This window comes from Erythrobacter sp. 3-20A1M (assembly GCF_018636735.1).
GTDB lineage: Bacteria > Pseudomonadota > Alphaproteobacteria > Sphingomonadales > Sphingomonadaceae > Alteriqipengyuania.
In genome coordinates this window covers 2,200,001-2,257,671 of the sequence record NZ_CP045200.1, presented here as the reverse complement: position 1 = coordinate 2,257,671, position 57,671 = coordinate 2,200,001, and the positions used below count along the sequence as shown (strand labels likewise).

At 64.3% G+C, this 57,671-nt stretch carries 41 protein-coding genes, 3 tRNA genes, 2 rRNA genes and 1 pseudogene (2 of these 47 running past the window's edge); 24 read left to right on the top strand and 23 right to left on the bottom strand.

Annotated elements, in window-relative coordinates:
• Positions 1-1,153 carry the 5' portion of an excinuclease ABC subunit UvrC gene (gene uvrC / locus F7D01_RS11040; RefSeq protein WP_215227604.1) on the bottom strand. 884 nt of this gene lie to the left of the window's left edge, so only the first 1,153 of its 2,037 coding nucleotides appear in the window; it begins with the start codon at positions 1,151-1,153; its stop codon lies off the left edge, out of view.
• A 63-nt stretch (positions 1,154-1,216) separates the two neighbouring features.
• Complete coding sequence (locus F7D01_RS11035) at positions 1,217-3,532, bottom strand: TonB-dependent siderophore receptor (protein ID WP_251567287.1); 2,316 nt, start codon at positions 3,530-3,532, stop codon at positions 1,217-1,219.
• Positions 3,533-3,738: 206 nt separating this feature from the next.
• On the opposite strand from F7D01_RS11035, the gene infA reads away from it, so the two are divergent.
• From infA to F7D01_RS11010, 5 genes are read left to right on the top strand one after another with little or no spacing between them, the layout of a single operon-like run.
• A complete protein-coding gene (gene infA, locus F7D01_RS11030) occupies positions 3,739-3,984 on the top strand; it encodes a translation initiation factor IF-1 (protein WP_057883479.1) in 246 nt (81 codons plus the stop codon).
• A 3-nt stretch (positions 3,985-3,987) separates the two neighbouring features.
• The gene (locus tag F7D01_RS11025; protein WP_215227602.1) at positions 3,988-4,566 is read left to right on the top strand and encodes a nucleoside triphosphate pyrophosphatase; all 579 of its coding nucleotides are present in this window, start codon (positions 3,988-3,990) and stop codon (positions 4,564-4,566) included.
• Entirely contained in the window at positions 4,559-5,527 is a 969-nt protein-coding gene (locus F7D01_RS11020; protein WP_215227601.1) for a ribonuclease, read from the top strand. Before F7D01_RS11025 ends, F7D01_RS11020 begins: the two co-directional genes overlap by 8 nt.
• A complete protein-coding gene (locus tag F7D01_RS11015; RefSeq protein WP_215227600.1) occupies positions 5,524-5,712 on the top strand; it encodes a DNA gyrase inhibitor YacG in 189 nt (62 codons plus the stop codon). The genes F7D01_RS11020 and F7D01_RS11015 overlap by 4 nt, the downstream gene beginning before the upstream one ends.
• A gap of 42 nt (positions 5,713-5,754) precedes the next feature.
• Positions 5,755-7,140 (top strand): MATE family efflux transporter, encoded by a 1,386-nt coding sequence (locus tag F7D01_RS11010; protein ID WP_215227599.1) that lies wholly within the window; start codon positions 5,755-5,757, stop codon positions 7,138-7,140.
• A gap of 3 nt (positions 7,141-7,143) precedes the next feature.
• Here the strand turns inward: F7D01_RS11010 and F7D01_RS11005 are convergent, their stop codons facing one another.
• The 4 genes from F7D01_RS11005 to bchI all read right to left on the bottom strand — a co-directional run bounded on the left by F7D01_RS11005 (position 7,144) and on the right by bchI (position 11,732).
• Positions 7,144-8,034: a CoA ester lyase gene (locus tag F7D01_RS11005; RefSeq protein ID WP_215227598.1), complete on the bottom strand. Its 891-nt coding sequence runs from the start codon at positions 8,032-8,034 to the stop codon at positions 7,144-7,146.
• A gap of 160 nt (positions 8,035-8,194) precedes the next feature.
• Positions 8,195-9,073 (bottom strand): alpha/beta fold hydrolase BchO, encoded by an 879-nt coding sequence (gene bchO, locus F7D01_RS11000; RefSeq protein WP_215227597.1) that lies wholly within the window; start codon positions 9,071-9,073, stop codon positions 8,195-8,197.
• Positions 9,070-10,728 (bottom strand): VWA domain-containing protein, encoded by a 1,659-nt coding sequence (locus tag F7D01_RS10995; RefSeq protein WP_215227596.1) that lies wholly within the window; start codon positions 10,726-10,728, stop codon positions 9,070-9,072. Before F7D01_RS10995 ends, bchO begins: the two co-directional genes overlap by 4 nt.
• Positions 10,725-11,732: a magnesium chelatase ATPase subunit I gene (bchI, locus tag F7D01_RS10990; protein ID WP_215227595.1), complete on the bottom strand. Its 1,008-nt coding sequence runs from the start codon at positions 11,730-11,732 to the stop codon at positions 10,725-10,727. Before bchI ends, F7D01_RS10995 begins: the two co-directional genes overlap by 4 nt.
• Before the next feature lie 212 nt (positions 11,733-11,944).
• Here bchI and F7D01_RS10985 point away from each other — a divergent pair, with 212 nt between their 5' ends.
• Positions 11,945-12,454, top strand: a complete 510-nt coding sequence (locus F7D01_RS10985; protein WP_251566764.1) for a flavin reductase family protein — start codon at positions 11,945-11,947, stop codon at positions 12,452-12,454.
• 279 nt (positions 12,455-12,733) lie between these two features.
• Here the strand turns inward: F7D01_RS10985 and F7D01_RS10980 are convergent, their stop codons facing one another.
• Positions 12,734-15,037, bottom strand: a complete 2,304-nt coding sequence (locus F7D01_RS10980) for an EAL domain-containing protein (protein ID WP_215227593.1) — start codon at positions 15,035-15,037, stop codon at positions 12,734-12,736.
• A 331-nt stretch (positions 15,038-15,368) separates the two neighbouring features.
• Between F7D01_RS10980 and F7D01_RS10975 the strand changes: the two genes are divergently transcribed.
• Positions 15,369-17,459: a glycoside hydrolase family 97 protein gene (locus F7D01_RS10975; protein ID WP_251566762.1), complete on the top strand. Its 2,091-nt coding sequence runs from the start codon at positions 15,369-15,371 to the stop codon at positions 17,457-17,459.
• 15 nt (positions 17,460-17,474) lie between these two features.
• On the opposite strand, the gene F7D01_RS10970 is transcribed toward F7D01_RS10975, so the two are convergent.
• Together F7D01_RS10970 and bglX are read right to left on the bottom strand one after the other, a co-directional pair.
• Positions 17,475-19,172, bottom strand: coding sequence for a sulfatase (locus tag F7D01_RS10970; RefSeq protein WP_215227592.1), 1,698 nt, complete (start codon positions 19,170-19,172; stop codon positions 17,475-17,477).
• Positions 19,173-19,179: 7 nt separating this feature from the next.
• Complete coding sequence (bglX, locus tag F7D01_RS10965) at positions 19,180-21,522, bottom strand: beta-glucosidase BglX (protein WP_215227591.1); 2,343 nt, start codon at positions 21,520-21,522, stop codon at positions 19,180-19,182.
• Positions 21,523-21,692: 170 nt separating this feature from the next.
• Here bglX and F7D01_RS10960 point away from each other — a divergent pair, with 170 nt between their 5' ends.
• The gene (locus F7D01_RS10960; protein WP_215227590.1) at positions 21,693-24,779 is read left to right on the top strand and encodes a TonB-dependent receptor; all 3,087 of its coding nucleotides are present in this window, start codon (positions 21,693-21,695) and stop codon (positions 24,777-24,779) included.
• 115 nt (positions 24,780-24,894) lie between these two features.
• Positions 24,895-26,319, top strand: a complete 1,425-nt coding sequence (locus tag F7D01_RS10955; protein ID WP_251566760.1) for a glucoamylase family protein — start codon at positions 24,895-24,897, stop codon at positions 26,317-26,319.
• 11 nt (positions 26,320-26,330) lie between these two features.
• On the opposite strand, the gene F7D01_RS10950 is transcribed toward F7D01_RS10955, so the two are convergent.
• Together F7D01_RS10950 and F7D01_RS10945 are read right to left on the bottom strand one after the other, a co-directional pair.
• Entirely contained in the window at positions 26,331-27,221 is an 891-nt protein-coding gene (locus F7D01_RS10950) for an endonuclease/exonuclease/phosphatase family protein (protein WP_215227588.1), read from the bottom strand.
• 185 nt (positions 27,222-27,406) lie between these two features.
• Complete coding sequence (locus F7D01_RS10945) at positions 27,407-28,450, bottom strand: LacI family DNA-binding transcriptional regulator (RefSeq protein WP_215227587.1); 1,044 nt, start codon at positions 28,448-28,450, stop codon at positions 27,407-27,409.
• Between the two features lie 245 nt (positions 28,451-28,695).
• Here F7D01_RS10945 and F7D01_RS10940 point away from each other — a divergent pair, with 245 nt between their 5' ends.
• Both F7D01_RS10940 and F7D01_RS10935 read left to right on the top strand, forming a co-directional pair.
• Positions 28,696-29,532: a TetR/AcrR family transcriptional regulator gene (locus tag F7D01_RS10940; protein WP_215227586.1), complete on the top strand. Its 837-nt coding sequence runs from the start codon at positions 28,696-28,698 to the stop codon at positions 29,530-29,532.
• Positions 29,533-29,538: 6 nt separating this feature from the next.
• Positions 29,539-29,994, top strand: a complete 456-nt coding sequence (locus F7D01_RS10935; RefSeq protein WP_215227585.1) for a hypothetical protein — start codon at positions 29,539-29,541, stop codon at positions 29,992-29,994.
• Positions 29,995-30,227: 233 nt separating this feature from the next.
• On the opposite strand, the gene F7D01_RS10930 is transcribed toward F7D01_RS10935, so the two are convergent.
• Positions 30,228-31,781 (bottom strand): MFS transporter, encoded by a 1,554-nt coding sequence (locus tag F7D01_RS10930; protein WP_215227584.1) that lies wholly within the window; start codon positions 31,779-31,781, stop codon positions 30,228-30,230.
• 423 nt (positions 31,782-32,204) lie between these two features.
• Between F7D01_RS10930 and F7D01_RS10925 the strand changes: the two genes are divergently transcribed.
• The 5 genes from F7D01_RS10925 (at position 32,205) to F7D01_RS10905 (ending at position 38,358) form a co-directional block, all read left to right on the top strand.
• Positions 32,205-34,529 (top strand): TonB-dependent receptor, encoded by a 2,325-nt coding sequence (locus F7D01_RS10925; RefSeq protein WP_215227583.1) that lies wholly within the window; start codon positions 32,205-32,207, stop codon positions 34,527-34,529.
• 117 nt (positions 34,530-34,646) lie between these two features.
• Positions 34,647-35,822 carry an amidohydrolase family protein gene (locus F7D01_RS10920; RefSeq protein ID WP_215227582.1) on the top strand — a complete coding sequence of 392 codons (1,176 nt, stop codon included), beginning with the start codon at positions 34,647-34,649 and terminating at the stop codon, positions 35,820-35,822.
• Between the two features lie 67 nt (positions 35,823-35,889).
• Positions 35,890-37,461, top strand: a complete 1,572-nt coding sequence (locus F7D01_RS10915; protein WP_215227581.1) for an AMP-binding protein — start codon at positions 35,890-35,892, stop codon at positions 37,459-37,461.
• The gene (locus F7D01_RS10910) at positions 37,458-37,976 is read left to right on the top strand and encodes a flavin reductase family protein (protein ID WP_215227580.1); all 519 of its coding nucleotides are present in this window, start codon (positions 37,458-37,460) and stop codon (positions 37,974-37,976) included. Before F7D01_RS10915 ends, F7D01_RS10910 begins: the two co-directional genes overlap by 4 nt.
• Positions 37,977-37,980: 4 nt before the next feature.
• Positions 37,981-38,358, top strand: coding sequence for a VOC family protein (locus F7D01_RS10905; RefSeq protein ID WP_215227579.1), 378 nt, complete (start codon positions 37,981-37,983; stop codon positions 38,356-38,358).
• A 42-nt stretch (positions 38,359-38,400) separates the two neighbouring features.
• Here F7D01_RS10905 and F7D01_RS10900 read toward each other — a convergent pair whose 3' ends face one another.
• Positions 38,401-39,192 (bottom strand): SGNH/GDSL hydrolase family protein, encoded by a 792-nt coding sequence (locus tag F7D01_RS10900; protein ID WP_251567283.1) that lies wholly within the window; start codon positions 39,190-39,192, stop codon positions 38,401-38,403.
• 269 nt (positions 39,193-39,461) lie between these two features.
• On the opposite strand from F7D01_RS10900, the gene F7D01_RS10895 reads away from it, so the two are divergent.
• The 7 genes from F7D01_RS10895 (at position 39,462) to F7D01_RS10865 (ending at position 50,728) form a co-directional block, all read left to right on the top strand.
• Entirely contained in the window at positions 39,462-40,061 is a 600-nt protein-coding gene (locus tag F7D01_RS10895; protein ID WP_215227577.1) for a TetR/AcrR family transcriptional regulator, read from the top strand.
• Between the two features lie 225 nt (positions 40,062-40,286).
• The gene (locus F7D01_RS10890; RefSeq protein WP_215227576.1) at positions 40,287-41,615 is read left to right on the top strand and encodes an efflux RND transporter periplasmic adaptor subunit; all 1,329 of its coding nucleotides are present in this window, start codon (positions 40,287-40,289) and stop codon (positions 41,613-41,615) included.
• Between the two features lie 51 nt (positions 41,616-41,666).
• Positions 41,667-44,855, top strand: coding sequence for an efflux RND transporter permease subunit (locus F7D01_RS10885; RefSeq protein ID WP_215227575.1), 3,189 nt, complete (start codon positions 41,667-41,669; stop codon positions 44,853-44,855).
• Positions 44,856-44,865: 10 nt separating this feature from the next.
• Positions 44,866-46,302, top strand: coding sequence for an efflux transporter outer membrane subunit (locus F7D01_RS10880; protein WP_215227574.1), 1,437 nt, complete (start codon positions 44,866-44,868; stop codon positions 46,300-46,302).
• 261 nt (positions 46,303-46,563) lie between these two features.
• On the top strand, positions 46,564-48,555 hold the full coding sequence (locus F7D01_RS10875) for an MDR family MFS transporter (protein ID WP_215227573.1): 1,992 nt from the start codon (positions 46,564-46,566) through the stop codon (positions 48,553-48,555).
• 66 nt (positions 48,556-48,621) lie between these two features.
• Positions 48,622-49,857 (top strand): GGDEF domain-containing protein, encoded by a 1,236-nt coding sequence (locus tag F7D01_RS10870; RefSeq protein ID WP_215227572.1) that lies wholly within the window; start codon positions 48,622-48,624, stop codon positions 49,855-49,857.
• Between the two features lie 256 nt (positions 49,858-50,113).
• Complete coding sequence (locus tag F7D01_RS10865; protein ID WP_215227571.1) at positions 50,114-50,728, top strand: hypothetical protein; 615 nt, start codon at positions 50,114-50,116, stop codon at positions 50,726-50,728.
• A 54-nt stretch (positions 50,729-50,782) separates the two neighbouring features.
• On the opposite strand, the gene F7D01_RS10860 is transcribed toward F7D01_RS10865, so the two are convergent.
• The 4 genes from F7D01_RS10860 to F7D01_RS10845 form a co-directional block, all read right to left on the bottom strand.
• On the bottom strand, positions 50,783-50,968 hold the full coding sequence (locus tag F7D01_RS10860) for a hypothetical protein (protein WP_215227570.1): 186 nt from the start codon (positions 50,966-50,968) through the stop codon (positions 50,783-50,785).
• A 10-nt stretch (positions 50,969-50,978) separates the two neighbouring features.
• A complete protein-coding gene (locus F7D01_RS10855) occupies positions 50,979-51,623 on the bottom strand; it encodes a GHKL domain-containing protein (RefSeq protein WP_215227569.1) in 645 nt (214 codons plus the stop codon).
• Between the two features lie 78 nt (positions 51,624-51,701).
• Positions 51,702-52,004, bottom strand: coding sequence for a helix-turn-helix domain-containing protein (locus tag F7D01_RS10850; RefSeq protein WP_215227568.1), 303 nt, complete (start codon positions 52,002-52,004; stop codon positions 51,702-51,704).
• A gap of 69 nt (positions 52,005-52,073) precedes the next feature.
• Complete coding sequence (locus F7D01_RS10845) at positions 52,074-52,226, bottom strand: hypothetical protein (RefSeq protein ID WP_215227567.1); 153 nt, start codon at positions 52,224-52,226, stop codon at positions 52,074-52,076.
• A 369-nt stretch (positions 52,227-52,595) separates the two neighbouring features.
• Here F7D01_RS10845 and F7D01_RS15575 point away from each other — a divergent pair.
• A pseudogene (locus F7D01_RS15575) lies at positions 52,596-53,408 on the top strand (recombinase family protein); the annotation flags it as partial.
• Positions 53,409-53,432: 24 nt separating this feature from the next.
• On the opposite strand, the gene F7D01_RS15285 reads toward F7D01_RS15575, so the two are convergent.
• The 6 genes from F7D01_RS15285 to F7D01_RS10810 form a co-directional block, all read right to left on the bottom strand.
• The gene (locus F7D01_RS15285) at positions 53,433-53,942 is read right to left on the bottom strand and encodes a hypothetical protein (protein WP_251566758.1); all 510 of its coding nucleotides are present in this window, start codon (positions 53,940-53,942) and stop codon (positions 53,433-53,435) included.
• A gap of 40 nt (positions 53,943-53,982) precedes the next feature.
• Positions 53,983-54,059: transfer RNA gene (locus F7D01_RS10830), tRNA-Met, on the bottom strand.
• Positions 54,060-54,275: 216 nt separating this feature from the next.
• Positions 54,276-54,390: ribosomal RNA gene (gene rrf, locus F7D01_RS10825) — 5S ribosomal RNA — on the bottom strand.
• Positions 54,391-54,515: 125 nt separating this feature from the next.
• Positions 54,516-57,305: ribosomal RNA gene (locus tag F7D01_RS10820) — 23S ribosomal RNA — on the bottom strand.
• A 260-nt stretch (positions 57,306-57,565) separates the two neighbouring features.
• Positions 57,566-57,641: transfer RNA gene (locus F7D01_RS10815), tRNA-Ala, on the bottom strand.
• Between the two features lie 21 nt (positions 57,642-57,662).
• A tRNA-Ile gene (locus tag F7D01_RS10810) sits at positions 57,663-57,671 on the bottom strand (it continues 68 nt past the right edge of the window).

Genomic DNA, 57,671 nt, shown 5'->3' with positions numbered 1-57,671 from the left:
GACGCCGCCGGTCGCCGCGCTGCGGGACGGAGATTTCCACCTTGTGCCCCGCCAGTTCGCAAAACGCCTGCGAGAGCAGCTCGAGTTCGGGCAGTTCGCGATCGACCAGCACGGTGCGCGGCGGCGGCACCTCTTCGTAGAATTGCGCCAGCACGCGGGCGAGCACCTCGTCCGCCTCGACATCCTGCGTGTGGGTGGGGAAGAAGGCGCGGTGGCCCCAATTCTGCCCGCCGCGCACGAAGAAGGCCTGGACCGCGATCTGCCCGCCCTTCTCCACCAGCGCGAACACATCGGCATCACCCACGCCGCTGGCGTTGATCGCCTGGCTGCCCTGGATGAAGGTCGCGGCGCGCAACCGGTCGCGCAGGATCGCCGCGGTCTCGAAATCGAGGTCCGCCGCCGCCTTCGCCATCTGCTTTTCCAGGTCCTGCTGCACCGCGCTGGACCGGCCGCCGAGGAAGTCCTTCGCCTGTTTCACCAGCGCGTCGTAGCCCGCCTCGTCGATGCGGCCCGTGCACGGGGCTGAGCAGCGCTTGATCTGGTAGAGCAGGCAGGGCCGGTCGCGATTGGCGAAGAAGCTGTCGGTGCAGCTCCTCAGCAGAAACAGCTTCTGCAGCGCGTTGATCGTGGTGTTGACCGACCCGGCGCTGGCGAAGGGGCCGTAATAATTGCCCTTCGCCCGGCGCGCGCCGCGATGTTTCTGGATACGGGGGAAGTCGTGGTCGGCGCGCAGCAGGATGAAGGGGAAGCTTTTGTCGTCGCGCAGCAGCACGTTGTAGGGCGGGCGATAGCGCTTGATCAGCTGCGCCTCCAGCAGCAGGGCCTCCGCCTCGCTGTTGGTGGTGACGATCTCCATCCGCCGGGTCTGGCTGACCATGCGCTGCAACCGGCTGGAGAGCGCGGGGACCTGCGTATAGTTCGCCACCCGCGCCTTCAGGCTGCGCGCCTTGCCGACATACAGCACGTCGCCGCGCGCATCGAGCATGCGGTACACGCCCGGCTTGGGCTTCAGCGTCTTCACCGTCTCGCGGATGGCGGTGACGCCCGCCTCCAGGTCGGGCTGCGCGCTGGCGACGGTGTAGGCGGCGCGCTCCTCGTTGAAGCGTTCCTTGCCGCGCGGATCGTGGGGAGTGCCTGCCGGGGTGCGAGCCATGCCGCGCTAGATAGGGCGTCGGGGCGCGTTTGAAAACGCGCCCGCCCGCCGCTTATCCGCCGATCAGAACACCTTGCGCAGCTCTATCCCGAGATAGCGCCCGTTCGGATCGAGCCGCAGCGGCTGGTATCGCAGCGGGATCACGCCGGTCGAATCGCGCACCACGCGCTGCCCGTCGAACAGGTTGTCGGCGCGCAGGCTGACGCGCAGGTTCTTCAGGAAGCCCTCGTCCTTGCCGGTGATCTCGCCGAGATTGGCGAACAGGCGCAGATCGACCGTCGCCAGATCGTCGATGAACAGATCGGTGCTGCCCGGCAGCGTGCTGCCGCCTACGAAGGCGCTGCCGGTGTACCGTCCCGATACGCGGACGCCATAGCCCTGGAAGAACAGCCCCGCTTCCAGCTGGCTGGTGTTGCGCGGCAGGCCCAGCGAAGCGGTGGCATCGCCGTCCAGCTGGTCCAGGATCGGCACGCCGGGTGCGATCAGGATCTCGTTGTTCAGCTCTATGTTGTGCGACAGGCTGAGAAAATAGCGCGGGCGCGGATCGTTGCCCCGACCGAACGGATTGCCGCCGCCACGGCGACCGCCGCCCTCGCCCTCCGGCTGATCCGGCTTGCTGCCGATCGCGCCGTTGATGAAAAACCCGATGCTCAGCCGGTCGGCGCGCGTTTCCGCGAACGTCACCGGCCGGGCATCGATCGCGACCAGCGTGCCGTCGGCAGCGCGCGTGATGCGCCCGGGGAAGGCCGCCTCGATCGCGGGCGTAAGCTGGGGGAAGGATGCGGTCACATCGCTCGACCGGTTGCGCACGTAATCGACGTTGATGCGCGATTCGGCGATCGTCGGCAGGCGCCAGTTGACCGAAAATTTCCAGTCGTTCTGCGTTTCGGCCAGCAGGTTGGGATTGCCGCCGGTCAGCACGTCGACCAGCACCGTCTGGCCGGTGGTAACGTCGAAATAGGGCTGGCTGAACTCGGTGATCTGCGGCGCGCCGAGCTGCGTCAGGCTGGGCGCTTCCTGATTGCGGATATAGGTCGCCTGCAACGACAGTCGCTCGGTCGGATTCCAGTTCAGCCCCGCGCTCCATTCGGTCAGCGTGCCGAAATCCGACAGGCGGTCGACCCCGCCCTGCAGGTTGAGCGAGAAATCGCCCAGCCCGTCGGCAAACCCCTCGCGGCGGCTGGTCAGCGGCACGACCAGCGTGGTGCTGGCGCTCAGACGGCTGCGATCGAGCTCGGTATCGGTCTGGGTACGCGTGTCGGTGCTGTCGATCCCGTTGTACTTGAAGCCAGCGTCCAGCGTCAGCCCGACCTCGCCGGCGGGCAGCAGCAGAACATTGCCCTGCGCGGTCGCCTTGCTCACCAGCGCGAAGGTATCGCTGTCGGCGCGCGCGCGGCCGCCGCCCGGCAGATCGACGAAGGTGCGCGAATTGCCGAGCGTGGAATCGACCGTACCGGTGAACTGGAACGGGCCGAGCGGACTGGTATAGGTCGCGGCGGCGGAATAGCTGTCGCTGCGGCCGTCGCGCTCCAGCGCCCTCAGCGTACCGTCCGCCAGGTATCGCACCGCGTCGTAGCCCGCCAGCGCGCGCGTGTCGCTGCGTTCGAACGTGCCGTTGAGGCTGAGCGACGCGCCGTTGCTTTCGAACGGCTTGGTCCAGTTGAGCGTCGCCTCGTAATCGTCGCTGGCGCTGACCAGGCTGCGATAGAGCCCGGCGCCCGCTGGCGTGCCCGCCTCCTGCACGATGTCGCGCTCGCTTTCGGTCAGCAGCGAGGTGCCGGTGTGTTCGAGATTGGCGTTCAGCCGGCTGTTTTCGAGAATCCTGAGATAGGTCAGCTCTTGTTCGTTGCGGGAATTGCCGCCGCGATCGGGCTGGTTGTATTCCAGCTCGACTTCCTTGCTGGAGAAATTCTCCTTCAGGATGAAATTGATGACCCGCTGGTCGGGCGAATAGCCGTAACGCTGGGCGACCTGTTCGGGCAGGACCTGCACCTTCTGGATCGCCTCGGGCGGGTAGGACCGGAACTCGCGGAAACTGGCCACGCGCACCCCGTTGATCAGGAACACCGGCTGGCCGCTGCCGCGCCCGCGCGCCGAATTGCTGGCGGGGGCGAGCGTGCTGACGAGGTCCGCGATCGAGCTGGCCCCCGTCGCCTTGATGTCGTTTTCGTCCAGTTCCGCGATCGGCGGAACATCGGTCTCGATCTCGCCGCGCAGGCGCCGGGCGGTGACCACGATGACGTTGGTGTCGTCCTGGGCCGCATCGTCCTGAGCCGCGCCCGGTGCGCCGCCATCGGTATCGGTCTGGGCGACCGGCGCGGTTTCCTGCGCCATGGCGGGGGCGGCAAGAACGATGGCGAGCGCGGAAAAAGTGAGCATGCGGGTCAAGACTGCATTTCCTTGGTAACTGTAGCCCTGCCCCTGACCCGCATCTGGCGGGGCGATCGGCGCGTGACAACCGGATGCCTTGTATCGGTTTGTCGTTACACCCATCTTCGCCATGCGTTCCCGAGGCTTCCCATTTGACAATGGCGGCGCTAAGGGCGCGGCTCCGACTAGTGATCACAGGATGAACCGGGACTTACATGGCCAAAGAAGAACTCCTCGAAATGCGCGGCAAGGTGGTGGAGCTGCTGCCCAACGCGATGTTCCGGGTCGAGCTCGAAAACGGCCACGAGATCCTCGGCCATACCGCCGGCAAGATGCGCAAGAACCGCATTCGCGTGCTGACCGGGGACGAGGTGCTGGTCGAACTGACGCCCTACGACCTGACCAAGGGGCGGATCACCTATCGCTTCATGCCCGGCCGCGGCGGTCCGGGCCCGCAATAAGCCTTGGCGACGCAGCCCGGGCTCGTCCTCGCTTCCGCCAGTCCGCGCCGCCGCGACCTGCTCGCCCGGCTCGGCATTGCGCCGGACGCGGTCAATCCTGCCGATATCGATGAAACGCCGCAGCGCACCGAGCTGCCGCGCCCCTATGCCCTGCGCATGGCGCGGGAGAAGGCGCTCGCCTGCACCGATGGCAAGTCTTTCGTGCTGGCGGGCGACACCGTGGTCGCCGCTGGGCGCCGCATCCTGCCCAAGGCGGAGGACGAGGCGACTGCGCGCGACTGCCTGACGCTGCTGTCGGGCCGCCGCCACACCGTCTATTCCGCCATCGCCCTCGCCGCGCCCGACGGCTCGATCCGCGAGCGGGTGAGCGAGACGCAGGTCAAGTTCAAGCGCCTGAGCGACGAGGAACTAACCGCCTATCTCGCCACCGGCGAGTGGCATGGCAAGGCGGGCGGCTACGCGATCCAGGGCGCGGCCGAGGGCCTCGTCAGCTGGCTGCAGGGGAGCCATTCGGGCGTCGTCGGCCTGCCGTTGTACGAAACGCGCGCTTTGCTGAAGGCAGCAGGGTTCGCCCTTGGCTGAGTGGTTGGTCGAGGAGGGCATCGGCGAGCATCGCGCGATCCGGCTGGAGAACGGCCAGATCGCCGCCGCCAAGCTCGACTGGCCCGGACGGCTCGCGGCCGGGCAGGTGATCGAGGTGAAACTGGTGCAGCGCAGCGCCGGTTCGGCGCGCGGCATGGCGCAGACCGATGGCGGGCAAGACATTCTGCTCGACCGGTTGCCCCGCGACGCCAGCGAAGGGGCGAGCATGCGGGTGGCGATAACCCGCTCCGCGATTGCCGAGCGCGGGCGATTGAAGCGCGCGCAGGGTCGCCCAACCGAAGAGAGCCTGCGCCCGGCACCGACGCTCGCCGAGCGGCTGCGCGACGAAGGGCATTCGGTCGAAACCGTCCGCTCCTTCCCGGAGGGCGACTGGGACGCGCTGTTCGCCGACGCGTGGAGCGGCGCGGTCGATTTCGCGGGCGGCTCGCTGCTTTTCGCCGATACGCCCGCGATGACTCTGATCGATATCGACGGGGACGCCCGCGATCTCTCATTGGCCGCGATACCCGCCATCGCCAGCGCGCTGCGCCGGTTCGACATGGGCGGCGTGGTAGGCATCGACTTCCCGACGCCGGAGGGCAAACCGGCGCGGCAGGCGATCGACCGCGCGCTGGCCGACGCGCTGGCCGACTGGCCGCACGAGCGCACCGCGATCAACGGCTTTGGCTTCGTCCAGCTGGTCGCGCGGCTGACCGGCCCCTCGCTGCTGCAGCGGATCGGCCGGGCTCGGATCGGTGCGGCCGCGCGCATCCTGCTGCGCCGGGCAGAGCGGCTGGAGGGCGCAGGGGCCACGCTGATCACCTGCCACCCCGCGATAAAGGCCAAGCTGAAGCCCGAATGGCTGGCCGAACTCGCCCGCCGCACGGGCCGCGAGGTGCGGGTGCAGACCGCCCCCGCCCTTGCGATCGAGGCCGGTCATGCCCAGCTTGTCGAGCGATGAGTTCGCCCAAGCCCTGCCCCATCTGCCGCAAGCCGCGCTCCGACGAGCACGCGCCGTTCTGCTCGCCCCGGTGTCGCGACCGCGACCTCGCGCAGTGGTTCAACGATGGGTACACCGTGCCGGGCCGCCCGGCGATGCCCGAGGAAATCGCGCAGGAAAGTCTCGACAGCGACCGGCAGGACTGACGGCGCTTTGCCCGGTCCCACCCCCGCGCTAGGGCCGCTCGCATGAGCGAGACGGCCAAGCTGACCCGCGGGAGCATTCCCGGCCATCTCGTCGGGCAGACCGCGCCCATGGTGATCGGGGTCGCGGCACTCATGTCGGTCGGGCTGATCGACGCCTATTTCGTCGGCCGGCTCGGCGGGGCGGAGCTGGCGGCGATCTCTTTCATCTTTCCGATCACGGTCGCGCTCTCCAGCCTGGGCGTGGGGGTGATGGTCGGGATCAATTCGGTCGTCGCGCGCGCGCTGGGCGAAGGCGACAGTCGGAAGGCGGCGCGGCTGGGCAATTTCGGCATCGCGCTGGCGCTGGGCATCGGGGTGGCGCTGGGCCTGAGCCTGTTCGCAATCCTCGACCCGCTGTTCCGGCTCATGAATGCGGACGCCACCACGCTGCCGCTGATCCGCGCCTATATGCGACCCTACGCGCTGGGCCTGCCGCTGCTGTTGCTGATGATGGGCTTCAACGGCGTGCTGCGCGGCCAGGGGGAAGCGCGCAAGACCAGCTATCTCTCGCTTACCTACGCCGTCGTGAACTGGGTGCTCGATCCGATCCTGATTTCGGGCGCGCTGGGGTTCGACGGCTTCGGCATCGCGGGCGCTACCTACGCGACGCTGATCGGCTGGGCCATCGCCATCGTCGTCGCGGCGTGGCTGGTGCATCGCACCCCGCTGAAGCTCGACCCCACCCTGTTGAAGAATTGCGACATCGGCGCGACGCTGGGTGCGATCGCGCGGGTGGCCGCGCCCGCCGCCTTCTCCAACGCGATCAATCCCATCGGCCTGTCGGTGCTGACCGCGCTGGTCGCGGTGGAGGGACAGGCCGCAGTCGCGGGGTTCGGCGCGGCGGGCCGGTTGCAGAGCTTCGCCGTTGTGCCGCTGCTCGGCCTCTCTGGCTCGATCGGCGCGATCGTCGGGCAGAACTGGGGCGCCAACCAGCCCGACCGCGCCCGCAAGGCGGCGATCGGGGCGGGCGCGTTCTGTGTCGGCTACGGCCTCGCCATCGCGGTGCTGCTCTGGTCCTCCGCCCGCTGGTTCGCCGGGATTTTCACCGAAGAGCCCGCAGTGATCGCGCAATTCGCGCGCTATCTCACCATCGCGGCATGGGGCTATGCCGGATACGGCTTGCTGATCGTGGGCAATGGCGTGCTGAACGCGGTCGACCGCGCGGGGCTCGCGCTGGCGCAGAGCTTCGCGCGGGTGTTCCTGGTGATGATGCCGTTCGCCTGGTTGCTACGCGGGAGCTGGGGCTCCGACGCTATCTATGCGGGCGAGCTGGCCGCGAACGTCGTTGGCGGAGCGGTCGCCACCGGCATCGTGTGGTGGGTGCTGCGCGGCCGCCCCGACCGCCGCTATCGCGACGATGGCGCGGAAGAGGCCCCGGCCGCCGCCTGAGCGCTAGTCCCGCTCGGCGCGTTGCAACAGCCGCTGCGCGCGCGACAGATGCGGGCGGTCGAGCATCCCGCCCTTCCAGCCGATCGTCCCGGCGTCGGGGTTGGCGGCGAACAGCTCCACGATCTCGCGCGCCTTGGCGATTTCCTCCTCGCTCGGCGAGAACGCCGCGTTGATCACCGGGACCTGCGCCGGGTGGATCGCCAGCATTCCGGAGAAGCCGCCCCGGCGGACCTTCTCGGCCCGCGCCCTCAGCCCTTCGGTATCGCGAAAATCGCCGTGGATCGTCTCGATCGCGGGCAGACCCGCCGCCGCCGCACCCAGCAGCGTCATGCTCCGTGCCAGTTCGAAGGTGAAGGAATAGGACCCGTCGGGTTCCGTATTGCTCGCTGCGCCCACGCTGTCGGCGAGGTCTTCCGCGCCCCAGGTCAGACCAACGAGGCGCGGCGCGCCCTGGTAATCGCCGGTATGGAACATCGCCTCGGCGGTTTCCGTGATCAGCACCACCACGGGCGTGTTGCCCCGCTCGATCCCGTTCGCCGCCTCGAACGCGGTGAGGTATGCGTCGAACCGCTCCACGTCGGCGCGCCCGTTGACCTTGGGCAGCATGATGCCGCCCGGGCGGCCGGGCATGATCGCGACCAGATCGTCCAGCGTATGCGGCCCGTCCAGCGGATTGACGCGCACCCACAGCCGCTCCGCCTGCGCCGCGTTGTCGGCGAGGAAATCGGCCACCAGCGCGCGGGCATCGGCCTTCGCGCCTTCCGCCACCGCATCTTCGAGATCGAGCAGCACGATATCCGCCTCCCCGTCGCGCGCCTTGTTCATCTTCTTCTCGCTGTCGCCGGGGGCGAAGAGCCAGGAACGAGCGGCGAGCGCGGGGGCGGAGCGGGTCATGTTCTATCCTCTCGATCTGCGTCGCACATCTCTAGGGCGGCGACTACGCGGGGCCAAGGGGCGCGCAAAAATGCGCGTCCCCACCTTGACTGTTCGATCGAACGAACTACTTGGTGGAAGAACGAAACGACGGTTGATTGCGGGATCGGGTCGACAGAGATCATTCCCCGATCGCGTCAGCCACCACTCCCTCGATTGCCCGCGCGACCGCTTCGGCATCTTCTTCGTGGGCCAGATGCCCCAGACCGGGCAGCGCCCGTACTTCGGCGCCTTCGACCACCTTCGCCACCTCGCGCTGCTGGGCGGGCGGGACGAAGCCGTCGCCTTCCGGGACCAGCAGGGTGAGCGGTGTCTCCAGCTGCGGCAGGTCGCGCGCCAGTGCCTCCAAATCCCAGTTCGCCATCAGCGCCAAGGCGGCATCGACATGGCTCGAATGCCGGAACAGCGAGGCGTAAAGGTCGCGCTGGCGGGCGTCGATCCGCGAGCCCGTCTGCGCCAACATCCGGTCCACCGCGCCGGTGCTGCGCGCGCGCCATGCCATCAGTGATGGCACCAGCGGGTTGAGGAAAAGCAGCTTCGCCGCGGCCGGAAACAGGTGCCGCGCCGCGCCGCCTATCGGCAGGATCGCCCCCGCCAGCGCCACGATCCGCTCCGGCGCAATCAATCCGTCCAGCGCCATGCGCAGCGCGATTGCCGCACCCGCCGAATGGCCGAGGACATAGTGCGGGGCGAAGTCCTCTTCGCGCAATAGGTCCGCCACGGCGCGCGAGACATAGGGCAGCGACAGGATACCGCTGGCGCGCGGGCTGGTGAAACCGTGGCCGGGCAGATCGGGCGCAAGCAGGGTGAAACGTTCCGCCAACAGCGGCCAGATCGGCCCCCAGCTATGCGTCGCCGCGCCGGTGCCGTGGAGCAGCAGCATTCTCGGACCGCTGCCGCCGCGCTGGACATGCCAGCGATGGCTACCCGCGCGGACGAACGTACTCGCCTCGCGGTTCGGCCATGAGCGGCCCTCGCGCTGCCAGTCGGGGCGGCTCATGCGGCGCGGGCCCGGGCTTGCGCCGCGCTGGCAACACCCGAGAGCGCTTCGCGGTCGAGCCGGGGCAGCGCGTAGTACCGGGCCTTCATCGCCGCCGCGAGCTCGCGAACGACCGGGCGGCTGCGCGCGCCGCAATCGACCACCAGTGCCGGAATGCCGGACCGTGCGACGCTCTCCGCCACCGCCAAGGCGTCTTCCTGCGCCCGGGCACGGTCTGGCCGACCCTCCAGATCAATATTGCCGCCGCCGTCGGTAACGACGACCAGCAGCACCGCCCGGCCCGCCACGCGCGCGGCCAGCGCTTCGCGTAATCCCTCGCGCATTCCCGCGGCGAGCGGCGTGCCCCCTCCGCCCGCCAGCCCCGCCAGCAGGCGCTGCGCGCGGGCCAGCGAGCGGGTGCGCGGCAGGACTGTCTCCGCCTGCTCCCCGCGAAAGGCGACCAGCGCGGCCTCGTCCCGGCGGACGTAGCTCTCGGCGAGCAATTGCTCGACCGCACCCTTGACCTCGGCCAGCCGGGCCAGCGCCGCCGAGCCCGAGGCGTCGATGGCGAACACCGTCGCGCTGCGCTGTTGCGGCTGGCGCTCGCGATAGCGGATGTCGTCGCGCCGGATTTGCAGCCTCTCGCCCCCGCCTCGTGCCTGACGCGGCGCAGCGGCGATCAGCGTGCCGAGCAGGTCGAGCCGGCGCCCGTCGCGCGGCAATCCCTTGCGGCTGCGCCCCAGGCGCCCGCGCGCGGCCGCCATGCCCCTCTTCGCCGTGCTGCTGCCCGCCCCGGCTCCGCGCAATCCGCCGCGATGCGCGGAAGCGATGCCGGATGCCAGTGCCGCGGCCTGCGCCTCGACCACGATCTCGCGCGCGTCGGGCGGTGCCATGTCGTCGTTATCGTCGGTCTCGCGGGACCCGCCCCCGTCGTTGGTTTGCTCTTGCGGTTCCGGCTCCGGCGGTTCGCCTTCGGTCTCGGGCAAAGCCGTGGCGCGCGGTGCGAGGACGGTGCGGGCAACGAACCCGAACGCTTCCGCCCGGCCCCACAGCGCCGCCGCCGCGCGTGCGACGTTCCATGCGTGGAGCAGAGCGCGCGGATCGCGGATCGCCAGCCGCTCGCACGCCTCAGCTAGCGTCTCCAGGTCGGACTCGCTCACTTCGCCCGGCGCAGGTGTGGGTTCTCCGGCGGAAATGTCCGCCAGCGCCACGCGATGGAGATCGAGCAACACCGGCGCGCGGGCGGCCAGGGATGGCGGCAATGCCGCGTCGTCACCCTCCCCGCCCTCGTCGATCAGCACAGTCCGCGCGTCTTCGTCCGCCTGTTCCAGCGTAGCGGCGAGCAGCGCCGTGAGGTCGGGCCGCAGGCGCTCGCCCCCGGTTACCAGCAGGAGCTTGCTCCGCGCCCGCTCGGCAAGGGTGCGATGGCGCACCGTACGGCCGGTGGCCAGACTGGTGAACAGGTCCGTCTCGCCTGCCAGCGCGGCCACATCGCTTTCTGGCGACAGGCGGAGGATTTCGCGCCCGATGGTGCCGGTCACCCGCTCGAGAAAAGCGTCGCGCGCAAAGCCCGGCCGCGCCCTCACAACCACCGCGCCCAGCCCCGCGCCCATCAGCCGCGCAGCCATCATCGCGTCGCGCCACGCCCTCTCGCCGGCAGGGCCGTGACCGGTCACGCGAGTGTTTCGGCCATGGCGCGCTCGATCCGCGCCTTCGGGTCGCCGCTCTCTAGCGGATCGCGCCGCATCCGGTGCGAGAGCGCCAGGGGAGCGATGTCCTTCAGATCACTTACCGTGACCTCCCCCTTGCCTGCCAGCGCGGCGGAGGCGCGCGCGGTGCGCATCAGCACCAGTTCCCCGCGCAAGCCGTCTGTACCGAGCGCAAGGCACAGCCTCGCCGCCGCTTCCAGCACCTCGTCCGGGATCGTGATATCGGCCAGCGCCTCGCGGGCGTTCACGATCCGGCGTCGCACCGCCAGGTCCTTGCGCCGCCATGCCTTGGCGAACCCGTCGGGATCGCGGTCGTAGGCGTCGCGGCGTTTCACGATCTCGATCCGGTCGGCAAGGTCGGTCGGGGTAGTAATCGCGACCGAAATACCGAAGCGGTCCAGGAACTGCGGGCGCAGCTCGCCCTCCTCCGGGTTGCCGCTACCGACCAGCACGAAGCGCGCCGGATGCCGCACCGATAGCCCGTCGCGCTCGACCACGTTCTCACCCGAAGCGGCGACGTCGAGCAGCAGGTCGACGAGATGATCCTCCAGCAGATTGACCTCGTCGATATAGAGGAACCCGCGATGCGCACGGGCGAGCAGACCCGGTTCGAACGCCTTCTCGCCATGCCTCAGCGCACGTTCCAGATCGAGCGCGCCGGTGACCCGTTCCTCCCCTGCGCCGAGCGGAAGATCGACCATCGGCACCTGCCGCGCGACCGTCTTCGTCGGCTTGCGCTCGCGGCATTCCTCGCACCATGCGGAAACCGGCGCCGGGGCGCAGCCGAACCGGCAGTCCGCGTTTGCCTCGAGCTCAGGGAGAAGCGCCGCCAGCCCGCGAATGGCAGTCGATTTGCCTGCGCCCCGGTCGCCCATCACCAGTACCCCGCCCAAGCTCGGATCGACGGCCGCGCACAGCAGCGCGTGCTTCAGGCGATCCTGACCAACGATGGCGGAGAAGGGAAATGGCAAGCGAAACCTCTTGGCAACGGCGCGCGAGCCCCGCGCGCTCCGGACATGCGCAAGTGTCGCATCGCATGGACATTTCGCAAGGGAAATCGGTCTGGCTGAAATGGCGGTATTTGCCCTACGCGGGGTAGCCGGTCTTGCCGCCGGACCTGGCGCGCCCTACCCTGTGTCCGATGGACGAGAATACGCCCGCACAGGCAAACGAGATGGATACAATGAGGGACGATCGGGACCTCGCCGGGCGCCTGCGCTCGGCATTGCGCCGCCTGCCCGGTCCCGTGTCGCTCATCACGACCTGCGATCCGCAGGGCGATCACCCGGCGGGAATGGTGGCGTCGGCGGTCATCCCGGCCAGCATGGAACCGCCATCGATGCTGGTGGCGATCAATCGGATGAGCACAACCCACGGCGCCGTGTCGCGCGCCGGGCGGTTCTGCATCAACCTGCTCGGCACTTCGCAGACCGGCTTCGTCGGCCTGTTTTCGGACAGCACGCTGCGCGAGGAGCGTTTCCGCTCCGACGAATGGGGATTCGCCGAGGGGGTGCCATATCTGACGTCCGCGTGCTCGAACCTTTTCTGCCGCGTTGACGAAACGCTGGTGTTCGGCACCCATGAAATGTTCGTCGGTACGGTCGAGCGCGTGATCGGTGGGGATACGCAAGAGCCCGCCGAGCCGCTGGGCTGGCTCGAGGGAGATTTCGCGAAGCTCGGCCGCCTTGATTAACGCAATCGGCCGTTAACGAAGCATCGACCGAATCGGTCTGGATCGCACCTAAAACCGCAAACTCGCAACCTCCGAAACGAACAAGGGCCCCGAACGGGGCCCTTGCAAATCGTATCTTTTCAGCGACTTGTTACTTGCGGCGACCGCCGAAGAGATAGTCCCAGATATCGAAAATGGCGATAAGCATAGCAAATCCTCCTGTTGTGAGGATTTACCTTATGTTTACCATTTCGGTTTGTAAAGTGTTAACCTTTCGCAGCGTGCGCTTACCTATCCCATCTACCCTGCGATCTGCTGCGCTCCTAAAACCGATGGTTTCGCCGCAACGCATCTTTGCGCAACCTCGTCCATACCCATCGGCCGAGCCAGCACGAAGCCCTGAACGCGGGGGGATCCCGCCTTCTCGAGCATGCGCAGGGTCGCCTGATCCTCCGCCCCCTCGGCGACCACGTCGATATTCAGTTCCTTGCCGAAAGCGCAAATCATGCGCACCATGGCCAATGCCTTCTTCGAAGTGCAGATGGCCTGCGTGAAGACCCGGTCGATCTTCACCTCGCTGAAGGGGTACTTCAGCAACGTCTCCATCGTCGCCGACTGAACTCCGAAATCGTCGATAGACCACCGCACGCCGAGCGAGGCGATCTCGTTCATGACGCTAAGAGCGACTCGCTCATCGATGATGCGCCAGCTTTCGGTAACTTCGAGAACGAGCAGAGATGGGGGGAAGCCGCTTTCGTCGAGAGTATCGCGCACGATCCTGACCAGGCGGTGGTCGTGCAAAAGCGTGGCCGACACATTCACCGACAGCTGCAGGCCGTCGACATTGGCCTCGCACATTTCCCGCATCGACTGGCGCAGCACGGTCTGGGTGATCGCCTCCATCCGCCCCGCTTTTTCGCACTGGCCGATGAATTCGCCCGGGGAGATCACCCCGCGTTCTTCATCGATCCAGCGGACCAGTGCCTCCACACCGTGCAGGCGATGATCGCTCCCGGTGAATTGCGGCTGGTAGACGGGAAAGATGCGGCCTTCCGCCAGTGCCTTGTCGACCTTGTGCTGAAGCGAGAGGCTCCAGATGCGATTGGGCGAAGTATTCGCTTCCGCGAATACCACCGGCAGATCGGCCAGATTGGTCGCATTGACCGCCGAGCGCGCCTGGGCGATCTTGGCGGACGGGTTCGCCTCGGAGGTCGCATCGATGCCGAAGGTGACACCGATGTCGATCGGTACGTCCTCCACCTTGATCGGTTCGGAAAACAGCGCGCGAAGGCCAAGTAAATGGCTCTCGAGATCCTCCCGAAGCATGGCCGGGGAGATCCATGCGAAATGGCTGCCCGAAACGTACACGGGCATCCGCGGATCGATCACGCGGAAACGATCCGCCAGCCGCTTCGCGTATTCGGCCTGCTCCTTCGGCCCCACCGCGGCGAGCACGGTGTCGAAGTTCTGCACCTTCGCCACAACGAGCGCGCTGTCGAGAGGCGCGTCGGACAGTTCGTCTTCCAACGCCTCGAACGTCGGTAGATTGAAGCGCGGATCGAATTTGCGCGCGCTCTGACGCTGGGCGTTGAGGAGTATCATTCCGCCCGCAACGAGCAGATACATGAATGGACCGCCCATGCGCATGAGAATTCCCACTTGAGGGCCAAGCACGGGCAGCACTATCGTCGCTATAACGCAGCCGAGAAAGACCCAGCGAGTCAGGCGAGGTTGACCCCGCGACACCGCAAAGGCGATGACTAGGCCGAGCAGGAGTACCAAATACCACGCGGTGACGAAGACCGGCGGCCCGGCCAAAAGGGTTTCGGCTGCCAGTATCGTGATGAAACTCGCAGGAATATCGAGGTGACCGGGTATGCTTTCCGTCTCGTCCATGGGACCGACGACGATAGTCTTACCCTTGAGCTTTTCGGCCAAGGTTTCGCGCGGCAGTTCAGCGAGCTGGGCAGCATCAAAAGCCCCGATGCTGGAAATGCGGTAACGATAGTCGATGAAGAAAGGCCGCGACGAGCCAGGGTTGACGCCTGCTATGGCGCTGGCTGCAGCAATCTCTTCTTTCCCGCTCACCGACAGCTTTCGGGGTGCTTCCCAGCTGTAGCCCATGAAGTCGTGATATCGTTCGTTGGGAACCGAGCGGGCGGAACCCCTGATATCAGGGCTCGTCACACGCACGCGGGCGTTTCCTTCGAAATCGTCGTAAAGCTTGTCAATAAAAACTATGTTCGCAGAGTTGCGAGCTACAGCGGCGGCTATCTCTCGGTCAATATCTGGAAACGATGAAGCCGGGACCGGCACATGGACATAGATCGCCCTGGGCTCCGCCTCGTTCAAAAGCTCGAGCGTATCCAGCAATTCTCGCCGGGCCACTTCACTCTTCGCTTCCGCTGGGTTCTCGGTCAAGCCAACGAAAACATTACCGCCCGAAGCGTCTCTGGGTGCGTGAAGATACTGGACGGCGTACAGGAAATTATCGATCGGCTTGAACAGGCTTAGCGCGCTCAACGCGGCCACGATCGCGGCTGCGATGAGCAACCGGAGCGCCGTCTTCCCTGGGGTCAGGGCTGGCTTGTTCTTGCGCGTCATTCGCATGGCCGATAGTTTCAGACCGAGCGATAGGACTGGAGGGTAAAAACGCGGTAAACGCCGCGGCAATACTTGATCGAAGGGCCGGGTCGGTGCTTTCGACCAGTTAAGCTCCTCGTCGAAATATTATCCGAGAACTGTTGCAGCTTATTTCTGCCTCGAAATCCGCCCACCTGAACACTCTCCGCCGCGAATGGTGCCGCCTCCACCTCGCACCAGCGATCAGCAAAACCGCGATGTAACCGGTTGCACCCGAAAAGCGCATGGCGCAGAACCCCAGAAGAAAGCCGTCGGCACAAGAATGCGCGATATCCCGGGAGAGACAGTCCAAATGCCTATCACCATGCCGCACGCGCGCTTGCGTTCGCCGACCCGCTGGACGCACCCGGCGCTGGCCTGTTTCGCCGCGTTGATGCTGCTCGCCCTTCCCTCGGCCGCCGTCGCGCAGGGCGACCCGGACCATACGGCCTGCTCGCCCGACGGGACGCTGTGCTTCGCCCTCGCCATCGAAGGTGGGATCGCAACCTATCGCGTCGACCGCGAAGGCGCGCCGGTGATCGTGCCGTCCAAGCTGGGTTTCCAACTGCACGGCGGGGGCAAATGGCAGAACGGCATGGAGCTGGGTGAAGCCACGCGCGCCAGCCATGACGAGACTTGGGAGCAGCCCTGGGGCGAGAACCGGCTGGTCCGCGATCGCTATAACGAGATGCGTGTGCCGATCGTCGAACAGGGGCGTGCCCAGCGGGTGATCGACCTGGTCGTGCGCGTGTTCGATGGCGGGGTCGGCTTCCGCTACGAATTTCCCGATCAGCCGCAATTAGCTGACGTAAAGATCGACGAGGAACTGACCGAGTTCAATTTCGCCCCGGGCGGGGATGCTGGGCCGGAGGCGTGGTGGATACCGGGCGGCGAGTGGAACCGCTACGAGTACCTCTATCACCATACACCCGCCAACCAGGTGGGCATGGCCCATTCCCCGATCACCTTCCGCCGACAGGACGGTCTGCACATATCGATCCACGAGGCGGCGCTGTCGGACTATTCGGCGTTCTGGCTGCAACGGATCGACGGGCTCCACTTTCGCACGTTCCTGGCCCCGTCGTCGCAAGGGTCGAAGGTCCACCGCGCTGCCCCGTTTGCAACCCCGTGGCGCACCATTACCGTCGCGACCGACGCCCCCGGCCTCTACGCAGCGTCCGACATTCTCCTGAATTTGAACGAGCCCAATCGGCTGGGGGATGTAGGGTGGGCGAAACCGCAGAAGTATGTCGGCATCTGGTGGGCGATGCATCTCGACAAGTGGAGCTGGAACGACGGGCCGAAGCACGGTGCCACGACGCAGCACACGCTCGACTACATCGATTTCGCGGCGGCGCACGGCTTCGATTCCGTGCTGGTGGAGGGTTGGAACAAGGGCTGGTGGAGCGAGAGCGGGCGCAATTTCCAGTTCGCCGAAGCATACCCGGATTTCGACATGGATCGCGTCACCGCCTACGCGAAAAAACGTGGGGTGGAGATCATGGGCCACCACGAGACCGCCGGCAATGCCGGTCTGTACGAACGCCAGCTGGACGAGGCGCTCGATTATTACGAGCGCCACGGCATCCATTCGGTCAAGACCGGTTATGTGGCCGACGCGGGTGGCATCCTGCGCGAGGATCCCGACGGGACCGAGCAGTGGGAATATCATGACGGCCAGTTCATGGCGCGCCATCACGTGCTGGTCGTGGAAGCGGCAGCGCGGCGCCACATCGCGGTCGACGCGCACGAGCCGATCAAGGACACTGGGCTGCGCCGCACCTATCCCAATATGATGACGCGGGAGGGCGCTCGCGGCTTCGAATATATGGCCTGGGGCGAACCACCCAACCCGCCTTCGCACGAGCCCACGCTGCTCTTCACCCGGATGCTTTCGGGTCCCTTCGACCTGACACCCGGCATCGTCAGCCTGGAGGGCCGCGACGGACGGCCGCTACCCAACACACTCGCTCGGCAGCTGGCCGATTACGTCGTGATCTACTCGCCGCTGCAGATGGCGGCGGACCTGCCGGAGAACTATCTGAAGCGGCCAGACGCCCTCGCCTTCATCGAGCAGGTGCCGGTCGACTGGGAGCAGACGCGTGTGTTGGAGGGGCAGATCGGCGAATATGCCGTGGTCGCTCGCCAGCGGCGCGGGGGCGCAGACTGGTGGGTCGGTGGGGTGACCGACGACCATGCGCGCAAGGTCGCGATCGATCTGTCCTTCCTCCCCGCGGATCGGCCTTACGTCGCCGAGATCTGGCGCGACGGCCCGGGCGGCGGCATCGACGGCGACCGCTTCGCCATGGTGCGCGAAACACGCCGGATCAATGGTGGAGACAGCCTACCCATCGAGATGATGGCCGGCGGCGGCTTCGCCCTGTCGCTGCGTCCTGCCAACTAGCGCAAGCGCCCGAAACTAATGGTGCGTGCCTGCCGCGGCGTGTGCATCGCGGCGGCCCTTGTCTCGCGCGGTTTCGGAATCGAGCGGCGCGTCGACCGCCGGGCCATCGCTGTCGCGATACTGCGCCCGCAGCGCCACCAGCGTGTCCTTGAGCTCCGCGATCTTCGCCCGATAGGCCGGGTCGTCGATCCGGTTGTGCATCTCGTCCGGGTCGGTCGCGAGATCGTAGAACTCCCACTCGTCGATATCGCCGTAGAAACGGATCAGCTTGTAGCGCTTCGACTTCACGCCGTAGTGGGCGCGCACGGAGTGGAAGCCGGGATATTCGTAGTAATGGTAGTAGATGTCCTCGCGCCAGTCGGCAGGTGGCGTCCCGTCGACCACGTCGCGCAGGCTGCGCCCCTGAATCGCCTCGCGTTCGGGCAGACCGGCATAGTCGAGGAAAGTCGGCGCGTAGTCGATGTTCTGCACCGGCACGCTCACGCGCGAGCCCGCCGCGATATGGCCGGGATACTGCATCAGCAGCGGGGTGCGCAGCGACTCCTCGTACATGAACCGCTTGTCGAACCAGCCATGCTCGCCAAGGTAGAAACCCTGGTCGGAGGTGTAGATGACGATCGTGTTGTCCGCGAGCCCGGAGCTTTCCAGCCAGTCGAGCAGCCGCCCGACACTGTCGTCGACCGCCGCAACCGTACCCAGATACTCGCTCATATAGCGCTGGTATTTCCACAGCGCCATTTCGCGCTCGTCCAGATCGGCGGCGTTCATGGCGTCGTTGCTCGGCTGCAACGCGCCGAAATAGGCCTCGCGCTGCTCGGGCGTCATGCGCGCGAAATCGTCCTTCCACGGATTGTAGCGCAATTCGCGGCTACCGACCTCGGTGGTCATCTTGAGATCGTGACCCTCGTACATGTCGCGGTAAATGTTCATCTCCTGCGCCGCGGCGGCAGGGCGACCGTCGTAATGGTCGAAATAATTGGTCGGGACCGGAAATTCGGTGCCCAGATAATCCTGCAGGTGGCGTATCGCCGGCATGAAATTGCGATGCGGTGCCTTGTGATGCACCAGCAGGGCGAAGGGCTTTTCCGGATCGCGTTCGCGCTTCAGCCAATCAAGGCTGTAATCGGTGATGATATCGGTGGCGTAGCCTTCGACGACGCTACGCCCCTCCGGCGTGATGATGTCGGGATTGTAGTACTTGCCCTGATCGTCCAGCACCTTCCATGTGCCGATTCCCGCCCCTACCGGCGAATAGTTCAGGTGCCATTTGCCGAACAGCGCGGTGTCGTAGCCCGATTGTCCCAAGGCGCGAACCCAGTTCCACATGCCATTGTCGAACTTCTGCCCGTTCTGCGTGAAGCCGTGCATGTGGCTGAACAGGCCGGTGAGCATGGTCGCCCGGCTCGGTCCGCACAGCGAGTTCACCACATAGCTGTTCTCGAACAGCGCCCCGTTATGGGCGATCCGATCGATATTGGGCGTCGGGGCTAGCTTGGAGATATCGGAGCCATAGGCCGATATCGCCGCCTGCGCGTGATCGTCCGACATGATGAAGATGATGTTGGGACGCTTCGCCGTGGCCGGTCGTTCGATCGCGCTCGCCTCGGCGGCGGGCGAACGCGGGGTATAGCTATCCGCATTGCCGGACGCGACGCTCGCGCAGGCCGCCAGAGTGAACGAGCATCCCGCGACCAGGGTCAGACGCAGCTGCATCGCCGCCCTACTCCGTCACGGTGAATTCGACAGGCGTGGCGGCGTCGGCGCCCGAACGCGGCGCGATCCACAGCCGGAACTCGCCCGGCTCCCAGCCATAGCTCATGTCCTGCCGGGTGAAGGCGAGGTCGGCGGGCCTGATCGTGAACTGCACCGTGCGGCTTTCGCCCGGTTGCAGCATGATCTTTTCGAAGCCCTTCAGCATCTGCACCGGCCGGGTGACCGAACCTACCAGATCGCGGACATAGAACTGCACGACCTCCTCGCCCGCGCGATCACCGGTATTCGTGATCGTCGCGCTGGCGGTGATGGAGCCGGTTCCGTTCATCGTCGGCGCGCTTAGGGTTACAGGCGAGTAGCTGAAATCGGTGTAGCTGAGCCCATAGCCGAAGCGATAGAGCGGCGTGTTTGGCGTATTCAGATAGCGCGAGACGTATTTCGCACCCGGCGCGCCGAGCTCGATCGGGCGGCCGGTGTTCTTCGCATCGTAGTAAATCGGCACCTGCCCGACGGTGCGGGGGAAGGTGACGGGCAGCTTGCCCGAGGGATTGTAGTCGCCGAACAGGACATCGGCGACCGCCTTGCCGCCCATCGTCCCCGGATACCAGGCATGCAGGATGGCCGCGACGTGCTCGTCGGCCCAGCCGATCGAATTGGGTCGGCCGCTCATCATCACCAGCACCACCGGCTTGCCGGTCGCTACCAGCTGTTCCAGCAGGGCTTCCTGATTTCCGGGCAGGTCGAGCGAAGTGCGGCTCGCGGCCTCGCCCGTCATGTCCCATTTTTCCCCCATGACCGCGACGATCACGTCGGAACGCTTTGCCAGCGCCAGAGCCTGGGAAAAGCCGTCGGTCGATCCGGCGGCATCGAATTCGTAACTCGCGCCCTTGGCGTAATCGATCGAGACGCCCTTGGGCGCACGTTCACGCAGGCCCTCCAGCACCGTTACCGGGCGCGTTCCGCGATCGCCCGCCGCCGCCCAGCTGCCGATCATGTCCGGCTTGCTGTCCGCCAGCGGCCCGATCAGGGCGATCCGCCCAGCCGAAGCGGCGAGCGGGAGGGCGTTATCCTCGTTCTTCAACAGGACCATGGACTTGCGGGCCACATCGCGCGCCGCTTCGAGGAAATCGGGACGGTATAGTGTGGCCTTCTGCCGCGCCTCGTCGGCATAGCGGTAGGGGTCCTCGAACAGGCCGAGCCGGTACTTCGCCTCCAGGATGCGGCGCACCGCACGGTCGACGGTCGCGATGTCCACGCGCCCGTCTTCCACGGATTTCGCCACGTTTTCCATGAAAACCGCGCCTTGCATGTCCATGTCGACACCGGCGTTCAGAGACTGCTCCCCGGCCTGCGCCAGATCCTTCGAATAGCCGTGCGGCACCATCTCGTTGATCGAGGTGTAATCGGTGACGACGAAGCCATCGAAGCCCCATTCGTCGCGCAACACGTCGGTCAGCAGGTACTCGCTGGCCGATGCCGGAACCCCGTCGATCTCGTTGAAGGAGGTCATGACACTGGCGACCCCGGCGTCCACCGCCGCCTTGAACGGGGGCAGGTACACGTCGCGCAGGGTGCGGCGGGAAATGTCGACCGTGTTGTAGTCGCGCCCGGCCTCGGCAGCGCCATAGGCGGCGAAATGCTTCACCGTCGCCAGGACCGTATCGGTCGCCCGCAGGTCGTCGCCCTGATAGCCGTGTACGCGGGCGCGGGCCACCTGGCTGCCGAGATAGACGTCTTCGCCCGCCCCTTCGGAAATGCGGCCCCACCGCGCATCGCGCGCGATGTCCACCATGGGGGAGAACGTCCATTGGATGCCCTCCGCGGCAGCTTCCGCGGCGGACACATGGGCAGAGCGCTCGATCGCTTCCATGTCCCAGCTGGCCGCCTCGCCCAGCGAAATCGGGAAGATCGTGCGGTGGCCGTGGATGACATCGTACCCGAACAGCAGCGGAATGCCGAGGCGCGTCTCCTCGACCGCCAGCCGCTGCAACTCGCGGGTGTAAGCGGCGGTATAGGCGTTGAACATCGCCCCGACCCGGCCTGCGCGAATATCCGTGCGATAGGTATCGCGCAGGGTCGGCCCGGTGGATTCCCAGTCGCTGGTCAGCAAGGTCAGCTGACCGACCTTCTCCGCAAGAGTCATGCGCGCCATCAGGTCGTCGATGAACCGGTCCATCTCCGGATCGGACTTCGCCCAGGCGGGCTGCGCCTGCGTCACCGGCACGGTGGTGGACGCCGCGTTCGTCGACTGGCCGGCGGCGCTGCCGACCCGCTCCGCCGGCACGGTCGCGCAGGCACCCAGAACGACTGGGCTGACCGCCACCAAAGCGGCGAGACTGATATGACGCATAACTCTCCTACTCCCCCAGAATCGGCCTGGCGCGGTTCGGCCCGCGCGGATTCGCTGATTTCGATGTCCTCTATACAGGTCAGTTGAAACCGGTTACAAGCCCGCCGATAACGATTTGATTCGAGGTAGCCGGCGCTGAAGCCGGTACCTTCGCACAGGGGAGGAAGTACATGAGGGGTTTCAACCTTTCCGCCGGCTCGTTCGGGACCGGCAGCCGTTCGGCACGTCGACTGGCCGCGGCTCTCGCGCTCGGCGTCGCAGGCAGCGCAATCGCCGTGGCGACCGCCGTTCCCGCCCACGCCCAGGAATCCAGCGCCTCGTTGCGCGGCAACGTCCAAGGCGCGAGCGAAATCACCGCGGTCGAGGTCAATACCGGGTTCCGTCGCACTGTTCCCGTGTCCGCCGACGGCACCTACAACTTCGCGCAGCTGCGCCCCGGAACCTACCGGCTGGAAATCACCACGCCCAACGGTGTGCGCCAGACGGACGAGTTCACCCTGCTGATCGCGCAGGACGCGGTACTCGATTTCGACGATATCGCCTTGGCTGCGACCACTCCCGCTCCCGGGGATACGACCTCGCCCAGCGAAACGACCGGCGCGGAGATCATCGTCACCGCGGGACGTATCAAGACCAATGAGGGCGGCGAAGTCGGTGCGAACATTACCCAGCGCGAAATTTCAACGCTTCCGCAGAACAATCGCAACTTCCTCGCTTTCGCTGACCTCGCGCCCGGCGTTCAGTTCGTCAATCCCGACGGCCAGTCCCGCATTCAGGGCGGCGCGCAGGACAGCCGTACCGTCAACGTCTTCATCGATGGCGTGGGTCAGAAGGACTACGTCCTGAAGAACGGTATCACGGGCCAGGATTCCTCCCAGGGAAATCCCTTCCCGCAGCTTGCGGTGGGCGAATACCGGGTCATCAGCTCCAACTACAAGGCGGAGTTCGACCAGGTCAGCTCCGTCGCCATCACGGCGGGCACGAAATCCGGCACGAACGAATTCCATGGCGAAGCGTTCATCGATTATACCGACCAGAGCCTGCGGCAGATGACCCCGCTGGAGAAGTTCAGCATTCCGCGTCGTGAAAAGGTTGAAACAAGGGATATGCAGTTCGGCGGAGCGCTAGGCGGTCCGATCATCCCCGATGTCATGCACTTCTTTGTCACTTACGAAGGTAAACGAATAGAACGTCCAATTCAGATCACGCCCGGGTTCGGCCTGCCGGTAACATTCTTCCCGGAAGAATATCAGGATGTGTTCGGTTCGACCAATTCGACCTTCAACGAGGATCTGTATTTCGGCAAGATCTCGGTTTTGCCTGCTTCGGGCCATCTGATCGAGGTTTCGGGCAAGTATCGCGACGAAAGCGGCGATTTTCTCGGAAGCGGCAGCAATTCTCGTTCCACGCTCAGCTTTCAGAACGTCAAGGAATTCCGCGGTCTGCTGCGCTACGAGTACAGCGCCGACAATTTCATCAACGAGTTCAAGGCGACCTATGAGGACGTGAAGTGGGCTCCGACCCCGGCCGAGTTCGGCAATTCGCTTCAGTTCAATTACGCGGCGCCGAGCGCCACCGACCCCACCGTGTCGTCGGGTGCCAGCAACATCCTGCGTGTGGGTGGCGGTTCGAACTATCAGGACAAGGGGCAGAAGGGTATCGGCCTGCAGGACGATTTCACCTGGATCGGCTTCGAGAACCACACCATCAAGGCGGGCATCAAAGCCAAATGGGTCGATCTCAATTCCACCCAGCTCAACAACTTCAATCCGCGTTACGAGTTCAACGCGGTCTATAATCCGGCGACCGGCACGTACATCACCGACGGAAGCTTCTTCAACGATCAGATACCCTATCGCGTCCAGTTCGGATTTCAGAACGGACCCGGATCTTCGGTGGTCGAGTCCAGCAACTTCCAGCTCGGCCTCTACATTCAGGACGACTGGGACGTCACCGATCGGCTTACGCTGAATCTGGGCATCCGCTGGGACTACGAAGAGACCCCGGCCTACCTCGATTACGTCACCCCTGCCGACGCGCGGGCGGCGGTGTCGCCCGCCAACTATCCGAACCTGATCAACGCCGACTACGACATCAACGACTTCATCACCGACGGGACCCAGCGCAAACCGTTCAAGGGCGCTTTTCAGCCTCGGGTCGGGTTCTCCTATGCGCTGGACGCCGATCGGACATACGTAGTTTTCGGCGGGTATGGGCGTTCCTACGATCGCAACCAGTTCGACTTCCTGCAGCAGGAAATCAGCGTCGGGGCGTTCACCACGCGGACGTTCAACTTCATCACGGGTGACCGGTTCAATACCTGTTCCCCGGGTGCGACCTGCGTTCCGTTCGATCCGATCTATTTCACGCCGGAAGGGCGCGCACAGCTGGTACAGCAGGCCGGATTCGGCGGCGGGCGCGAATTGCGCTTCATTACCAACGACCTGAAGGTTCCCTACTCCGACCAGTTCAGCCTCGGCCTGCGCAGCCAGCTCGCGTCCATGTTCGAAGCCGAAGTCGGCTACACGCATATCGAGAGCAAGGATGGGTTCGCCTATCTACTCGGCAACAGGCGTGCGGACGGCAGCTTCTTCGCCCCGGCCCCGGCTGTGCCGAGTTCCCCGTTCGGCTTCGCACCTCCCGGCTTCGGTTCGATCATCATCGGCACGAACGGGCTGGAGACGCGGTCCGACAGCGGATATCTGAAGCTCGTCAAGCGCTACACGCAGTTCTCGCCCTGGAACCTGACGGCGACCTATACCTATACCGACGCGTCGGAAAACCGTGGCTTCAACGAGACGTTCGCGCTCGATTTCCCCTCGACAGAGGACTATCCGTTCGTGACCTCCAGAGGGGTGCGCAAGCATCGCCTGGTAATTGCCGGTGCAGTGGATCTTCCCATCGCGGTGACGCTGTCGGGCAAGTTCCAGATCGCATCGCCGCCCTATATCCAGAGCTTCGTGAGCACCGGGGGTGCGAACCCCACGCGCGACGTCATTTCCAACGAGGCGGCGTCCAACGGTGATCGTTGGGGCTTCCGGCAGCTCGACCTTGCGATCACGAAGTATATCCCGCTCGGCTTCCTGACCGACCGCACCCGGATCAAGCTTCGCGCGGATATCATCAATGCTTTGAACGATCGTAACTATTCGAATTACGTGACTAATCCGACGGCTACCAACTACCTTTCGCGCACGGGCTTGGGCACGGATGGCCCTCCCCGCACGCTGAAGGTTTCAGCCGGGTTCGAATTCTAGCTCCTCCTTGCGCCGCCGTTCCTCTTCATGGGGACGGCGGCGAATTTTCTTTTGCGGAGCATGCATGCGCCGGAATTGCTTTCTACCCGTTCTCGCTCTTCTCGCTTCCGGTTGCGTGGGCGTATCCCCTCCCCGCGACGTGCCACCGCCGCCAGCGCCAGCCGCGGTCGAAGCTTTTTCCGAAGATCTCACGCAGCGGACGTTTCGCTACTTCTGGGAGACCACCGACACCCGGATGTGCCTTGCCCCCGATCGCTGGCCCAGTCGGACCTTTTCCTCGATCGCGGCGACCGGCTTCGCGCTGACCGCCTACGGCATCGGGGCGGAGCGCGGTTACGTCACCCGGGAGGAAGCGGCGAAGCGCACCCGCGACTGCCTGAAATTCTACTGGGACGCGCCCCAGGGTGCGGCCGCCAAGGACATCACCGGGTACAAGGGCTTCTTCTACCATTTCCTGAAATACGACGACGGAACGCGGCACGCGACCACGGAGCTTTCCACGGTCGATACCACGCTGTTCCTGGGCGGTGCGCTGTTCGCGCAGAGTTATTACGATCGCGACGATCCGGTCGAAGCGGAGATTCGCGATCTCGCGGAGCGCATCTACCGCCGGGTCGAGTGGGACTGGGCGCTGCGTGGCGGCACCGGAACGAAGGCGCGCAACTATCCGGAATCGCAAGGAATTACCATGGGCTGGAAGCCCGAGGATGGCTGGCAACCCGCCGATTGGGTCGGGTACAACGAGGGTATGCTGGTCTATATCCTGGCGCTCGGCTCCCCTACCCACCCGGTCGGCAAGGCGGCGTGGGACAAGGGATGGGCCGCCCGGCTGGATGAAGACTGGGGGAGCTACTACGGCTACGAACATCTCCAGTTCGAGCCCCTTTTCGGCCACCAATACAGCCATGTGTGGGTCGATTTCCGCGGCATCCAGGTCGAATTCATGCGTGGAAAGGGCATCGATTATTTCGAGAACAGCCGTCGCGCCACGCTGAGCCAGCGCGCCTATGGGATCGACAATCCCAACGACTGGAAGGAATATAGCGGCGACCTGTGGGGCTGGACCGCTTCGGACGGCCCCAAATATTCGCGCGACGAATATACCGTGAACGGCAAGCTGCGAACCTTCTTCACCTATACCGCGCGCGGTGTCAGTTCGGTCCGGGTTGTCGACGACGGCACGATCGTCCCCACGGCGGCTGGGGGCTCCATCCCCTTCGCACCCGAAGTCACGATCCCTGCCCTGATGGCGATGCGCGATCGATATGGCGATCGCGTGTACGACAAGTATGGTTTCAAGGACGCGTTCAATCCCAGCTTCACCTTCACGCAAGCGGATTCGCGTACCGGCCCGGTCGACCCCAAGCTCGGCTGGGTTGCGGCCGACCATCTCGGCATCGACCAGGGCCCGATCCTGGCGATGATGGAGAACCATCGCAGCGGGCTGGTCTGGCGCACCATGCGCAAAAACCCCCACATCCGGCGTGGGTTGGAGCGGATCGGCTTTACCGGCGGGTGGCTCGACCAACCGCAGCAATAGTGCGCTCGCTCTTACCTCGCGGGTAGGCGAAGCTGCACTTTGACGGGGTAGTGGTCGGACGGGAGCCGCCCGCCCCACTGCTGGGTGATCACCGAATAACCGTCCACCGCGATGTCGGGCGAGACAAAGATGTGGTCGATAGGCGTTCCGCTATCGCTTTCGATATCGAAGCCGTTGAAGGTTCCTCCGGGTCCGTAGGGCGGCGTGGCGCTGGCGGTGCGACTGTCGAGCAGCCCGTCGCTCCCTGCGCCAGTAAGGATGGAATAAGGCGTACTGCCGGGCGGTGCATTGAAATCGCCCATGATCACCGTCGGGGTGTCGCTGCCCGCCCCCTCCCCCTCACGCGCCCAGCGCAGGATCAACGCCGCGCCCCGCGCGCGCGCGGTCTCGCCATTATTGTCGAGGTGCGTGTTGAGGACGCGCAGAACACGTCCGTTCCGCCGATCGCGGAGCAGCGCCCAGGTCGCGATGCGGGGGTAGGCCGCGTCCCAGCCAAGACCGGGCACGGCAGGCGTATCGGAAAGCCAGAACGTACCCCAGTCGAGTAAAACAAAGCAATCCTCGCGCCAGCCGATCGGCGAGAATTCGCCGCCTTCGCCCCCGTCGTCGCGCCCCACCCCGACCAGCCGGTATCCGGGCAAACCTGCCCTGAGGTCGTTCATCTGGCCAAGCAGGACCTCCTGCATTCCGATGACGTCCGGCGCCTCGTGGCCGATCAGAGCGATTGCCAAGTCACGCCGCTTCGGCCACGCAGCGGGTCCATCGGAGGCAAGATCGAGCCGGATGTTGTAGGTCATCGCCGCGAGCGGTTGGGCGCGCGATACATCGCCTCGGGACGCGCCCGGCCAATGCGCACAAGCGGAGAGCGCCAGCGCGAGCAGGCAAGCGATCAGTAACCTCATGCGACATTCTCCCGGCCGAGCACCGCGCGTTGCTTTTCACGATACGGCACCGACTATTCCAGCTTCATCCCCTGGCGCTTCCGCTCACATGTCCGGCCAGCAGCATTGAACAGAACCGCACCGCTCCGGCTATACCACGGCCACTCTCGCCATGGCCTCGCGAAGATCGAGGGCCATGGCCGGTTTCATCCACCGCGCAGCGTGGCCGTCGCCTTGGGGCCCGGCGAACCTCTCTCGGCTTCACCGGTGGAACCGCGCGTTACGATATCTGGCACCAGGACGCGGCCATCCTCACTGCCCAGCGCCTCCCCGCCCATCATACGGAGCAGGAGCATCGCGGCCGTCGATCCCAGCCGGGCGATGTCGGAATGCATCGTGGTCAGCCCCGGCGCCATGTGGCGCGCCATCGGGATGTCGTCGAAACCGGCCACCAGCACGTCCTCCCCCACGGCGATGCCGCTTTCGCGCAGGGCCGAAATCGCGCCCACCGCCATCACGTCGTTCGCCGCGAAGATCGCATCGACCGGCGCACCGTCCGCCAGCAACATGCGCACCGCGTCCTCTCCCGACTGTTCCCTGAAATCGCCCGGCAAAACCAGCGGCTGGCGTTCATGCAGATGCTGCTTCATCGCATCGAGGAAGCCACGCTGGCGCTGGAACGCGTCGCGATTATGGCGGGGGCCGGATATGTGGACGATCCGCTTGCATCCCAGGCCGATCAGATACTCCGTCATCTTGCGAGCGCCGTGGTAGTTGTCCACGGTGACGAAGGGTTGCGTGTGCGCACCCGGTTCCACATTCAGCAATACCGTAGGAACGAAGCCCAGCGCCTCGGTCGTCAGCGGCTCCGACACGCCGTTCGGCGGCATCAAGAGTATCCCGTCGACCCGGCCGCGCATTGAGCGGATGGCGTTGGTCGTCTCGTGCAGGCTGCCGTGCATGTTGCCGAGCAACATCTGCTTCCCGGCCCCGTGCGTAATGCGGTCGATCCCGCGAATGATCTCCGAGAAGAATTCGCCGAACAGGTCAGGCAGGATGACGCCGATCGTGTGCGTTCTCTGGCTCGTCAGGCTCCGCGCCCCGCTATGGGGTACGAATTTGAGCTCTCTCGCCGCAGCCTCGATCTTCTCCCGGGTCTTCGCCCGGACATTGTCCTGCCCGTTCAACGCGCGCGAGACGCTGGCGATCGACACACCGGCATGCTTCGCTACGTCACGGATTGTTACCATCGTGCCCGCCCTTCCTCACGCGGTGTGTAACCGCTTCCCCCAACCCCGGCAATCATCCCGCATCCAGCGTCGGCGACCGCCCTTTACGATAGCAGCTCGTGATACTGTCGCGCCGGACGCCAGGGCGAGATTGACGCCGTTTCGATCGGCGTGTCTTACTGAATGAAAGTGCGTTGCCAAGAAATGGCCGACAAGCTCACGGCCACGGGCGGCTGGAAAAATATGAGGCGGGGGCCGGACGGAACATGAGAAAACCCGATTCCGAAATCGACCGGAACGAGCTGTTCGAGGCGGTGTGGTCGGCTCCGCTGAGCGAGATCGCGAGCACCTACCACCTTTCCCCCGGCGGGTTGGCGAAGCTGTGCGATCGGCTGGGAATACCGCGGCCGAAGCGAAATTACTGGCGGATGACGCCCGGCGAGCGGCTCGAAGCCCGCCCCGAGTTCGACGCCATCACACCCGCTCCCCAAGCCGCCCCGCGCAAGAAAAGCGCACGCCGTTCGCGATTGCCGCTGCCGGATCGTCGTGCGCAATTGCTCGACATCGCCGCCCAGATTGTGGCGGAAGAGGGCGTGGACGAGGTCAGCCTCAATCGCGTCGCGCGCGAGGCGGGAATATCGGAAGCGCAGGCGCATAACTGCTTCGCCCGGCGGATCGATCTTCTCGCGGAACTCGCGCGGCGGGAGGTCGATGAATTCGAGCGGTCGCGCAAGGGGATCGTCCTGCGGGGTCGCGACCGCCTCGCCCAGGTCGTGCTGTCGACGGTGAACTACCTCGACGAAGCGGGCCGCCGCGGCGCGCTGTTGCAGGCGATCCTGCTCGAAACGGAAGTGCGCGAAGTGCTTCGCAGCGAACGCGATGCGACCCGCGCGCTCGTGTCCGATGCGATCGTCGAGGCGACGTCCAACACCTATCGGATGAGCAAAGAAGAGGCCTTCGCCAGCAACTGGCTGATCACCGCGATTGCCCTGCGCGCCGGACGCCTCGTATCCAACGGCAGCCTCTCGACGGCGGCGGGGGTCCGCCTGTGCCTGCCGATGGTGATGGGCTGCATGCGCAGCAACGCACAAGCCGCCGACTGACACCTATTGGCGCTGAGGACGCAGTTCCTCCAGCGAGGCGACGGTAAGCCTGCGGCAAAGGGCAAGCGCCATCTCGAGGGAGATTTCCCCGTTACGGACCAGGCGCGCACCTTCTTCCGGGATCGCCAGAAGGATCTGCACCACGCCCAGGGCATCATGCGGGCCGTATTCGAGCTCGCGCTGGATGAGGGTCGCAAGCTGTCGGATGATCCGCTTAGCCATGCGCTTCATCCGGCCATCCAAGTGACGCGCAAGCCACTTCTCGCGGAAGCACAACTCGATCGCGGAACCATGTTCCAGCACATGGCGCAGGTAGATTGTCGCACATTCGGTAGCGGCGTCGATAAGCGCCGCCTCCCGTACTGCACGCTCGATCCCTGCCTTGGAAAGCAAGTCCGCATGGCGATCGAGGACCGCAACGATCAGCGCGTTCAGGTCCGGAAAATAGGAATAGACCAGTGACCGGCTGGTCCCCAGATCGGTCGCGATGTCGCCGGGAGAAATGCGGGCCGAGCGCTTGAGGTTGACTGTCGATCGGCCTCTATCACCATCGACGCGGATCGATCCTCCGCGCGCATCCGGCCGGTGGCCTTTTCCCTCCGCTTCGTCACCGTCATCCGGCGATCATAATGACGCGAATCGATCCTGGGAAGGTCCGGCCCCCTTCCCCATCGCCGGCGCTCATCCCGCTACGCTCAGCGCGTTGCGGGATCGAGGCCGAGATTCTCCTCCTCCCGCGCCCGCTTCTCCGCGGCAAGGGCGCGCAGCCGATCGACATTGGACCGGTGCCGCACCTGGTCGATATCGTAGAACAACAGGATCAGCACGCCCACCAGCCAGAGGGCCAGTACGGTGGGCACGTAATGCGCGATCAACGACAGTTCCGCGGCACGCGAGACCTGCGAAGGTTCGGCCTTCTCCGGGAATCCGGACGCGCTCAAAACCAGGCCCGCTACGAACACGCCCAGCGCGGCCGAGCATTGCTGCATGAAGCTGGAGGCGGAGAAGAACACACCCGAAGCGTGTCGTCCGGTGCGCACGGCGTAGTCGTCCACCACGTCGGCCAGCATCGAGCTCGTATTGATGAGCGAAATCGCGATCATTCCGCCGCCGAAAGTGCCGACCAGCAACAGCGCGGGTACGAGGAGCGAGTCGCCCGGGCGGAGGAACAGATCGAAATAGGTGAGAACCAATGGCGAGAGGGTGATCACGATGCCTCCGAACGCCATGAGCATCGCCGTGCGCTTTTTCCCCAACCGACGCGAGAATTTGGGTGCCAGCGGCGCCGCGAGCGTCGCCGCCGTCACCGCCTCCAGCGCCAGGACGGCAATCTGCTTCGCGCTCAGGTCGAACACATAGGTATTGAAATAGAGCGCGGTCGCCGTGGCCAGCCCGATTGCGGTGAATTTCAGCACGCCGAACCCGAAGATGGCCAAGAACCCGCGATGCCGGAACGCGACGAAGGTTTCGCGAACATGGAACATCCATCCTTCGCCGGGCCTGCCGTTATCCTCCGCTTGCTGCATGCGGGGAACCTGACCGAGCGTACCGAAGCCGCAGACGAAGATGGCGACGGCCATGACCACCGCGCCGGCAATCGCGAATTTGACGTAACCGTCGGGATTCAGCTGGCCCACCGGATGTTCAGGCGTCGCGACGAAGAAGAAGGTGAGGCTTAGCGCGACGAAGATGAAGGTGCCGACATACCCGAACCAGAAACGCAATGAAAACAGTCGGGTGCGTCCACCGTAATCCGTCGTCAGTTCGGGCACCATGGCGGTGGAAGGCACGTCGTAAGCGCTCACCGCCACGCGGGTGATCGACGCGACCGCGAAGATCCACAGGCCCGTCTGCAACGGCGACAGCCCCTCCGGCGGCAACCAGATCAGCAGAAAGAACACGGCGGTCGGGATCGCCGAACCGAGAATGAAGGGGTGGCGCCGTCCGATCCGGCTGCGCGTTACATCCGACCATCGACCGATCAACGGGTCGACCAGCGCATCCACGAACAGGGTGGCGGCGATGGCGGTGGAAACGATGGTCGCGGGAATACCTACGACCTGGTTGTAGTACAGCAGGAGATACGCGAAAGCCGCATTTTTCACCGCTGTCGATACGGAGCCGAAACCATAGGAAAACTGTGCGAGCAGAGGGATGGGCGCATCGCGAGGATCGGTGCCCGCCCCTGCCTTCTGCGTTCGCCGGTCGTCGTCGACGCCGGAACCGGACGCCTCGCGAAATCGCGCCATGGCTTCATCCTCTCTCTTGCGCGCGGAGCTGTTTGCACTCCGTCACATCCCTGACCTCGGTCATTTATGGAGCGGGTGTCAAGTCAATTCACGCGGACCTAATCCTCGCGAAGTGCGTGTCGAGCAAAACGACCGCCGGTGGAGCGCTGCCGCAGATTCGAAGACGATCGGGGCTTTCCAGAAGACGGAGGAGGATCGGCATTTCTTTTTTTGCAGCTACCGGCTGCCGAAACGAGCCATGGCGCGACCACTTCCCAGCACTTTATTACCCGGGGATCTGACGCAAACTCCATAACCAGCCCCACTCTCAACCACCCAAGTCGACGGCAAGGGAGCTGTGCGCTCAAACTTGTTGACAGGCGCTCTATATGAGGCGCAGTCTGCGCACGAGGCACCAAAGGTGTCCGTGATTGGGAGAATGTTATGACGAAGGCTGCCTACGGGCAAACCACGGCGCTTGCGGTTGTTCTGGCTGCTTGCCTGTGCCCTACTACCCCTCTCGCCGCGGCTGAGACTGCGGACGCGGCGCAGGCCCGTACCGCCGGCCCTGACAACGGCACGATCATCGTTACCGCACGCAAGCGGGAAGAGGATGTTCAGGACGTCTCCGAATCGATTACGGTCGTAAGTGGTGATGCTCTCGAAGAATTGCAGATCGTCGAATCGAGCGATCTCACGCGTGTTTCGCCTGCCCTGACCTTCCGCCCGAACCCGAATACGACGTCCTCGGGTTTCGCCGTTCGCGGCGTTGGCACCTCCACCTTCTCCACGACCGTGGAGCAGAGCGTGTCTACCGTGGTCGACGGTGTCGTGCTGGGCCAGCCGCAATCGGCCGCGTCGCTGGTCGACATTCAGCGGGTCGAAGTGCTGGAGGGACCGCAGGGGCTGCTGTTCGGCAAGAACGCCTCCGCCGGCCTCGTCAACATCGTCACGAACTCCCCCCGCCTCGGTCAACTGACGGCCGACCTGTCGGCCACGATCGGAACCGACGGCGAATTTCGCGACAACGGCATGATCAACATCCCGATCGGCAACACGCTGGCTGTGAGGATGGTGGGTTTCAGGAACCGCACCAATGGCTACGTTCGCAATCTCTTCCTGAACGAGGATTACAATGGCGAGAAGAATTACGGCTTCCGTGGAAAGATCCTGTTCGAACCGTCCGATGCGGTGCGGGTTCTCGTCACCGGCGACTACGCGAAGGACACTGCGGTCTGCTGCGTCCTGACCGCGACGAAGCTCGGGCAGAACGCCAACCTCGCCAATTACTTCAACCGGTACGGCATCGTGCCCGGACCGGATAATCTCTCCACCGTGCTGGGTAGCCCGGTCGGCACCTTTCCAGGCGCGCCGCTGCGCCGCTACAAGGGCGTGACCGGGCAGATCGACATCGATCTCGGCGGCCCGTCGCTGACCTCGATCACCGGCCTGCGCAACAACCATTACATTCTCGATTTCGACGGCGACCAGACCCCGCTCGACCGCTTCGACTACAATGGCGGCGATTACCGCTACAAGCAGTTCAGCCAGGAATTGCGGCTCGCCTCCGCTCCCGGCGACACGATCGAATGGGTGGCCGGCCTGTATTATTTCCGCGGCGACAACGACGTGTTCTACCGCGCCGGCGGCCGCCTGCTCGGCCCCGCCCCGCGCCCGCTGGTCGTGGCGGTAATCGAAACCGACTTCACCACCCAGAGCTACGCCGGATTCTCATCGGTCACGTGGAACGCGACCGATGCCCTTCGGCTGCGTGCGGGCGGCCGCTTTACCCGCGACGAGCTGCGCGCCCGCAGGATCGCCTACGACCTGCCGGGCGCCCTCCCCGGCTCCTCCGCCATCATCGGCAGTCCCGTGGGCGACACCACCGAAACGGGCGGCACGAGCAACTTCTCGTGGAAGCTGACCGGCGAATACGACCTCGCGCCCGACGTGATGGTCTATGCGAACGTGGCGCGCGGCTACAAGGGGCCGGGCCTCGCATCGAGCGGCATCATTCAGCCCGATGTCAGCCCGCTGATCCGGCCAGAGAAGGTCATGGCCTACGATATCGGGATCAAGTCGCGCTTCCTCGACGGGCTCGCCACTTTCAACGCGGCGCTGTTCTACGAACGCTTCACGGATTTCCAGACGCAGATCTACGATACCAGCACCAATCCCCCGGGTTTCCGCACCACCAATGCGGGCGGACTGACCAGCAAGGGGGCGCAGGCGCAATTGTCGATCCGGCCGCTCGAGGGGCTGAGCCTGTCGGCCGCCGGTGCCTATGTCGATGCGCGCTATCGCGACCTCGACGGGCTTTCCTGCCCCTACGCCTTCACCGTTCCAACGCCCAGCAATGGCTGCCGCTTCGTCGACGGTCGCCCGATCATCAGTGCGGACGGCAATCGCCTGGCGAACGCGCCCGAGTTCAAGTTCAACCTGCTCGCCAGTTACGAGCGGCAATTGAGCGACGACATCGGCCTGTTGTTCGACACCGACTATTCGTGGCGTAGCGAAGAGCAGTTCTCGGCCAATGGCGATCCCCTGACGATCCAACCGGCTTACGGAGTCTGGAATGCCTCCGCCGGACTGTCTTTCGGCGGCGGGCTGTTCGAGCTGCGGGCCTACGTTCGCAATATCACGAACCAGAAGTTCGCCACCCTGATCACCCCCAACGCCGCGGATACGATGGGCGGCTATTCGCAGTTCACCTCGCGCTATCGCGAACGGCAGGGCGGGCTGATGTTGCGGGTCCGGCTCGGTCAGTAAGCGGCGCCGTGCGCGGGGTTACCGGATAGCACGGGAAGTCCGCGCGGGTTTGTTGACAGCCACACCGATTAACAATTACTCTAATCCCCGATCAGAGAACGAATCAGGAGATGACGCATGGAATACGCATATGGACGTGTGATCAACGACGCTGACAGTCACACTATGGAAACAAGCGAATGGGTCTACGACTACTTCGAGAGCGATGCTTTGCGCGAGAAGTACGGGACGCTGTTCGCGGGCGACAAAACCGGCCGCATGAAGGCAATGATCGACAAGGCGAAAGCGCGGGCTGACGATCCGGAAGCCGACGCGGCCGCCGCCAAGGATCCGATCTCGGGCGACAAGGGCTGGATGGCCTTCGGCGCGTTCGACGCGTCCGAACGCAAGCGGATGCTCGACCAGTACGGCTTCGTCAGCCAACTGGTCTTTACCACCGCCTGCCTGGCGGCGATGGGAAAAGCCGACAACGCAGAGGAGAAATACGCGATCGCGCGCGCTGCGAACAAGGCGCAGCAGGCGTTCTGCGACGGTGACGACCGGCTGGTGAATGTCGCGTACATCCCGCTCGACGATCCCAAGCTGGCGTATGAGGAGGCCAAGCGTGCGATCGAGGCGGGCGCGGGCGCGGTCGGCGTCGCGCCGATGCCGTCGGGCGAGATGTCGCCCGGTCACCCGGATCACGCGCCTTTCTGGCAGCTGCTGGAGGACCGCAAGATCCCCTTCATGGTGCATATCGGCACCGGCACGAAAACGCAGCCGAAGGGCTATCACAACAACGGGCGCGAGCGCGCGCCGGATCTGCACGGTGGCGGCGAGAACCTGCGCTTCGCAGATTTCACCTCGCTCTGCTTCGCGCCGCAGGAATTCCTGACTGCGATGATCTATGACGGCGTGTTCCAGCGTCACCCGCAACTGCGCGGCGGGGTCATCGAATCCGGTGCGGGCTGGGTGCCTGATTTCCTCCGGCGGCTGGATTACGCGTACAAGTCCTTCAAGCGGACCGATCCCTATGTCCAGGAACTGGAGATGCTGCCGTCCGAGTTCATCCGCCGCGCGGTGAAGTTCACGCCTTTCCCGGGCGAAGATGTCGGCGAGATGATCCGCGACGGCGGGGCGGAGCTGTTCATGTTCTCCAGCGACTACCCCCATCCCGAAGGGACGAAGGATCCGGTCGGCAAGTTCGAAAGCACCCTGGAGGGAGCGGACGAGAAGACCAAGGACATGTTCTACCGGACCAACTACGACGAGATGATGCAGTATCAATCCAGCCCCGCGATGGCGGCGGCCTGATTCCACCACGCCGGAGGAGGTCGGTCGCCCAGCGCACCGTCCACCTCCGGCCTTTCATTTTTGCATCATGGACAGCACCATCGCTTCGCCCGAGGCGCTCCTCGCGCTTGCCGCCAAGGGCACACTGTTCAGCTACTGGGCGGATCGGAACGCAGACCGACCCGCGATCCTTTCGCGCCGCGGCAATCGGTCCTTCACCGAACTCGACGCGAACGCGAACCGGTTGCTGCATCACCTGCACTCGGTGGGGCTTCGCGCTGGCGATGGCGTCGCCATGGTGTGCGGAAACATCCCCGAATTCGTCGAAACCTATCTCGCGTGCCAACGGGGCGGGCTGCGGCTGACCCCGGTCAATTGGCACCTAACGAGCGCCGAGGCGGGCTATATCCTATCCGATTGCGAGGCGCGCGCCTGGATCATCCAGGGCGAGTTGGCAGAGAAATTTGTCGAGATACCGTCAGCGGGCGTCCTGACCCGCCTCGCCACGGGTCCGGCTCGCGGCCTGTTCGCTAGCTATGGCGAGGCGCTGGGCGCGCAACCTTCCGACGCGCCGACCGAGCCCCGCCTGGGATCCATGATGCTCTACACCTCGGGCACGACCGGTCGATCCAAGGGCGTGCTGCGCCGCAAGCCCATCGCGCTTGCCCCGCAGCGAGGGGGAACGCTGTGCGATTATCGCGACGGCGACCTCAACCTGCTGTGCGGCCCGGCCTATCACGCCGGGCCGCTCACCTTCGACCTCGCCTTTCCCATAGCGTCGGGCATTCCGATCCTGCTGATGGAGAAATTCAACGCGGCGCAGGTTCTGGCATTGATCGAGCGGCATCGGGTCACGCACACCCACATGGTCGCCACGATGTTCCAGCGGTTGCTCGCCCTGCCACCGGAGGTGCGCGACGGAGCCGATCTATCGAGCCTGCGGCGTGTCTTCCACGGGGCCGCCCCCACCCCGCCCGACATCAAGCGGCGCATGATCGATTGGTTGGGCCCGATCCTTTACGAGTATTACGGCGCGACCGAGGCATCGCCCGGCATCGGCATCGCTTCGGCGGACTGGTTGCGCAAGCCCGGCAGCGTGGGTCGCCTGCCGGATGCGACACGCACCCGTATTCTCGACGAAGCGGGCCAGCCGTGCCCGCCCGGAACGATCGGCCGGGTGGCCTTCCTGCACGACCCCGCGACCGGTCCCCAATACCACAACGCGCCCGACAAAAACGGCGAGGTGTTCGGCGGGGCATACTACACCGTGGGCGACATGGGATATGTAGATGACGAGGGCTATCTGTTCCTGACCGGTCGGTCCGCCGACATCATCATCAGCGGCGGCGTGAACATCTACCCCCAGGAAGTGGACGACGCGCTCATCGCGCATCCTGCGATACGCCAGGCCTGCACCATCGGCGTGCCCGGCGGCGAATGGGGAGAGGAGGTGCGAAGCCTCGTCATGGTGGAAGACGGTATTAAGACAGGCGAACGCCTCGAGCGGGAATTGATCGCCTATCTGCGCGAACGGCTGGCATCGTTCAAATTGCCACGCCGCATCGAATTCGTCGCGGACATTGCGCAGTCGGAAACGGGCAAGGTGTTACGCGGCGCAATGCGCGCGCCATATTGGGCAGAAACGGGCGGAGCGCTATGACCGCCGCCATATCTGCGACGCCGGACGTTCGGACTGCGTTCCTGGAATCCATGGCGCGGCTGGCCAGCGCGGTCCATATCGTGACCGCCCATAGCGGGGGACGCGATTACGGAATGACCGCGACCGCCGCCATGTCGCTGTCCACCGAACCGCTTTCCATTCTGATTTCCATCCATCGGGATGCCTCCGCCCACGACGCGATCGTCTCAGGCGGAAGAATATGCCTCAACACGCTGCGGCCCGATCAAGCGGAACTCGCGCGGATATTTTCCGGAATGATCGAACTTGACGGTCGCTCGCGCTTCGATTTCGGCGAATGGCAGCTGGGCGCAGGGCAGCCTGCGCAATTGCGCGGCGCAGTCTCGTGCCTCGAATGCGCGGTGCTGGAGTCTCACCCGATCGGAACCCACCGGGTATTCGCCTGCGGCGTGACTTCGGTGTCGCTGGGAGAGGAAGCGCGTTCGCTCGTCTACGGCAACCGCCGGTTCGGCGTGATGGAAAATGAGGAAAGGTGAAACGATGGAACAGACCCGCCCCGCCTTCTACAAGATATTCGTGGCCGATCTCGATCGCGCGGCGGCCTTTTACGCCCAGTGCCTCGGCTTCAGCGAACAGCGGCGCGTTGATGCGGGGCCGTTCGAGGAAGTGATCCTGACCCCGGCACAAACCGGGGCCGCACTGGTGCTATGCCGATGGAGCGACGGGCGAGCACTGGAAAACGGCAATGCCCATGGCCCGGTCGGCTTCTATGTCGGGCAACTCGATAGCACGATGGAGCAGATGAAGGGAGCCGGCGCGACAGTGACGTTCGGGCCGGTCGATTTCAGCGGCGCCCGCATGGCGATTCTGACAGACCCGGATGGGCACCAGCTCGAACTGATCGAGAAAGGCGACTGACCTTCCTCGCTGACCGGCTGGGTATGGCGAGCGCGACCCGTCTCAGTCGGTCCAGCCGAGCTTCATGGCGAGCGCTTGCGCGATCGCAGTATGCCCTGCCGCGTTCGGGTGCCAGGGTACGGCCCCGCCCGGCAGGGCGGAGGGGACGTTGCCCTGCGACCACGGCTCCGCATCGCAGGCGGTGTGATCGCGCGACAGCTTGTCGGCCTTTATGACCGTAGCTCCCGTCGCTGCGGCCACCCGGTCGGTGATCGCCGCCAGCCGCGTGGCGGTTTCTTGGGCGAGCGCGGCGTTGGCATCGGACATCTGCGTTTGCGCACACATCTCCTGCGGCAGGAGGGTGAGATACTGGACGAATACCAGGCGCGCCTCCGGTGCGCGCTGGGCGACCTCGTCGGCCAGCTTCGTCAAATTCCGCTCCAGCGTCGCGTATGTTTCCTCTGCAGGTGCAACCGGCTTCGTGCAGGGAAAGCTGCGCCCTGCGAAGCTGACCGAGCTGCCCGGTTCGCATCCCGACATGACGAGGTTTCCCACGTAATCGAGATCGTTACCGCCCACGGTCACGGTCACCAGCCGCGTCGCACCGTCCACGGCGTCGATCTGCGCCGGGAGCTCGCCCCATGGACCAAGGATATTCGCAACGGTCGCACCGCTGCACGTTCGGTCGTCCAGCACCAGGTTCATGCGTTCACTCACCAGCGAAGGGTAGTTCCCTAGCGCTCGGGTGCATCGGGGCGGCGTGCCCGGCCTGTAAGACCCCAGCCCCGGACCGGCGGCGAACGAAGATCCCAGCGCCACATATCGCGATCCCGGCTGCACCGCCGATGCGGGCATGTCCCCCACGGACACGCAGGAAACGGTGGCGAATGCCATGATTGCCAGTGCTAATTTACGCAAAGTTACCCCTCCCCGGGCTTGTGCGACGATCACCCCGCTGCGCCTCGGCATAGAGGGCGAAGCCTTGAGTTGACGCGCAGGGTAGCGCTTGGTCTCGCAGGCCGGAAGGGGCGGAGACGTCGCCCCGCCCGTTTTTGCCGGATTTCGGCCGCGCGCGGAAACAGCTTGCCATTGAAAATCGCCAATTTCGTTCTATACCTAGGGGTATGGAAAAGCTCGCCACCAGAGGGCGTCCGCGGGAATTCTGTCCCGACGAGGCGCTCGCTTCCGCCCTCCAGGTGTTCTGGACGAAGGGATACGAAGGTGCCTCGCTCAGCGATCTGACCGATGCGATGGGTATCACACGCCCCAGCCTCTACGCCGCGTTCGGCAACAAGGAAGCGCTGTTTCGGCAGGCGCTCGACCTCTATCAGCGCGACAAGACGGCCTATATCGGCGAGGCCATGCGCGAGCCGACCGCCCGGGCGGTGGCCGAATACATGCTGCACGGAGCGGTCGATACCGCGACCGGCGGGGAATGTCGGGGCTGCATGGGCGTCATCGCGACGGTCGCCTGCCAGAGCGTGGAGCCCTCCATCCGCGACGACGTCAACCAGCGTGCCGAAGCTGCCAAGGCGCTGATCGTGGAACGCATGCAGCAGGCGATCGATGCAGGCGAATTCGTCGTTCCGACCAAGGCCGAAACCATCACGCGTTACCTCCTCGCGCTCATGCAGGGCATTTCGGTGCAGGCGCAATCGGGAGCGACGCGCGAGGAATTGATGGAAATATCCGAAGCTGCACTGGCTGCGTGGCCCTCGAAATAGCGTCGTTTTTTGCTGCGCTGCGGAAAAAGTATCGGTCGGTATGAAAATACCGCTTGACCTGAACGCCAGATTACATACTTAGCGGTACATATCGCGGTCGGGTCGGCTTAGCCGGCTCGCGTGGTGGGCGCGCTGCGCCTTCCTTCCACACCGTGAACGCGATCATCCGGCGGCACCTTGCTTCCGGAAGCGATGACGCACGCTTGCCTGTTCGGGGATGGTACAATGTTCAATACGCCTTTCGACCGCTACGACGATCTGCCCGCCACCGCGCGGTCCGAGGAAGTCGACAGCTATGATTTCGACGACGCAGCGGTCGCTCCCGCACGCACTGGGAACGCCGCTCCGAAACAGGGCCGCTCCGGGCGCGGATGGCTGATCGCGCTCTTCATCCTGATCGCCGCAGTCGGTTCCTGGTGGCTGATCGGGGGCGCAACGCCCGCTCCCGCCGCGATGCCGGTCCCGGTGGTCACCGCCGCCGCGCCGCTGCAGAAGCAGGTGACCGAGTGGGACGAGTTCGTGGGCCGCTTCAAGGCGACGAAGACCGTCGAGGTCCGCCCGCAGGTTTCGGGCCAGATCGTCCGCGTACACTTCACCGACGGGCAATATGTCCGTGCCGGTGCGCCGCTCTTCACCATCGACGGTCGCACCTACCGCGCCGCGCTGGCCCAGGCCCAGGCCGACGTGGCGCGGGCCTCCAGCGCGCTTTCCCTGTCCCAAGCCAATCTGGCGCGGGCCCAGGCATTGATCTCGGAAGACGCGATCGCCGCAACCGAGATCGACCGGCTCAAGGCGGAGGTGCGCAGCAATCGTGCCGCGCTGCAGGCGGCGCAGGCCGCCACCGCGGCGCGATCAATCGACGTCGGCTACACCACCGTGCGCGCACCGATCTCGGGCCGCATATCCGATCGCCGGATCGATGCCGGCAATCTCGTATCGGGTGGCGGGGGTGACAGCGCCACGCTGCTGACCACGATCAATGCGGTCGATCCGGTCTATTTCGAGTTCACCGGGTCCGAGGCGCTGTATCTGAAGGCGCAGCGCGAAGGCCTGTCGAAGGGGACCGATGTCGAAATCCGGCTGGCGGACGAGCCCGACTATCGCTGGCACGGCAAGCTGGACTTCACCGATAACGGTCTCGATGCGAACTCCGGCACGATCCGCGCGCGCGCCGTGGTCGCGAACCAGGGCGGCGTCCTCGCGCCGGGCCTGTTCGGCCGGATGCGGCTCGCCACCGGCGGAACCCGATCGGCACTGCTGGTGCCCGATACCGCGATCACGACCGATCAGACGCGCAAGCAGGTGCTGGTCGTCGCCAAGGATGGAACGGTTGCGGCACGCACGGTGGAGCTCGGCCCCCAGGTCGGAAGCCTACGCGTGATCGAGAAGGGGCTGAAGCCGACCGACCGCGTGATCATCAAGGGCGTGCAGATGGCGATGCCCGGCCAGAAGGTTCGCGCCCAGCCGGGCCGGATAGAGGCCAGCGCACCGCAGCCTCGAACGCCCGAGGCGCAACCCGTCTCCCGCGCGGCCTCAGCCACGCTCGCCAGCTAAAACCCAAACTTTTCAACGGCTCGTCACCGAACGACGCCCGGAGTCTGCCCGATGCGCATGTCCCGCTTCTTCATCGACCGCCCGATCTTCGCCGCGGTCATCGCCGTGGTCATCACGCTGGTGGGCGCGATCTCGTATTTCTTCCTGCCGGTTAGCCAGTATCCAGACATCGTCCCCCCGACCGTGACCGTCACCGCAGTCTATCCCGGTGCCTCTGCCGAAACGGTGGCCGACACGGTCGCCAATCCGATCGAGCAGGAGATCAACGGCGTCGACGGCATGCTTTATCAGTCGAGCGAGTCGACCGGCGACGGGCGGATGACGATCACCGTCACCTTCAAACCGGGCACCGATCTCGACGAGGCACAGGTGCTGGTCCAGAACCGCGTGGCGATTGCCGAGGCCCGCCTGCCCGAAGAGGTCCAGCGGCTCGGCATCGTCACCCGCAAGACGACGCCCGACTTCCTGATGGTGGTCAACCTCGTCTCGCCCGACGGGTCGCTCGACCGCGAATACATCTCCAACTACGCGCAGACCCGGATCAAGGATCGCCTCGCCAGGCTGGAGGGCGTGGGAGACGTCCAGCTGTTCGGTCAGCGCGAGCTCGCCATGCGCGTCTGGATCGATCCGGGCCGCGCCGCCGCGCTGGGCCTGACCGGCAGCGATGTCGTGCGCGCCTTGCGGGCGCAGAACGTGCAGGTCGCGGCCGGCACGCTCGGCCAGCAGCCCAGCCCGGATGCCGCCTTCCAGCTCAACGTGGAAACGCAGGGGCGCTTCACCGATCCCGCGCAGTTCGGCCAGGTCGTTATCCGCACCGATGCGGAAAGTCGCCAGGTCCGCGTGAACGACGTCGCCCGCGTGGAAATAGGCGCGGCGGACTACGCCACCTCGGCCTATCTGAACGGCGACGATTCGGTGATCCTGCCGGTCTTCCAGAAACCCGGCTCCAACGCGCTCGACGCTGCCGAGGGGATCAAGGCGACGATGGACGAATTGTCCGGGTCGTTCCCGCATGGCCTCGAGTACCGCATCGTTTACAACCCGACGGAATTCATATCGCAATCGATCGACGCGGTGCTGCACACCCTGCTCGAAGCGATCGTCCTGGTGGTCGTGGTCATCATCGTCTTCCTGCAGAAGGCGCGCGCCTCGATCATCCCGGTCCTCGCGATCCCGATCTCCCTGGTCGGCACCTTCGCGGTGCTGGCGATGGTCGGCTATTCGCTCAACAACCTGTCGCTGTTCGGTCTGGTCCTCGCGATCGGGATCGTGGTCGACGACGCGATCGTCGTGGTGGAGAACGTTGAGCGCAATCTCGAAGCGGGGTTCTCCCCGCTCGAAGCCGCGCGCCGTTCGATGGACGAGGTCGGCGAGGCGCTGATCGCGATCGTGCTGGTGCTGTGCGCGGTGTTCGTGCCGACACTGTTCATGAACGGCCTGTCGGGCGAGTTCTACAAGCAGTTCGCCGTGACGATCTCCGCCGCCACGGTCATCTCGCTGATCGTATCGCTGACGCTATCGCCCGCGCTTTCGGCTCTACTGCTCAGGCCGCACGAGCATCTGCCCGCCGACGCGCCGCGCTGGCGCCACGCGATCGAAAACGCCGGGGCGAAGTTCAACGCCGCGTTCGAGCGCTTCGGCGACTGGTATGCCAAATGGACCGCGCGACTGGTGGCGATGCCACGGCGCATGATGCTGGCCTACGCGGTGCTCATCGGGCTGACCGGCCTGACGCTGTCCGCCACTCCGACCGGATTCATTCCCCAGCAAGATCAGGGCTATTTCGTCAGCGTGATCCAGCTGCCGCCCGGTAGCGCGACCACGCGAACCGATGCGGTGATGAAGCAGGTGGCCGAGCGTGTGCTGAAGCTCGACGGGATCAAGGGCACCGTCATGCTGTCCGGGTTCGACGGCACCACGCAGACGCAATCCGCCAGTTCGGCCGCCGCCTATTGGGTGCTTGACGATTTCGAGAGCCGCCAGGCCAAGGGGCTCGACATCGATACGCTGATCGCGGAGGCGCAGAAGGCGACCGCCGACATCAACGAGGCGCGGCTGATGATCGTGAAGCCCCCGGTGATCCAGGGGATCGGTTCGGCAGGCGGCTTCCGGATGATGCTGGAGGACACCTCCGGCAAGGGGTATCGCGCGATGCAGGACGTCGCGAACCAGATGATCGCCAAGGCGAACGGCCAGCCCGGTCTCGCCGGCGTCTATACCTTCTTCGACACCGGCACCCCGCGGGTGAAGACCGACATAGACCGCGACAAGGCGCAAATCCTGGGCGTGGCGCCCTCCGACATCTTCGACACGCTATCGGTCTATCTCGGCAGCGCGTTCGTGAACGACTTCAACCTGCTGGGGCGCACCTATCGTGTCACCGCGCAAGCGGATGCGCCCTATCGCGACGATGTGACCGACATTGCGGGACTCTACGCCCGGTCCAATACCGGGGCGATGGTGCCGCTGGGTTCGGTGGCGACGTTCGAGGACACCACGGGGCCGTACCGCGTCTCGCGCTACAACCTGCAGCCCGCGGTCGCGATCGACGGCGATACGGCACCAGGCAGTTCGACCGGGCAATCGCTGATGACCATGGAGAAGGTCGCGGCACAGACCTTGCCTCAGGGCTACGCCACCGAATGGACCGGGATTGCCTACCAGCAGACAACCACCGGCAACACCGCCATCTATGTCTTCGGGCTGGCCGTTGTGCTCGTATTCCTCGTCCTCGCCGCGCAGTACGAAAGCCTGATCATGCCGCTGGCGATCATTCTGATCGTGCCGATGTGCCTGCTCGCGGCGATGGTCGGCGTGAACCTACGGGGTATGGACAACAACGTCCTCACCCAGATCGGGCTCATCGTGCTGATCGCGCTGTCGGCGAAGAACGCGATCCTGATCGTCGAATTCGCGCGGCAGGGTGAGCGCGACCATGGCCTGTCGCCGGTAGAGGCGGCGATTGAGGCGGCGCGCACCCGCCTGCGGCCGATCCTGATGACGAGCTTCGCCTTCATCCTTGGTTCGGTCCCGCTGGTGATCGCCACCGGCGCAGGCGCGGAGCTGCGCCAGGCGCTTGGCACGGCGGTGTGCTTCGGCATGCTGGGTGTGACCGGTTTCGGCCTCGTCTTCACCCCCACTTTCTACGTCGTTTGCCGTTCTCTCGGCGACCGGATCGCGGCCCTGCGCGGTTCGCGCCGTGGCGACGATGCGCGCCCCACCCCGCAGCCGGCCGAATAGGATCGTCACCATGAACATTCGCAAATTTCTCCTACCCGCCGTTTCCGCGCTCGCCCTGGCGGGCTGCGCGGCGGGGCCGGACCACATTTCCTCTGCCCCAACTCCCGATGTGGAAACCGGCCCCTTCCTTTCCGCGGAGGCTGGCGTCGTATCGTCTGCGCCGCTGCCCAGCGACTGGTGGCGCCTGTACGACGACCCTGTGCTGGACGGTCTGGTGGCCGATGCGCTCGCGGCGAACACCGACATCCGCCAGGCCGCAGCCCGCATCCAGCGCGCCCGCGCGCAACTGCGCGGGGCGCGGGCGGATCGTCTGCCGCAGGTCGGGCTTACCGCCTCGGCGGGCTATGGGCGCACATCCGAAGCCCAGACCCTGCCCGGGCAGGATCGCGATGGCGGCCAGTTCGCCATCGGTGCCGATGTCGCTTATGAAGTCGACCTCTTCGGCCGGGTCAGCAGCGGTATCGCCGCCGCGCGTGGCGATGTGGCCGCCGCTCGCGCCGATGCCGATGCGGTCCGGGTCATGGTCGTGGCGGACACCACGCGCGCCTATGCGGATGCCGCCAGCGCCACCGCGCGGCTGCGGGTGGCGCAATCCATCGTCGGCTTGCTCGAAGACAGTCTGCGCCTGACCCGCAAGCGCCACGATGCGGGCTATACCGACGGGCTGGCCGTGGCGCGAATCGAGAGCCTGCTCGAACAGCGCGCGGCGACGATCCCGGCGATAGATGCGCAGCGCCGCGCGGCCCTGTTCGCACTGGCCACCCTGACCGGTCGCGCACCGGCCGCGCTGCCCGCCAATATCGGCGAGCGCGACGTGCCGCTGGAGATCGAGGCCCCGCTACCGGTGGGCGACGGGACGCAACTGCTGGCACGCCGTCCCGATGTTCGCGCGGCGGAACAGCGGGCGTTGGCCGACGGGGCGAGAATAGGAATTGCGCGCGCCGATCTCTACCCGCGCATCACGCTGGGCGGATCGATCGGATCGAACGCGTCCAGCCTGGGCAACCTATTTACCGGCGGCCCGCTGGGCTTCGTGCTCGGTCCGTTGATCGACTGGGCCTTCCCCAATCGCGAGCCGGTCTATGCCCGGATCCAGGCGGCGCAGGCGGATGCGGCGGGATCGCTCGCCGCCTTTGACGGCACCGTGCTCGTCGCCTTGCAAGAGGCGGAAACGGCGCTGTCGAATTATGCCCGCTCGCTGGAACGACGCCGCATCCTGACCGCGGCGGTCCAGTCGGCCGAGCAGGCGGCCCGGATCGTGCGGGCCCAGAACCGCGAGGGGCTGATCAACTCGCTCGACACGCTCGACGCCGAACGAACGCTGGCCGAGGCGTGCGCCACGCTGGCGGATCAGGATGCCGAAATATCCCGCCAGCAGATCGCGGTGTTCCGCGCCCTGGGCGGCGGTTGGTCGATCGAACCGGAGAATGCCGATGAACAAGGGTAGGAACCGCTGGTGGCACAACCACCGCGACGCGCTGGCCTCCGGCCTGCTCGGCTTCGTGGTGACCTCCGCCTTCCTGATTTGGCCCATGGTGCAAGCCACCCATTGAGAGATAGCGAACGCAGCTCTCGCGCCGCCTGACGAAAGTTCGACGGCGAGGCGAAGCCCTGTTTATCCGCGCAGTTGGAGAGCATAGAGGAACGATCGGTATCCGCGCCGGTCTCGAAAGCGCGCCCATGCGAACCTGCAACTGGAGAATGTCGTTTGAACGCCGGTGAACGCTCTCCCGAAACCGAGGCTTCTCAGAAGGTTCAGACCCAGCCCGTTCGTGTGATCTTCGGCGCGCTGATGCTGGTCATGCTGCTTGCCTCGCTCGACCAGACCATCGTGTCGACCGCCCTGCCCACCATCGTCGGCGAACTCGGCGGGCTGGAGCATCTGTCGTGGATCGTCACGGCGTATATGCTGGCGACCACGGTCGTCACCCCGCTCTACGGGAAGCTGGGCGATCTGTTCGGTCGCAAGATCGTGCTGCAGAGTGCGATCCTGCTATTTCTCGCCGGCTCTGCGTTGTGCGGGCTCAGCAACTCGATGGGCCAGTTGATCGCCTTCCGCGCGATCCAGGGGCTTGGCGGCGGCGGACTGATGGTCACCACCATGGCGGCGATCGGCGACATCATCGGCCCGCGCGAGCGCGGCCGGTATCAGGGCTTCTTCGGCGCGGTCTTCGGGCTTTCGACCGTGATCGGACCGCTGATCGGCGGCTTCTTCGTCGAGCATCTTTCGTGGCGGTGGATTTTCTACATCAATCTGCCGCTCGGCCTGATCTCGGTGATCGTGATCGGCTGGGCCTTCACCGCGCCCGAACGGCAGGCAAAGCCCCGCATCGATTTCGCCGGAGCGGCGCTGATCGCCATCGCACTGACCGCCATCGTGCTGTTCACGAGCCTGGGCGGTCACACGCTGCCCTGGGGATCGTTTTCCATACTCGGCCTGATCGCCGTTTCGCTGGTGGCGCTGGCAGGTTTCATCCTGATAGAAAGTCGCGCCTCAGAACCGATCCTGCCCCTCGGCCTGTTCGCCAACGGCACCTTCGTCATTTCCTGCGCGATCGGGTTCATCGTCGGGCTCGCGATGTTCGGTTCGGTCACGTACATGCCGATCTACCTGCAGGTCGTAAAAGGCGTATCTCCGTCCACCGCCGGGTTGCAACTCACGCCCATGATGGGCGGCGTGCTGGTCACCTCGATCGCAAGCGGTCAGATCATCAGCCGCACGGGTCGCTACCGTATCTTTCCGATCTGCGGCACTGCCCTGATGACGCTCGGCCTGTTCCTGCTGTCCACACTGAACGTCGAGAGCAGCACTTGGGTGGCCTCGGGCTACATGCTGGTGCTCGGGCTGGGTCTGGGAATGGTGATGCAGGTGCTGGTGCTGGCCGTGCAGAACAGCGTCGATTACCGCAATCTCGGGGTCGCAACCTCCGGAACGACCCTGTTTCGATCGACCGGCGGTTCCGTTGGCGTCTCGCTGTTCGGCGCGATCTTCGCCGCCGGTTTGGCCAGCCGGCTCCCGGCTTCGCTGAGCCAGGGACCGGAGGGGGCGCCGGCAATGAACCCTGCTGCGATTGCCGCCATGCCCCCAGCCATGCGCGCGCCCTATCTGGAGGCGTTTACCGCTGCGCTGCATCCGGTATTCCTGTCAGCCGCGGCGATCGCCGCATTCGCGTTCGTTATCGCGTGGCTGCTGCGCGAACAGCCCCTGCGCGAGGATGCGAGAGCGGACACCATCGGCGATAGCTTCGCCGTTCCCAAAACCGCAAACTCGCTCGACGAGCTTACGGCGATCGTCGATCGCCTGGTTGCACGCGAGAACCGCTGGTCGACGATGACGCGGATCGCGGAACGTAGCGGGGTGGATCTGGCTCCGGACGAGATGTGGCTTCTCGCGCAGGTCTGCACCGCCCCCCGCCCGACCTCTGTCGATCAACTCGCTGCGAACTTCGCCCCCTCGCCCGCCGCCCTCGCGGCGATCGCCAGGGGGCTGGCCGCCAAGGGTTTGCTCGAGCCGGTTTCGGATGGACCATTGCTCCCGAGCCCGGCGGGAAAGGATGTCGTTGAAAGGCTGGCAGAGCATTACCGCCGCCGGCTCGAGGAATATGTCCAAAGGTGGAGCCCGGAAGAGCGCCCGGACGTTCGCGAACGCCTGTCCGCCTTGTCGCGATCGCTGATGGCAGAGCTGCCCGCGAAGCCCTGAAGCGAGCCCGCTTCCTAATGACCGGGTCCAGCCGCGACCGAAAGTAGGCCCGTTGCGGGCAGGTTGGTGAGCGAAACGAACCCTTCAGTATTTCCGGTTAGACGAGGATACTCGCTTGCCGCCTGCGCTGTCCGAAGGAAATCGATGCAAATTCTGGTGGATCTCCACCTGGTCGTGTTCTGCTTGCTCAGCGCGCTCGCCGCGATTTGCGCTATCGCTCATGTGGCGCTGAAGGCCGGTTCCGCGCTGGCCTGGCTCGCTGCGACCCTCCTGTGCGTCGGCATGGAAACGCTCGTCTTCCGCTACGCGCCCCCGACAATCCCGGGTCTGGCGGCGATCAGCCTGCTTATCCCGTTCGCCTATTTTTGCGCCGGCAACGCTATCAGGCAGAGCCTCCATCTCGAGAGCGCAGGGCGTGCCCAGAGCTGGATATTCGGTGGTCTCGTCGGTCTGTCGTTGCTGTTGCTCGCTGCGGGCGCGCCCGTATTCTATCAGTGTATTCCGTTTCAGCTGGCCGGCGTCTACATCCTTTACGATGCAATCCGCATTCAGGCGCGCCGACAGCGCCGCGGGCTGATCGACAATGGACTGCTCGCGCTGAGCGCAGGCTCGCTGATCGGCCTGGCGATTCGCGCACCGATGTTCCCCCTCCTGGTGGGAGAACCGACACCTTTCCCGGTCATGGACGCCGCGACGTTCGAGGGAGTTTTCCTTGACGCGCTCGGCGGTCTGACCGCAGCGCTGGCCGTGCTTGTCATCGCCAGGATCGTGGCCAGCGTCATCGGCGTTCACAAGCACCGGGCCGAGCATGACCATCTCACCGGCTTGCTCAATCGCCGCACGTTCGATGAAAGGGCCAGAGAGGCGGCGGCCGCAGCCGGCTCAGTCGTCATGTGCGACATCGACCGGTTCAAAGCCGTCAACGACCTTTACGGCCACCATGTCGGCGACGACGTCCTCCAGGGTTTCGCCCGCATATTGTCCCGGTCCGGCGGGATCGTGGGGCGCATGGGCGGGGAGGAATTCGGCATCCTCCTGATCGATACCGCGCCGGACGATGCCGTCGTCATCGCCGACATGATCCGCACAGAATTTCACCGGTTCAGGCACGACGCGATCGGCGAGCAGACCGCCCTGAGCGCAAGCTTCGGGGTTTCCGATTTCGGCCAGGGGCGAAGCGTCAAAACAGCCCTGAGAGAGGCTGACAAGGCTCTTTACCGGGCCAAGGGCGCGGGGCGTAACCGTGTCTGCCAGGAGCATTCGACATCATCGACCGCGGTGTCGTTCATGAAGGTTGCGTGAGAGCCGTGCGAGCGCGTCTCTGAACTGACGCGAGCCGATCCTGTTTGGTGCCTCTGAACGATATGCGGCATGTCGCCCAGCTTGACCCACGCACGGTATTCCGGGCATTCAGGATGCGCTGTGTGATTGGGTCCGGGGACGTCTCCAGGTCGATCACAGTGATGCGCTCCGGCAGCGTTCTATCGTGGGATGTTTTGTGCTTCATGGTCTTGCTTCCTTTCGTCGGTAGATTGGTGGTTATTCGGAATCTGAGTTCGTGAGTTCGGCGATCGGGCTGGACGCGATCGAGGTCGCCGACCTGCTGAGGCAGCTGTTCGGACTGAGAGATTGGTCACCGCGCATGAGGCGCGGCGCACCGATTAAGGGAGATCTGGAGGTCGACCCACCTCTCATGGCGCGGATGAAGCAGTTGCGGACACTGCGCGTTCCGGACCTCGCTCCGGTGGGTAGGGGGAAGCTCCATCGCTACGGCCCGGTCGACGTGCTGGAGATCGCCACCTGCCTCGCGATCTGCGATGCCGGCCCCGCGGTGCGGGTGGCGGGCGAGCTTGTCGCGCAGCATCGCCGCGATCATGCGGAGGCTGTCAGTCGGGCAATGAACGGGCAGTCCGTCGTTCTGATCGTGATGGGGCAAGCCCTCGAGACACTTCGCGACAAGAGTCAGGTCGGGGGGGACTGGACCTTTGAGATCGTCTCGCGATCCGAACTTGCGAATGGTGTCGCCGTCCTGCGTCACGAGGAAACTCTGCGTTTCGCGACGGTGGCGGTGGACCTTTCTGGGCTCGTGCATGAGGTGACCCGTCTGTTCGCGGCCAAGGCTGGCATGAGTGTTGCCGAAGTACTGAAGTCGGTCGAGCCTCCGACGCATTGACGGGAAATAGGGTCGTCAGAGGCACGGCCTCGGCAGCGTGCATGGCCCTTCCATCTATCGCTGCAGCTCGAAGACCATGGTCGATACGCTCGTGAGCGTCCGTTCGCCGAACTTCAGCTCGATCACGATCTCGGTCGAGATCTTTAGTCTGGCCTCCTCGGCCAGCCTCACGAGTCCGGCCGGGCGGTCAGCGCGCAGCACCGTGTCCGCGTCGTCGCGGACGCGCAGTTCGTATCGCATCCTGGTTCTCCTAGAAGGGAAGGTCGTCGTCGGGTTCGGGATCGCCTTCCCGCTCGGCCGGCCAGATCAGCCTTGCCTCGAAGCGGGACTCGCGGACGCCGAAGTCGAGGAGCGCGCCGTATTCGTCCGCGATCTGGCGTATGGCCTCGACCCCCACTCCGTGGATTTGAGCGCGGGCGGGCTCTTGATGGCAGTCGTTGGCGACGGTGAATGTAAGGGCGTCGGTATCGATGCTGGCCCGCACGTCGATGACCCCGCGATCGACGCGCTTGAGTGCGTTCACGAGCAGCTCGTTCATTATCGTGAGCACCGCCTCGGCGACCTGCGACGGCACGATGATCGTGACCACGGAAACCTTCATCTTCACTAGCCCGTCCGATCTGCGCGAGCGAAGGAGCAGATGGCAGAGCTCGGCCACGTGCTCCATCAGGTTGCACGTCGCCGGCAGAGGGTCGACGAGGAACCGAAAGAGTCTACTTTGAGCCTCGACACGGTCAATCGCCTGGTCGATCAGCGCCGATCGGTCGCCGCTCGCCTTGGTGAGATGTAGCGCGGCAAGCGTGGACGCGAGCTCGTTGGCGAAGCGGTGCCGCAGTTCATGGTCCCGCGGCCTGTCGCACCAGTGTCTTGGCGATGATGTCCTGCGTCGATGCATGTCGGCCTCCCGGTGGATGAGAGGTCGTATAAATTAATTGATACGGCAGTCAAGCGCCATGTGCTCGGATCGGACCTTTCAGTCCTTGCGCGTGCCCTGCCCTCGATAGGGTCTGCTTCCGAGTTCCATGCCCGAGATGTCGACGTCCTCCACCAGCTCCGACAGCGTCACGCCCAACACGCGCGCCATCCGTGCGGCGTTCCTGAGGGTCGGGACGGTCTCGCCTTTCTCCACCTTCCACAGATAGCCTTTGCTTGTGCCCATCGGCTCTGCGAACTCCGCGAAGGAAAGACCGGCTCGCTCGCGTAGGACCGCCACCCGAGCGCCGAAAGACTTCGCGAACGCGTCGGGCAATTTCGAATCGGGCTTCGTGGCGGGCATCCACCATGTCTACGCCGCACGCCTCGACGTGTCGAAGCCGCCCGGGCTGGTTTCCACGGCCCGTCGGCCCTATGCCGGTCCGATGAGGGACTGGCACAGGAAGGACGAGCCGCCGTCGATCGGCTTCAGGATCGAGGTCGCACTCGTCGCCGTGCTGGTGTCGTCGGGCCCACTGGCTGGTGGGCCTTCGCGGATAACGACACGGTCGTGCCGTCCGGTCACGGGCCGCAACCTCCTCGCCGACTTCGACCCGACGATCCTCGGATCGGCGGTGCCATCACCTTGAGTGTCTCTCCCTCCGAGATCGCGCCTGAGGGATGCGGCCAACATACCAATCCTGCTCGAATGGAAGCAGGCTCGGCTCACTCCTAGATTGAGATTTTGACTCACGGGCACGCCTTCACGACGGTATCCTCTCGCCCTCCGGCGAACAATCCGAAGCTTAAGGCTGGGTTGCACCTCAAAACATTCGACGCCAGAATAGCAATCAAATCTATCCTTCCAGATCTAAGCTTGGCCACGCCTGTTTAGGGATCGTGCATGGTCGACAGATAGCCGTCTTCCGGCGACCAATATCGACGAGATCGGCCGGGCCTGAAGGCGCTGCTGAACTCCGTCAGGACCGGGCAAGTGGACATGGTCGTCTGCGAGGCGCTGGATAGGATCGCCCGCGACGGTGAGGACGTGGCATGGCTTGGAAAGAAGCTCCGGTTCGATCGTGTCGGTCTGCATACGACCACCGAGGGTGAGATTGATGACGTGAAACTGGCCGTCGCCGGAATGATGGGCGCCCTTTTCCTTCAGAATCTCCGGAACAAGACGATACGCGGAATGGAGGCTGCGGTTCTGGCAGGGCGCTTCGCCGGAGGAAGGGCCTACGGTTACAGACTCAGCGACAAGGTCAATACCGAAGGGGATAGGATCAGAGGATTGCTCGAACCCGACCCTGTAGCTGCGCCGATCGTCAATCGCATATTTACCGAGTTCTCACAGGGTAAGTCAGCATACACGATTGCCCGGAACCTGAACGCGGATGGCATACCCGGTCCGCGAGGCGGTCGATGGAACCAGTCCTCGATCAGAGGCGACCCGAAGAAGCTTGTCGGCATCCTCCACAACCCCCTCTACCGCGGGGAACTTGTGTGGGGGCGTCGCGAATGGCGAAGGGATCCTGACTCTGAAACCAGGGCCCGACGCCTTCAGATCATCGATCGAGCCCTCTGGAAGAAGGTCGATCGCGAAGTGGAGCGCCGACAACGTCCAGGTGTATCCGGGAATTCGGCGGGCGCAATGAGAAAGCGTCACCTACTCTCGGGCATCATAAAATGCGGCGCTTGCGGAGGGAATTTCGTGATCAACGGCAAGGATTACTACCGTTGCGCGAGCAATCGTGAAGGGGGCTGCGAAAGCGCGCTGTCCATCCGAAAATCAGTCATCGAGGAGGCAGCCCTCTCCGTAATTCGCGAACGCCTTTTGACGTCGGAGATGGCCGAACTTTTCGCCGTCGAATTCTCCAAGGAGGTCGAACGTCTCCGCGCGAGCGAGAATTCCGACGGTACGCGGTTGGAGACTCAGATCGCGGTTCTCGATTTCGAGATCAAGAACATCGCCCGTCACTTCACCAAGGGCGCAGTGAGCGACACGCTGCTCGGCATGCTCAATGAACGGGAGGCTCAGAAGAGAGATCTCGAAGACCGCCTTTCTCGGCTGGGTACTGTGAAACAGGCGGAGGTCTTGCCCCATCCGGTCCTGCTCGAACGGTACAGGGAAAAGGTGAAGACAGCCCATCTCGCGTTGTCGGACGAAACCGTGCGCGAGGAAGCATCCGAGACCCTGCGGTCCCTCCTCGACAAGATCGTCATCATTCGGGACGACCGCTCGCTCTTCGCCGAGTTCGTCTCCGATCCGTCGAAAATCATCGATTTCGCATATGACCAACCGGCCACCTCAGGGAGGAAGCCGGTTAGTTCTATAGCGGTGGTTGCGGGGGTTGGATTTGAACCAACGACCTTCAGGTTATGAGCCTGACGAGCTACCGGACTGCTCCACCCCGCGGTACCTGTTCGGCCTTGGATGCCGGCGGAAACGAGTTCCGTGGCTGCCTTCGCCGATTTCACGGTCACGCTAGTCGACCGATCGGCCACGCGACCCAGCGGGCCGGGACCAGCCTCCGCGCGTTGAGCCCGGAGACGAAAAAGCCGCCGCTCGGATCGCTCCGGCAGCGGCTATTGAAATCGTGAATGGGTTTTGCACACGCCCGCCGGCTATAATGCCTGGCGGCGACCTACTCTCCCAGTGCTTAGGCACTAGTACCATCGGCGCTGCCTGGTTTCACGTCCGAGTTCGAGATGGGATCGGGTGGGTCACAGGCGCTAAGACCACCAAGCAATAAAGCCGGCGTGCGGTGTATAATCGATGCACCCTTTCGGGTCGTAGTCAGTGGGCTATCCGGCTGGAGGATCCTCCCCATCGGACATATCCATTCAGGACTGTCATTGATGGTGCGGAATTCTCAAGCGCGAAAAGAACTATTAGGACCGGTTAGCTCCACGCATTACTGCGCTTCCACACCCGGCCTATCAACGTCATGGTCTATGACGGTTCGAAGATACCTAATCTCAAGGGAGGCTTCCCGCTTAGATGCTTTCAGCGGTTATCCCGTCCGTACATAGCTACCCTGCGGCACCCTTGGCAGGATGACAGGTACACCAGAGGTACGTTCACCCCGGTCCTCTCGTACTAGGGGCAACTCCTTTCAAGTATCGACGCCCACGGCAGATAGGGACCAAACTGTCTCGCGACGTTCTGAACCCAGCTCACGTACCACTTTAATTGGCGAACAGCCAAACCCTTGGGACCTGCTCCAGCCCCAGGATGTGATGAGCCGACATCGAGGTGCCAAACGATTCCGTCGATATGAGCTCTTGGGAATCATCAGCCTGTTATCCCCGGCGTACCTTTTATCCGTTGAGCGATGGCCCTTCCACGAGGGACCACCGGATCACTATGACCGACTTTCGTCTCTGCTCGACTCGTCAGTCTCGCAGTCAGGCAGGCTTATGCCATTGCACTCTTGCAGACGGTTTCCAACCGTCCTGAGCCTACCATCGCGCGCCTCCGTTACTCTTTAGGAGGCGACCGCCCCAGTCAAACTACCCGCCACAGAGGGTCCCAACACCGGATAACGGTGCGTGGTTAGACATCAGAAAATCACAGGGTGGTATTTCACCTATGGCTCCACGACAGCTGGCGCCGTCGCTTCAAAGCCTCCCACCTATGCTACACAGTCATTTCCTAATGCCACTCTGAAGCTGCAGTAAAGGTGCACGGGGTCTTTCCGTCTAACCGCGGGTACTCCGCATCTTCACGGAGAATTCAATTTCGCTGAGCATATCCTGGAGACAGTGGGGAAGTCGTTACGCCATTCGTGCAGGTCGGAACTTACCCGACAAGGAATTTCGCTACCTTAGGACCGTTATAGTTACGGCCGCCGTTTACTGGGGCTTCAATTCGGAGCTTGCACTCCTCCTCTTAACCTTCCAGCACCGGGCAGGCGTCAGACCCTATACGTCGTCTTGAAGCCGACTTAGCAGAGTCCTGTGTTTTTGATAAACAGTCGCTACCCCCTGGCCTGTGCCCCCTGAAAAGAGTTGCCTCGATTCAGGGCCTCCTTCTTCCGAAGGTACGGAGGCAATTTGCCGAGTTCCTTCAGGATACTTCTCTCAAGCGCCTTGGTATACTCTACCTGACCACCTGTGTCGGTTTCGGGTACGGTCTATATGCAGAGGCTATTTCCTGGGACAACTTGGCTGCCCGATCAATCCAATAAGATCGAACAACTTCCGCAATCCGTCACACATCTGCAGGCCCACGAATATTAACGTGGTTCCCATCGACTACCCCCTTCGGGCTCGTCTTAGGGGCCGGCTCACCCTGCGCCGATTAGCGTTGCGCAGGAACCCTTGGTCTTTCGGCGAGAGGGCATCTCACCCTCTTTATCGCTACTCATGTCAGCATTCGCACTTCCGATACGTCCACCGTCGGTTACCCTTCGGCTTCACTCGCTTACGGAACGCTCCGCTACCGCGTACAGTAAACTGTACACCCTAAGCTTCGGTGCATATCTTTAGCCCCGTTACATCTTCGCCGCAGGAACCCTTATTTAGACCAGTGAGCTGTTACGCTTTCTTTAAAGGATGGCTGCTTCTAAGCCAACCTCCTGGTTGTTTTGGGATTCCCACATGCTTTCCCACTTAGATATGACTTGGGGACCTTAGCTGTAGGTTAGGGCTGTTTCCCTTTTGACGACGGACCTTAGCACCCGCCGTCTGTCTGCCGGATAAGACTCGATGGTATTCGGAGTTTGGTTAGGTTTGGTACCGCTCGCGCAGCCCTAGCCCATCCAGTGCTCTACCCCCATCGGCATACATCCGACGCTCTACCTCAATAGATTTCGCGGAGAACCAGCTATTTCCCGGCTTGATTGGCCTTTCACCCCTAAACACAACTCATCCGAGCATTTTTCAACATGCAACGGTTCGGCCCTCCAGTGCGTGTTACCGCACCTTCAGCCTGGTCATGCCTAGATCGCCGGGGTTCGGGTCTAATTCATCATACTCAGTCGCCCTATTCAGACTCGCTTTCGCTGCGCCTACACCTAACGGCTTAAGCTTGCATGATAAATTAAGTCACTGACCCATTATGCAAGAGGTACGCTGTCACCCCCTATGGGGCTCCAACTGCTTGTAAGCATCCGGTTTCAGGTACTGTTTCACTCCCCTAATCGGGGTGCTTTTCACCTTTCCCTCACGGTACTGTGTTCGCTATCGGTCATGCACGAGTATTTAGGCTTGGAGGGTGGTCCCCCCATGTTCAGACAGGATTTCACGTGTCCCGCCCTACTCAAGTCCTTTTCAGTCATTTTCGCATACGGGGCTGTCACCCGCTATGGCCACTCTTTCCAAAGTGTTCTGCTAATTTCTGAAAAGGCACTGGCCTGGTCCCGGTTCGCTCGCCACTACTACGGGAATCTCGGTTGATGTCTTTTCCTCCGGGTACTGAGATGTTTCAGTTCCCCGGGTTCGCTTCACCAAGCCTATGTGTTCAGCTTAGTGATACCTTGTCCACCTCTCCACCGAACCCCGAAGGGATCAGAGAAGAAATGGTGAAGGTGGGTTTCCCCATTCGGAAATCGCCGGATCAAAGTTTGCTCACAACTCCCCGACGCTTATCGCAGCGTGCCACGTCCTTCATCGCCTGTGCATGCCAAGGCATCCACCAAATGCTCTTACCTCACGCTTGAGAATCCACACCATCAACGACAGGCCTGCATAAAAGCCCATACGTCTTCACGATGATGCGGAGGATAATCTCAGCCAGATATTACATCTGATAATGCAATGCAGGTCATTCGATCACGGCTCATCACCGCAGATCGAAGCCATGCATCACGGCATCGATTATAAAACCCATTCACAATGTCAAAGACGGCGATCAATGATCGCCTACCCGCCCGATGGCGGGATCCGCTTTCGTTTCATCCTGGAGTGTCCGGTTATGGCTGGTGGAGCCTATCGGGATCGAACCGATGACCCCCTGCTTGCAAAGCAGGTGCTCTCCCAGCTGAGCTAAGGCCCCTGATAACCCGGAAATAAGGGATGGTGGGCC

Coding starts and splice junctions, on each gene's coding strand:
- F7D01_RS10980 (WP_215227593.1), bottom strand. CDS start 15,037: ATGACGCGCAAGAACAAGCCAGCCCTGACCCCAGGGAAGACGGCGCTC.
- F7D01_RS10960 (WP_215227590.1), top strand. CDS start 21,693: ATGAGGGGTTTCAACCTTTCCGCCGGCTCGTTCGGGACCGGCAGCCGT.
- F7D01_RS10950 (WP_215227588.1), bottom strand. CDS start 27,221: ATGAGGTTACTGATCGCTTGCCTGCTCGCGCTGGCGCTCTCCGCTTGT.
- F7D01_RS10910 (WP_215227580.1), top strand. CDS start 37,458: ATGACCGCCGCCATATCTGCGACGCCGGACGTTCGGACTGCGTTCCTG.
- F7D01_RS10890 (WP_215227576.1), top strand. CDS start 40,287: ATGTTCAATACGCCTTTCGACCGCTACGACGATCTGCCCGCCACCGCG.
- F7D01_RS10915 (WP_215227581.1), top strand. CDS start 35,890: ATGGACAGCACCATCGCTTCGCCCGAGGCGCTCCTCGCGCTTGCCGCC.
- F7D01_RS10920 (WP_215227582.1), top strand. CDS start 34,647: ATGGAATACGCATATGGACGTGTGATCAACGACGCTGACAGTCACACT.
- bglX (WP_215227591.1), bottom strand. CDS start 21,522: ATGCGTCATATCAGTCTCGCCGCTTTGGTGGCGGTCAGCCCAGTCGTT.
- bchO (WP_215227597.1), bottom strand. CDS start 9,073: ATGAGCCGCCCCGACTGGCAGCGCGAGGGCCGCTCATGGCCGAACCGC.
- F7D01_RS11010 (WP_215227599.1), top strand. CDS start 5,755: ATGAGCGAGACGGCCAAGCTGACCCGCGGGAGCATTCCCGGCCATCTC.
- F7D01_RS10985 (WP_251566764.1), top strand. CDS start 11,945: ATGAGGGACGATCGGGACCTCGCCGGGCGCCTGCGCTCGGCATTGCGC.
- F7D01_RS10925 (WP_215227583.1), top strand. CDS start 32,205: ATGACGAAGGCTGCCTACGGGCAAACCACGGCGCTTGCGGTTGTTCTG.
- F7D01_RS10895 (WP_215227577.1), top strand. CDS start 39,462: ATGGAAAAGCTCGCCACCAGAGGGCGTCCGCGGGAATTCTGTCCCGAC.
- F7D01_RS11015 (WP_215227600.1), top strand. CDS start 5,524: ATGAGTTCGCCCAAGCCCTGCCCCATCTGCCGCAAGCCGCGCTCCGAC.
- F7D01_RS10855 (WP_215227569.1), bottom strand. CDS start 51,623: ATGCATCGACGCAGGACATCATCGCCAAGACACTGGTGCGACAGGCCG.
- F7D01_RS11035 (WP_251567287.1), bottom strand. CDS start 3,532: ATGCTCACTTTTTCCGCGCTCGCCATCGTTCTTGCCGCCCCCGCCATG.
- F7D01_RS10975 (WP_251566762.1), top strand. CDS start 15,369: ATGCCTATCACCATGCCGCACGCGCGCTTGCGTTCGCCGACCCGCTGG.
- F7D01_RS10880 (WP_215227574.1), top strand. CDS start 44,866: ATGAACATTCGCAAATTTCTCCTACCCGCCGTTTCCGCGCTCGCCCTG.
- F7D01_RS11005 (WP_215227598.1), bottom strand. CDS start 8,034: ATGACCCGCTCCGCCCCCGCGCTCGCCGCTCGTTCCTGGCTCTTCGCC.
- F7D01_RS10930 (WP_215227584.1), bottom strand. CDS start 31,781: ATGGCGCGATTTCGCGAGGCGTCCGGTTCCGGCGTCGACGACGACCGG.
- F7D01_RS10850 (WP_215227568.1), bottom strand. CDS start 52,004: ATGCCCGCCACGAAGCCCGATTCGAAATTGCCCGACGCGTTCGCGAAG.
- F7D01_RS10885 (WP_215227575.1), top strand. CDS start 41,667: ATGCGCATGTCCCGCTTCTTCATCGACCGCCCGATCTTCGCCGCGGTC.
- F7D01_RS10940 (WP_215227586.1), top strand. CDS start 28,696: ATGAGAAAACCCGATTCCGAAATCGACCGGAACGAGCTGTTCGAGGCG.
- F7D01_RS10900 (WP_251567283.1), bottom strand. CDS start 39,192: ATGCCCGCATCGGCGGTGCAGCCGGGATCGCGATATGTGGCGCTGGGA.
- F7D01_RS10945 (WP_215227587.1), bottom strand. CDS start 28,450: ATGGTAACAATCCGTGACGTAGCGAAGCATGCCGGTGTGTCGATCGCC.
- F7D01_RS10905 (WP_215227579.1), top strand. CDS start 37,981: ATGGAACAGACCCGCCCCGCCTTCTACAAGATATTCGTGGCCGATCTC.
- F7D01_RS10970 (WP_215227592.1), bottom strand. CDS start 19,172: ATGCAGCTGCGTCTGACCCTGGTCGCGGGATGCTCGTTCACTCTGGCG.
- F7D01_RS10860 (WP_215227570.1), bottom strand. CDS start 50,968: ATGCGATACGAACTGCGCGTCCGCGACGACGCGGACACGGTGCTGCGC.
- infA (WP_057883479.1), top strand. CDS start 3,739: ATGGCCAAAGAAGAACTCCTCGAAATGCGCGGCAAGGTGGTGGAGCTG.